Origin of the sequence: Rahnella bonaserana, from assembly GCF_019049675.1 — a bacterium.
GTDB lineage: Bacteria > Pseudomonadota > Gammaproteobacteria > Enterobacterales > Enterobacteriaceae > Rahnella > Rahnella bonaserana.
Map to the genome: position 1 here is coordinate 1 of NZ_JAFMOW010000048.1, position 57,671 is coordinate 57,671.

A 57,671-nucleotide genomic window follows, 5' to 3' on the forward strand; every position below is an offset into this window, starting at 1 on the left:
ATATATAAGTATCCCAGTTGAAAAAATATCCTATGTTTACTTCCCACTCCTGTTACGGAAAGAAAATCGTATGATCAAAAAGGATTTTTATTTTTGGCATGATTTTATAAATACAAGTAAATTTAAATTATGGGGAATGATTGAAGTTTATTTGATTATAATATCCGCAATTATCTTCATTTTCTTAATTGCTCATTATTATTTGTTTTGATGAAAAAAGATGAAGGTATCTTTAAAGAAAAAGGTGTGGAATCACTCCGCACCTTTTTCACTACTGCTGCCTGCTCGGCAGTATAAGACGTTACATAAACTTTTAAACTACTTGCTCGGTAGTCATATAATTATGCATATTTACTTATCTGCAAAACATGACGCAGCACACATTTTAATGTTCGCTCATGATCCCCCGAACAATGCATGATGATTTCAAATAATAATTACGTTAACCGCTTACACTTGAAATTTGTAATTGAATTATAATTAAAACTGTATCCTTTTGAAACGTTGCTGCAATATTGCTGTTAGTGGATCGCTGTAAATAAATTTCCCGCATTTTCTAATTTCTGCATAACTCTGAGAACATCTATCGGCTTTATATCTTTGACCGGTTTAGAACCAAACGCAGGATAAGGCATGATATCTTAAAATCCCTTCCTTGTTTTTCATTGTCTTTTCGGCGTTTTTACGTGACTTCTGTTTTAACCATTCCTCAGCTATGGTTTTAAAGGTGTTCTCTGCTTCTACAGCTTTCACTGCGTCTGTCGGGTTCAATCCTTTGCTCACTTGAATAGATGCCTAATCTTTAGATTTGCGGGCTTCTGCGAGCGTTACAGACGGGTATTTGCCGATTGTAAAAATGCCGTCTTTGCCGTCTGCCTTCCAGTAGCGGTAACGCCAGATTTTTGAGCCGGTCGGACGCACTTCAAGATACAATCCGTTTCCGTCCTGTAGCTTTTAGGCTTTCTCTTTTGCTGTTGCGGTACGGGCTTTAGTGTCTGTGATCGGCATGATTCGGATATCCTTTTGAGTAAGTTGATATCCTGTTTTATATCCGGTTTGATGTGCGCTGCCTAACAATTGCACGCCAGCGCAAGCAACACTAAATAACCTTATAAACAATGAGTTATAAACATTATGCAATGGTGCGCAATGGCCCGAAAGTGTGATATCCCCCCCAGCGAAGGGAGAGGCTGGGAGGGGGTTTTAAGGGCTAAAACCGGGTAAGAGTGAACTTCAGGTTTTAGTTTTTGACCTTAATACCCCACTCCAATCCTCCCCTTCGCAGGGTAGGGAGTTGTCCGTCTTTCTGCTTTAGCGCGCAGTTTAAGACGAGGGAGATCCAAGAGGGGCCCGTCATGGCCCTTTTGGGCGGTTTCGGCGCAGCGCGATAAGTGATCACTGGTATTGAGAAACCGAAATTTTATCGATCCCGCTTTCGCTGTAAGCGAAAAACTACCCAAATGCCCGGTCTGGCATTACTTAAAGTCCGCATATGGTACTAACGGCTGCGGCGGCATATCCAGATCCCCTTGCCAGCCGCTCATCGAGTATCTCGCGTACAGCAGGAAATGGCTTGGCGTGTAATCTTTCGCTTGCTGTATATCGATACCCCCACCGACCGTCCAGTGGGCGCTGACACGGCGCTCCACCAGTGCCTGCACGGTATACCCGAAGCCAGAACCGCTGCTGCCGGTTTCGATAGCGCTCTTATCCGGTAACGAATCCGGGATCAGGTTTTGTATTGGATAACGCTTTTGATCACTGGTCGAAGAACGCGACCAGGATACCGACCCGCCCAACTGCCAGGACCAGTTCTCAGTGCGCTGGCGATAATTGACCGGCACGGAAACCGAGAAATATTGCTGCGGGCTGTAATAACCGCCCTGTCCCAGCGTATAACCGCTGAGATCTTTCTGGTAATGCCAGACCATCGAACTCAGACCGACGGTCGCCCGGCGGTTATCCTCATTGATGACCTTGTAGTAATAACCGCCCATCAGACGCTCACGGGTGTTGTCTTCAACATTTTTACCCGTCAGCTGATGCGCGCTCAGGTCAGCCCAGACACCGTTTGCCAGACCCTGGTCGTAACTTAAACCAAGACTGCCGCCGGTAGCGATAACGCCCCCCCAGGTGGTGCCTGTGCCCGGATCTTTTGCGCCGGCAAAGGACAGTAACGAGCTGGAGACCGGACGCCGCGAGACGGTTGTCGTCCAGCCAGTCTGGCCCCAGTCGCCGCTGTACGCCAGTCCGCCGACCCAGTTGACCACCGGAAAACCGAGCGGCGTGGTACCCAGATCCCCTTTCCATTTGTCATTTTCCCAGCCCGCGCCCAGGCTGAGGCCATTAGCTGTCTGGCTGCGGTAACTGCGGCAGTTCTGATCACTACATGTGCCGAAGCTCGCCTCATAGTTACCGTTTTCATTGTCGAACGTTCCGGCATCCATTCGCACCCAGTCGGCGCGCAGGAATCCGCGTCCCTGATAAAGCGACATATCGGCCTGGAACATCGTGGTATTCGCGGTGAGATCTGATTTACCCGGCGTTCCGCTTGAGGTCCAGGAATCAGTATCCACAGTAAAATTCACGTCCTGCTGGCGGTATAAATCATGCGCATCGGAACGGATGCCGCGTTTGAGCCAGTCATCGCCAGAATTGTTGCGCATCAGGCGCGTATAACTGTCGTTGTCCTGCGGCACTTTATTGGTGATGCCGCTGGCGACCATCGCCTGTTCGTAATCCTGTCGTGCCAGCTGCGGCTGACCGATCTGTTGTTCGACATTGGCAGCATTGCGATAAATCAGCGCCTTGTCCTGCCCGGCGGGTTGTGACGCGGCGGCAGCTTTCAGTGGTTGTAACAACGAAGCCGCTCTGCTGGTTTCACCGACATCCAGCCGCGCCATCGCCACACGACGCTGCTGATTGAGGCTCAGTCCCTGAAGACTGGCCTGCTGCAATTCCTGTTTCGCCTGCGCGGTATTTCCCGCAGCCAGCGAGGGATCAATTGCGGTGAGCGTTTTGTCCAGCCGGATACGCTGCGCCATTTCGCGCATGTTGTTGTCCCATCTGGCCTCCGGCAAAGTGTGCAGATGTCGCAGTGCGGCATCATTGCGGTCTGAACCGGAGAGATACAGTGAATAAGCGTAAACCTGCTGCGCATCGGAAGGATGCTTCACTGCAAACTGTGCGAAAACAGCGTCGGCTTTGGCCGGGTCGCCCCCTTCACGCAGGGCACCGGCGTAGTGATACGTCGTCCAGACATCATCCGGATTAAGTTTCAGCACTTCGGCGTAGCGGTTCGCTGCCTGATTCCAGTTACGTTCAGCGACATATTTCTCTGCCTGAGCGGTAAGCTGGTCGGTTTGCAAGCCGCGTTGTTTATCACTGAGTTTTGCCCGCGATGCCGCCGGTAATGAATTGATGTAATCGAGGGCTTTTTGCGGCGACTGTCGCTGATAAATGTTAGCCAGTCCGCGCTGGGCGCTGCTGTTATCACGCTCAAGCGTCAGCGCACGGCGATAAGCCTGTTCTGCCTGCGGATCGTTTTTACGCGCTACCGCCACATCGCCCAGCCCGACAGGCGCCCACGGGTCGCGCGGATCGAGGCGCTGCGCCTGCTGATAAGCCGCTTCGGCCTGATCGAACTGACCGGCCTTCAGTGCCTTGTCGCCCTGTTCGATTTTCAGCCAGTAGCTGTTGGTCTGGATCAGGCTGTTCCATTTTCCGGCGTTATAGCCGTCAGTTTCTGCGGCTTTAGCCCGCTGGAACATCGTCAGTGCCTGCTGGCGGTTACCGGCGCGGGAATAGGCCAGCCCCATCGCGCCAAGCACTTCGGCATCATTGGGCGTGGCCTGTAAAGCCTGTTTAAGCGATGCGATTGCGCCGGTGGAGCCACCTTTGTCGATTTGCGCCAGACCGCGGATACGTGCCTGATAACGCGGATCGGCCAGTAACCCTTCCTGACGCCGGAGTTCCTGCTGCGCCGCAATCACCTGCGGCCCTGTGTCAAACGTGGCGATAAACTGTTGCAGGGCATCGACGCTGGCATTACCCACCGGCTGGTCTTTAATGCGTGCCAGCCATAAATCGGCGGCGGGAGAACGCCCTTCGTTGGTGGCAGCAACCTGTTTGATCAGCCCCACTGCTCTGGCGTCATCACCCTGCTCAAAGGCCATCTGCGCCAGTTGCAGGCGAAGCTGAACATCGCCCGGATACTGATTATTCAGCGCCTGAAGCTGCGCCTGAGCACGGGCTTTTTGCCCCGGAAGGCGGGCGACCAGTTGCCAGTATTCAACGGCCAGATCCAGCGTTGGTGGCTCACCGCCAAAAAGTTCGTCGTACTGCGCTCTGGCTTCATCCAGCCGCCCTGCCGTCGCCAGCAGACGCGTCTGTTGCAGCTTTTGCTGCATTTCCGGCGAGGCGATTTTCAGGCTGAGTTCTGCCTGCCGGTAATCGTCAGAGCCGGGCGCCACCTGTTTGATTTTTTCCAGTTGCTGCTGCGCTTTGCCCTGATCGCCTTCACGCAAAAGCAAACGCAAACGGGCCGACAGTACCTTAGGGTTCTGCGGATCCATCAGTTCCAGGCGGAAAAGCGACTGACGCACTAAATCATCCTGATGGCTGGCCTCCCCGACCCGCACCTGCTCCAGCAGCCACTGTTCGGGAGAAACCACCGGCACTGAAATTGCAGGCGCAGCCAGCAGAGCCAGCCCTAACGTCAGGGCCAGCCGGTTAAGAGGAAAATGCACTTTGGGACAGGTGTTCACGTGCTTATTCCTGATCATCATCAGACAGACGACGACGCGCCAGAGAACGCAGGCCGGTCCACAACAGAATCGCAGCCAGCAGCACCACGATCACCGCCATCACCGCCAGCAGAACCGGATGGGTAGCCAGCGCATTCCACACGCGCTCCCACCAAGGCAGATGGCCGACGTAATAAGTGTCGCCCACTCTCAGACTGGTGACGCCTGAATCACGCACCACGCTGACCGATCCAAAGACCTGCGCGCGCTGTTTGGTGTCCTGCATTGATGTGTTGAGCATTTCAAAGCCTTTCGGGCTGTTGGCCATCAGCGCCACGACGCTGCGCTGGTCAAAATACGGTGACTGCATACCGACTACCGCGGCGATCGGGCCCTGAGAAGTGATTTGCGAACGGGTATCGACCTGAGCATCGCTCGCCGGCGACGTATTGTCCGGCAGCGGAGTCTGGCGGATTGGCGTATTCACCACGTCCCGCGCGGCAGTGATCAGCAGATTGGCTTTTTTATCATCGCGCATACTGTCGTCACGCAGACCTTCCGGCAGACTGCCGATCACCAGTAAATCCGCATCGGTCGATTTGGCTTTCGCGGTATCTTCGGTCAGTCCGACGCCCAGCGCCGGATAACCGGTCAGCGCGCCGATATTGCCCATCGCATTAAGCAGCGTAGTCAGCTGAACCGGCTGCGGTTGCGGCTGAACCAGCACCAGCGTCTGGGACAAATCGGCCATGCGGCTGAACGGGAAACCGGCATTAGCGAACGCACGCAAATCCGGCATCGCCATAAAGTGACGATAACCGGAGAAGTCGATGGTCGAACTGTCGTCAATCACCACATGATTAGGCACCGTGGTGTAGGTTTCGCAGCGACCTTCTGTGCCGCTGGCCAGCAACGAGGTGTAGTCGAAATCAAAGCGCATCTGGTTTACGGCACCCAATTTCAGCGCCGGAATGTTCAGATCTTTGCTGCCATCCAGTAACCCCTGTAACAGGGAAAGACGCAGCAGTTGTGAATCCTGATCGTGACCGGTTTTCAGGGTCAGGTCCTGCACAAACTGGTTATTCAGGCTGATGCTCAGGCGCGAAGTATTTTTCAGCTGCGGCGACGTATAGCGATATTTCAGCCGCATATCGATACCGTTACTGTTGATAAGGAACAGATCCGGCGGCAGATTGATATTGAGCGTAATCGGGTTTGGCTGAATACCGTCCGACTGCAACTGTTCGGCGTACTGTTTCAGTTCGCCAAAATTCATCGGGCGATCGGTGCGCACCCAGTTTGGCGCATCGTACGGCTGACGCGGCTGGATCTGGTCAACATTATCCACGCCGATGGTTTCGCCACGGAACAGAATATTCCCCTGCGCGATGCCTCTTACCGCCGTGAGTAAATCCTTATCGTCACGCCCTAAAATCAGCAGCATTTTGACATAGGGATTATCCGGGCGGCTGACCATCTGCACCACCGGCCCTTTCACCGGCGGCAACCCTTTGAGGAAATCCGGGCGCTTGTCGTTGGTGGCGAAGACAATGGCATGACTGTCCGGCAGCTGGTTATACAGCGCCGGGAACGACTGACCGCGCCACTGCGCTTTGGTCCCGAACCAGGAGGCGAGAATCGCCGCCGCCTGCTGCTGGGTGGCGTCCGGCGACGCGGCAAATACCATCGGTAAATCCAGCGGACGACTGTCACGCGCATCAAAGAACGGCACCGGGAAATGCGCCAGATCGTTGCTCAGCGGCAATTTTTGGTATTGCAGACTGAGAGAGCTGCCCTTGCCTATTTCCAGCCACAATGTGGTATTGGCCGGGTTTTCACAGACATTCTGATAATGGCCGATAAACTCCAGGCGGATGCGGTTGAAGTCCGTGACATAGCGCGGATCAATCGCCATCTGTAAGTGGTTTTTCTTGCCAAGCTGGTCTTTGTCGATCACTTCAACGCCCATCAGCTGGTCATTGAGATATACCTTGAGATGCGACTGTACCGGGATCAGCGACGGCGACGGTGTGAATTCCAGGTTCAGCATCGCCTGTGTCACCACTTCATCACTGCGCACACCGAATTCAATCTGACCGTTAGGCTGAATGCCGCGCAGGGTAATCGCACCCGGCGTCGGCGCGACATCCGCAAATGGCAGCGTGATATTGCGCACCGGCGCGCCCGGAATGATCATCGGATCCACCGCCGGTGCGACCACCGGTAACGTCGCCTGCGTCTGAGCCGGTGGCGTCATATTGTCCGCAGAGACGGCAGGAACTGGCTGATTGCCTGAACCGGCTGGTGCTGGCGCACTGAAAGCCGGCACCGCTGAACCCATCGCCAATGACATCAGGGCGGATGCCATCAAAATTGTTAGAGGGAGTCTTTTCATTATTTCGTCATCATCAGGTTGGGTTCATCAGGCTGAACGGACAGTGGCGGATTTCGCGGCGCAAAAGACAGCAGCCAGCCGCCAAATGACCGGGTGCGGGAGGTCAGCGGACGGAAACGTTGCGGCGCAATATCCAGCATCCGCAGGTAGCCGCGGATCCCCAGACCCAGCACTTCGCGCAGGCTTTCCATAGGTTTGTCCTCAGGGAAACTGTCTTCGCGTAATACCCAGCTGTCTGCACGGGCAAAAGTACATTGAATGAAATCAATATGTTGTTGCGTGGTGAGTGGCAGAAGCTGCATTCCCATGCTGGTGCCAAACACACGGCTGATTTGCATCGGGAAAGTGTATTCCTGCTGACCGCGGCGCAGTAATAACGTGACATTGTCACCGGCTTTAAACTGGCTGGCGCTTTCTGTTTCCAGCCCGACGCCGTTGTCCGAGTAATCCTGTACGGTACAGACGTAAATGTGGCCGTCCGGTTTTATCAGCGACGCAGGCATTCTGGCTTCAACACGGTGCGCCTGGCGCACCTGTTTCGATTCAAACGCCACGGCAATCGCCCCGCCGAGAATGATCATGTTGTAAATTACCCACGCCATACTCACCAGCACGGTCAGGATTTCATCCGGGCGACCATAAATAACGCGGTAAATGCCGAAGAATAAACCGGCCAGATTAAGCAGCATCAGGATCTGATAAGGGCGGCTGATTTTCCAGTCAACGTAAGCGTGCTTATTCAGGCCACCTTTGGCGGTGACGTTAAATTTACCGGCATGCGGATTAAACAGCGCCACCGTGGTTGGCCTGGCGATATACCACGCCAGCACGGTTTCGTAGATTTCATTCCAGAAGGAATGGCGGTATTTGCCCTGAACGCGGGAGTTGGTCAGGCTGGCATGGATCATGTGCGGCAGGACATAGAGCGCTATCGCGATCGCCGGTGCATAAATGATGTAGGCGTGTAACAACAAAAACGCCAGCGGCGCGGTCAGGAAGATAAGCCGGGGGATCCCTGCCAGAAAGTGCATCATGGCGTTGGCATAACACAGCCGTTGCGCCAGTTTCAGCCCTTTGCCAAACAGAGGATTATCGAGACGGAAGATCTGCACCATCCCGCGCGCCCAGCGGATACGCTGACTGACGTGGGCGGAAAGACTTTCGGTCGCCAGCCCCGCAGCCTGCGGAATACGGATATACGCCGAGCTGTAGCCGTGGCGGTGCATACGCAGCGAAGTGTGGGCATCTTCGGTCACGGTTTCCACCGCAATACCCCCGATTTCATCAAGCACATCACGACGTAACACAGCGCAGGAACCGCAGAAGAAGCTGGCATCCCACAGGTCGTTGCCATCCTGTACCAGTCCGTAAAACAGTTCATTTTCGTTCGGCGTGCGGCGCATACGTCCGAGGTTGCGTTCAAACGGATCCGGCGAGAAAAAGTGATGCGGCGTCTGCATCATGCTGAGTTTCTTATCTTTAAAGAACCAGCCGACGGTCAGTTGCAGGAAAGAACGGGTCGGCACGTGGTCGCAATCAAAAATCGCCACCAGCTCACTTTTAGCCTGTTTCAGCGCGTTATTGATGTTACCGGCTTTAGCGTGCTCATGCGTTTCACGCGCAATATATTTGATACCAATTTCGTGGGCAAAATCCGCGAACTCCTGACGGTTGCCGTCATCAAGCAGGTAAATGGTGAGTTTTTCACGGGGCCAGTCCAGCCCGAGCGCCGCATACAACGTCGGTTTCACCACGCTGAGATCTTCGTTGTAGGTTGGGATCATCAGATCAACCGTCGGCCAGGTCGAGACATCCTCAGGCATCGGCACAGGTTTACGATTAAGCGGCCAGATGGTCTGGATATAACCGAGCACCAGCACGGTCCAGGAATAGGTTTCCGCCCCCAGCAGCAGTAAACCGCAGATCAGGCTCAGCGGATCATCCCAGTTCAGGGTCGAGGTGTAGCGCCACCATAAATAGCGGCAGGAAATGGTCAGCGATAAGACAATCATCATCAGCGCCGGGAAACGCCCCGGAATGTGCCGGATAATCATCGCAATGCTCCACAGGAGCACCACAAAAATAAACTGGGCGATATACCCAAATGGCTGGGAAATGCAGAACATGGCCAGTGTAAAGGCCACCAGCCCCGCCATCAGCATCAGAACGCGCCTTACGGCGCGGTTCATTTTTCCGAGACGACGTGTGATATGCGTTTCCATCGGGCTGTGTGTTACCCGTTTTGGCAACGATTCCAGCCAGAGATGGATCCTGTTTCGCAGTCGTTGCGGCCACTGAGTGTAAACGATGCCCCCGCGGGTTTTTCCTGCGGGAATAATGATCAGCAACCACAGGCTTTGAACGAGATAACGCAGGGGATCGGCGATACACACGCGCCAAGGCGAAATTTGCGGATACCAGCGGGTTCTCTGCGCGCCGACACGCTGCCAGGCTGGCGATTCAAAACGCAGAAACAGCCAGCAGATCGCCACACAGAGAATCATCATGCCGGAAGCAATACGCGACGAGTTTGCCTGCCGGTAAAGGCGGTAACGGTGCTGCAATTCCTGCATAACGGGCGGGACAAAAAACACGTTCAACAGGCCGTTCATTTTGCCGGGCTCCGCAACGCTTGCGGCTGACGAAGATTGAGCAGGAACCAGTTCGCCAGCGTATTTATTTCACGGGCAATCTTGCTGTTATCTTTCCATTCCCCGACCGGTTGTTTCGCCGCCAGCGATTCCGCCATGGCTTCATCACGATGTAAAATCACCGGGATCAATGCCGGGAGAGTTTCCTGCCATAACAACAGAATATCTTGCTGCAACTGGCTGGAAGGAACGAACTGATTAAGCAGATAGCGACCATTTGGCGCTAAGGCGTGCTGGTGTAAACGAAGGTGAGACTGGGTATCGGCGTGCAAAAGCACCACAGTGCTGTCGGCCAGTGACTGCGCAGGCAGAGGATCAGCCGCCGGAGAATCAATCAGGATCCAGTCGTAAACGCCGGTATTTTTAAGCTGCGTGAGCGCTTTTTGCCAGTCGAAATCAGCCTCACTGACATCTTCACCTGAAACATGACCGTAAGGCAGAAAGTCGAGACGGGCATGATAACGCATCGCTGATTTTTGCCAGGCTTCTCCGGCTTTGTGCGCGCAGCACCAGCCACGTGCCTGAGCGAAAGGCATACCAAAATGCAAACGCAGCACATTTTCCGGCGAAAAGTCGATCACCAGAACTTTTTCATTCAGTTGCGCGAGCCCCCAGGCCAGTGCGGCGGTCACCGAGGTGGTGCCGGTACCGCCACGAAACCCCTGTAACGCGATGACAGCCATACTATTTCTTCTCCGCGCCGTGTTCGGCGAATTGCGCCAACTCAGCCAGTAATGGCCAGCGGGACATTAGTTGCGGAATTTTTTCTTTACGGGCTATATCGACGTAATGTAATTCTGACAAGGAAAAAAGGTGACTCAGTGCATAAAAATCGTCATCTCTGGACGGTTCGGATTCTTCTGAGTCTGCAATATTGGCCGCCACCGTTCCTCTCCCTGCTTCAATCCAAAGGCTGATACTTCAGCACTAGCAAAATTGCCAGGCGTGAATAGGCATTTTAGTATCAAACATTATTGTGAAGAATTATGATTATTTAATGTAGCAATGATAGAATTTATTATACTCACATTTATCATTGTGTCCCAGCAGACTTTTAATCAAAACTGGCTTTTAATCAAAACCAAACAGAAGCAGATTAACTATATGGCACTCTCCTTTTCATTGGGCATGAAGCAATTCTGGAATGGTTTAGGCCAGATGCAGGCTCAGGGGCTTTACTGGGTTAACACCGACAGCCAGGAAGCGGCGTATCGTCTGAGTGGTCAGGCACTTGAGGCTCAGCGGGGAGAAGTTTCTGTCAGCCTGTTTTTTCCACAGCACAATTTAATTTGTTCTGTTGATGAAAACAGACTAACGGATGACAATATCCTTATCACCCATTTGCATAAATACCCGAAGCAAACGTTTTATTATCAACTCGCCGATGGCAAAAAAGCGTTTCTGGGGTTGCCCGCCGATATTAATCGTCTGTCTATTCCCCCTGCTTCTTTAATGATTTTATTACTTCCTGCCGTGCGCTGTCAGGACGTAAAAGATAAAAAACTTTCCCGCTGGCTGAGTGAAATTCAGTCAGGCGCTAATAGTAAAGGGGCAACACTGCTTATTATCTGCTACGGCGATGGCATTAATGCGGTGAAATCCCGCTTACATTCATCCCACCGGAATATATACGGCCTTGCTGATTTAAAAACCGATGTGAACCCGAACCAGTGGGGCATCTCCTGGTGGCATGACCCTCTGGGTGCTGAAGCCAATACGCTTTATCCGGTTATCCCGCGCGGTAACGGCTGGGCGATCCAGAAAGACGCCGCTTCTTCAGGCTCAGCTCAAACCGGTGATGATCAATGGATGTTGCTGGCAGAGCGATCAGTGCTTGAAGGAGCGCCTGCACTTTCCGAACGCTGGTTCCTTTTCGACGGCAACGACGCGCTGACCGAAAGAGCCACGCACGCCCGTTCTGCCACGGTTATTTTTGCGCTGGCGGGTAACGATGAAGTGGAAGTGCTCGCACGGCAGATTCACCTTTTGCGCATTCAGCGCGGCAATGGGTTAAAAATTGTTGTGCGTGAGATGAATTCTTCCCTGCGCTATGTCGATCAGCGTCTGTTGCAGGCCTGCGGTGCCAATCTGGTCGTGCCTCACGCTGCACGCCTTTCAAACTTTCTGACCTTACTGGATGATCTGCAAAATCTGACGTTTACCCGTCATGTGCCGCAGGACATCGAGGTGTTGCTGGACAGCCGTTTGCCTACGCATCATAAGGGATATCTGCCGCTGCCAGTGTTTTGCGACGTGATGCGCGATATCTGGGATCACGCCGCGCTGGCAACCGAATCACGCGGGATTTTAATTTCACTGCGCCCTGCCGCCGGGATCAGCCCGCAGCAGGCAATGTCGCTTTGTTCCCTGCGCCGCGACGGCGATATTCTGACCGTGACAGACCGCCATCTGTATTTGTTCCTGTCGAACTGTCAGGTCAGCGATGTCGAAAACGTATTGGCTTTCCTGTTTAATCTGCCGGTGAAAGAAGTCTTCAGCAGTCAGACTTTCTGGAGTCACGAACTGGATATTCAGACACAAGTTCGCCGTCTGGCCGCCAAACCCCCGATGGCAAATCCGGTGTCAGAAGCACAGCCTTATGTGGCGCATAAAGCAGAACCTTTGAAACGTGCGCAGGTTCATCAGCCCGTTCCCATCACGCTGGCCGTGAGCGATACACCAGTTATTAACACGCCGGAGTAAGAGAAATGGACATTCAGGATATTATCGAAATTTTCATTCTGGCGGCGGTGGTTTTTATCCCGCTGGGATATGCCCTGCGCAGCCGTTTGCCGCACTGGAAAAACCGCTTTGCGACGCGATTTCTTTCACCGCGTTATTTAACCCCCATAACCATCAGCAGCATCAATAAGATCCGCAAAGGCTCCGCAACTTTGCCTGAAAATTCTGCGGCTACAGGGAAATCCAAAACTTCATTATGAACGAATCGCACTCCTCTTCTCCGCGTTTGCGGATCTGGCAATCCTGGCGTGGACTTGGCGCATGGAACTACTATTTCTTATTGAAATTTGTTCTGCTTTCACAGGGTTATCTCAATTTTGACGCATTAAGCAACCTGGTCTTTGCCGCGGTATTGTTATTCCCGCTACGCTCCCTTCGCCTGCATCGCTGGCGACAATGGGTTGCCCTGCCGTTCGGCCTTGCACTGCTTTATCACGATACGTGGCTGCCGGGCTGGCGTTCCATTGTAAATCAGGGAGCAGACGTCGCAGGTTTCAGTGTCAGTTATCTGCTTGAACTGGCCGATCGCTTCATTAACTGGCAATGGATTGCGGTCGCTTTTGCCCTGCTGGTCGGTTATCTGTTTATTTCACAGTGGCTGCGCCTGACGACATTCACCGTGACAGCCCTGTTATGGGTTAATCTCAGCGGTGTAATCATGCCGTTGTTTACGCATTCACCGGCACCGGTTGTGGCGCAAAATACCGCTGCGGCTCCGGCACAAGTGGCCCCATCCGGTACCGACAATACGGTTAACGGTCCGCCGACCAATGCCAATCTGAATGCGTATCTCGATCAGTTCTATCAAAACGAACGCCGCAAGGCGACGAAGTTTCCTGATGCCCTGCCTGCAGACGCGCAGCCTTTCGATCTGCTGGTGATCAATATCTGCTCGCTGGCCTGGTCTGATCTGGACGCGGTGAATCTTTCGAATTCGCCGTTGTGGTCGCGCTTTGATTTTGTGTTCAGCAATTTCAACTCGGCTACCGCTTACAGCGGCCCGGCATCAATTCGCCTGCTGCGCGCGAGTTGCGGCCAGCCATCACACCACGATTTGTATCAGCCAGCCGGTCAGCAATGTTATCTGTTTGACGATCTGGCGCGTCTGGGCTTTACCCCGCAGCTGGCGATGGATCACACCGGCGTGTTCGGTAATTACATCGGCAATCTGCGTGATGATGCGGATATGAAAGCCCCGCTGATGTCGCAGGCCGGTCTGGGTTATGAACTGACCTCTTTCGACGGGTCGCCGATTTTCAACGACGGACAATTGTTCTCCCGCTGGCTTGAGAATCAGGAAAAAGCCGGCACCGCGCGTACCGCGACCTTCTTCAACCTGATCCCGCTGCATGACGGCAACCGTTACGTGGGCAGCAATAAAGGGGCTGACTACCATAACCGCGCACAGACGCTGCTTAATCAGCTAAACACCTTTATGGATCAGCTGGATAAATCGGGTCGTAAAGTGATGCTGGTGGTGGTACCTGAACATGGCGCGGCACTGGTGGGCGATAAGATGCAGATTTCCGGCCTGCGTGATATCCCGAGTCCGGGCATCACTCACATCCCGGTCGGTGTGAAGTTCTTTGGTATGCAGGCAGCGCATGCGCCGTCTCCGATGAAAATTGACGGTCAGAGCAGCTATCAGGCGATTTCAGAAATGGTCGCCCGCGCGGTCGACGGTAAAGTCTTTACCACGCCGGCCATGGATTGGAAAAGCTTCGCGTCGAACCTGCCGCAAACCCCGCTGGTGTCTGAAAATGAAAACTCAGTGGTAATGGAATATCAGGGGAAAATCTATATTCGCCTGAATGGCGGGGGATGGGTGCCGTATCCGAGCTGATGCTATTTTGTGGGCTCGTCGCCCACACCAACAAAAACCTGGGTTGCCACCCAAACGGCCTCAAGGTCAAGACCGTGGGCGTCGGCCCACACCGACTTTGGTCAAGGTCAGGTTCAACACCTTGGGTTGCCACCCAAACTGGCCTTAAGGTCAAGACCGTGGGCTCGCCGCCCACACTGGCCCAAAGGGTTTTAAACGAAACCCTTTGGAATCCTGCGTTTTTTTAACTGCGCGCTCTGCTCGCTGGCTATGTTTCAGGTACCACAGTGATAGCCGCAAAATCCCGCCGCTGCGCGGTTCCCTCCCTTCGGGTTGCAACCCGCGTAAAAAGACACGCGGTTTTCCACCTCTCGTCCGGCGGTATTTTGGAACCGGCCTCAGGCCTTTACTTCACAACCTTACTTGTTCTGTTTTGTTTTTAAAAGCCAAGGGCGGTTCAGAAATCTTGCTGAACGGAGCGGCTTCGAGACCTTTGGCTCGAAGACCGAGAGAAGGCACCGCGCAGCGGCAAGATTTCCAGCCTGTCGCAGTGGCACCTGAAACATAGTGTCCAGCGATAGCGCGAAGTGAAAAAAGCGCGGAGTCCAGAGGCCCGCGCGTTACCGGGTCTCTGGTCGGTGTGGGCCGACGCCCACGACCTTGACCTTAACCTTAACCTTAACCTTAAGGCCAGTTTGGGTGGCAACCCAAGGTGATGGTGTTGGTTTTGAATTTAAAAGCCGCCTGTGTCCGGCATTGACACTCTCATTCTGCAAATAACTGGTCATACACATGCTGCAAATGCCGGCTCATTCTTGCTTTGGCCCCTGCGCCATCTTTCGCCAGAATCGCGTCTAAAATCCCCTGATGATCGGCATTCATTTCACGGGCAAAATCCACTTCGGTGTAATGACTTTCTAAGCGCATGAACCGGCGTGAACGGCGTTTATCCCACAGGTATCCCATCATATCGTGCAGCACTTCATTGCCGGTCATTTCACTGATCATCAGATGGAACCGACGGTCAGCTTCGAGGAAAGCATCGTTATTGGCATTAAGCTTATTTAGCTCATCGGCAATTTCTTTCAGCTTCACCCGCTGCTCGTCGGTACCGTTAATCGCCGCCAGTTCTGCCGTCATCGCTTCATAAACCTGACGCGCTTTCACCAGCGACTGCAGGCTGAATTCTTCTTCATTACTGACCGTCTGCTGTGCGGCTGGCGTTGCCTGTGGCAGCGGGTCACTGACGTAGACGCCATTGCCGGTACGGATTTCCACCCAACCGGTAATCTCCAGCGCAATCAGCGCCTCGCGGATGGAAGAACGGCTGACGCCCAGCTGTTTGGAAAGGTCACGCTCGGACGGGATCATCGCCCCCGGCGCAAATTGCCCGGTGTTGATGCAGTTAATCAGTACATTTGAAATCTGGCGATACAGCCGTTCAACTTTCAGGGTGGGTAATTCCATTATTGTCTCCGTGTTCTTGCTGAATCGCAGATCTGTTATCCCGATCACATTAATCATCGGTTTGATACTGAATCATATACCGGTCTGATGGCCTGACCAGCAGACCACCTGACCAGACCGCGCATTAAGATTGAACTTATCACCGGCCATGCGTCAACTACATTCAGAGAGTCAGTAAACAATTTTAAGGAAAACACATGGAACAGACATGGCGTTGGTACGGCCCGAACGATCCGGTTTCGCTTGATGATGTGCGTCAGGCTGGCGCAACTGGCGTGGTCACCGCCCTGCACCATATTCCTAACGGTGAAGTCTGGCCGGTAGAAGAAATTCTAAAACGTAAGGCGATCATCGAAGCTAAAGGTCTGGTGTGGTCGGTTGTCGAAAGCATTCCGGTGCATGAGGAAATCAAAACCCGCAGCGGAGATGTTGAAAAGCACATTGCTAACTATCAGCAATCTATTCGTAATCTGGCGGAATGCGGCATTTATACGGTTTGTTATAACTTCATGCCGGTTCTGGACTGGACACGCACCGATCTGGGTTATTTGCTGCCGGACGGTTCACGCGCCCTGCGCTTCGACCATATCGCTTTCGCAGCATTTGAATTGCATTTGCTCAAACGTGAAGGCGCGACATCTTATTACAGCGCGGATGAGCAAAAACAGGCAGCCGACTATTTTGCAGCGATGACGCAGGCCGAGAAAGATCAGCTTGTGTCTAACATCATCGCCGGGCTGCCGGGTGCAGAAGAAGGCTATACGCTGGATCAGTTCCGGGCGCGTCTGGCGACTTACGACGGGATTGATAAGGCCAGGCTGCGTGAAAACATGGCGCACTTCTTGCGCAGTATTGTGCCAGTGGCAGAGCAGTGCGGATTAAGTCTGGCGGTTCACCCGGATGATCCGCCGCGCCCTATCCTCGGTCTGCCGCGCATTATCTCCACCATTGAAGATATGCAGTGGCTGAAAGAAACCGTCGACAGTATCCATAACGGTTTCTGCTTCTGCACCGGTTCTTACGGCGTGCGTGAAGATAACGACCTGGTGAAAATGATGACCGATTACGCCGACCGCGTTCACTTCATCCACCTGCGCGCCACGCTGCGCGAAGAAGTTCCGGGCAGTTTCCATGAAGCCGACCATCTCGACGGTGATGTGGATATGGTTGCGGTCATCAAAGCAATTCTCACCGAAGAGCAAACCCGCCGCCGCGCAGGTAATTTGCGCGCTATCCCGATGCGTCCGGATCACGGCCATCAGATGCTGGATGATTTGCATAAGAAAACCAATCCGGGGTATTCGGCGATTGGACGCCTACGCGGATTAGCGGAACTGCGGGGTGTGGAGCGGGCTTTGAAACAGAGCTTCTTTAGCGAGTAATGTTTTCTCCTCCCCCTGCGAAGGGGGAGGAGAAAAGCAAAAAATCAAAAATGATACGCCACGGCGTTTTCCTGCTCCGGCCACGGATGTGATTTATAGGGTTTGGCCGGATAGTTGATCTCCACACTCCGGCGACGAAAATCACTTGGACTCACCCCTACCCGTTTGCGGAATACCCGCGAGAAATATAACTGATCGTCGTATCCCACCACGCGGCCAATCGTCGCAATGGATTCCTGGGTGGTTTGTAACAGCAGCTTGGCGCGGATCACCCGCTGATCTTCACGCCAGCGCAGAATATTGATCCCCACCTGCTCGCGGAACAGATGGGCCAGCCGTGATGGTGACAGGCAAACGTGGCGAGCCACTTCATCAATGCGCAATTCTCCGGCCAGATTTCCGGTAATGAACTGGCAGGCTTCGATAACGCGTGGATCCATAATTTTTTGCGGACTCTGCGGATCTTCTTCCATTGCGCGCAGCAGCAGGCGCTCCAGCAGATTCATCCCCAGCTCCTCACAGAAACGACGACCTGATTTTTGGGTTTGCTCGATGTTGGCAAACAGACGGTCGAATTCCAGTAATAAGGTGTTATTCGGTAATGAAAGACGCCCGACGTCGCGGGTTTTGGTGTGCCACTCCAGCCAGTCTGCCCAGTAGGCGCGCGGGCGGAAATATACCCAGCGGTGATACCAGGAATCGGCGTTAGCGGAACGGCTGTAGAGATGGCGGGCTTTCGGCGGGAATAACAGCAGATCGCCAGGATTGCAGTAGAACGTATCTTCGCCGTCGAAGACTTTACCCTGCCCTTTGACAGTCAGGTTAAGAATGTAACCTTTCATGCCGCCCGGACGGTCGATGGCGAAATCCAGTGGCCCGTCAGCAAGGATCGGTGTCATACCGGCGACCAGATAGGCGTTGAAACTGTAACCCGGTAACAGCGGATTTTGCTGCTGATCCTGAATCATACGGTGATACATCGAACCTCCCGAGACTTCACGTGGCTATGGACTTTTTATCTATTCTAATCGTCGATGAAAACGCTGCCAATAATTGTTACTTTTTTGTGAACAACCACGCGTTTTTACGGCATTTAACCGGTCAGATGGTCAAATGCCGCAGGTAACAAGCTGTGAAAGCGTTATCACAAAACCGGTTTAAACCGTCTTTTTAGCTTTCTGTTTGTAGCGGTCGAAGATAACCGCCGCCAGCAGGATCAGACCACGTACCACATACTGCGAGAAGGGAGAAATGTTCAGCAGGTTCATCGCATTCTCCACTGTCCCCAGGATCAGGATCCCCGATACCACGTAGGAAATCTTACCGATACCGCCTTTCAGCGAAACGCCACCCAGCACGCAGGCTGAGATGACGATCAGCTCAAAGCCCAGCGACGTCATTGGCTGGCCGCTGGTCATACGCGACGCCAGAATGATGCCCGCCGCCGCTGATACCAGGCCAGACAGCACGAAGATGATGATTTTGGTACGCACCACCGGCACACCGGCCAGACGCGCCGCATCTTCATTACCGCCAATCGCCAGCGTGTTTCGGCCAAATGTGGTTTTGTTCAGCAGCAGACCAAAGATAATCAGACAGCCGACTGTCAGCCAGATTGGCGCAGGCAGTCCCAGCCAGTTGGCGTAACCGAGTGCGAAGAAACGTTCGTCCTCGATACCCACCGCTTTACCGTCAGAAATGATGTACGCCAGACCGCGCACAATCTGCATGGTGGCAAGCGTGGTGATCAGGGCGTTAATTTTCAGACGGGCGATAACAAAACCGTTGAGTAAACCGGTCAGCATTCCGAGCAGTAAACCGGCAGCGACGCCAATCCACAGGCTTTCGGTCATGTTGATGACCACCGCTGTGGTGACCCCCGCACAGGCAATCACTGACGCGACAGATAAGTCAAAGTCACCGGAAGCCAGACAGAACAGCATCCCGCAGGCCACCATGCCGGACATCGAAATGGCCAGTCCCAGCCCTTTCATGTTGATGAAAGAACTGAAGTTCGGCACAAAAATGGTACAGGCGAGAAACAGCACGGCGAACACCACTAACATGCCGTAACTGTCCCAGATACGCATCAGACCTTGTCCGCTGCGTGATGCGGCTGAAGGTTGATCCGGTTTGGCTGAATTGGTTGTCATACTCGACATAATATTTTTGCTCCTCAGTCAGGCAGCGTCAGGGGCAGAATCAAGGTCTGGCGTCCGCAACATGGCGAGCCCCAGCGCTTTTTCTTCGGTGGCTTCGTCGTGGGACAGTTCACCGGAGACAGCGCCTTCGCGCATCACCACAATTCTGTCCGCCAGACCCAGCACTTCCGGTAAATCACTGGACGCAAACAGCACCGCAATGCCCTGTTTCGCCAGTGAGTAAATCACGTTGTAAATTTCATGCTTGGCGCCAACGTCAATCCCGCGCGTCGGTTCGTCGAGCAAGATGACTTTCATGTCTTCCGACAACCAGCGACCCAAAATGGCTTTTTGCTGATTACCGCCGGAAAGGTTCATGATCAGCTGCTGATCGCTCGGTGTTTTGATGTTCAGCGCTTCGATGTGCTTACGCGCATTTTTCACTTCCCAGGCGTTGTTGATCAGGCACCCCGCTTTCACCGTTTTCCGGCGGGCGCTGATGTTGATATTGTCGCGCACCGAGTGCACAGGAATGATACCGTCGGCTTTGCGATCTTCCGGACACAGCATGATGCCCTGGCGGATTGCGTCTGCCGGTTTACGGATGTTCAGCACCTTCCCGTCGAGACGCAGTGTGCCGCCAGTGACGCGCGTGCCGCCGAATAATCCCTTCATCAGCTCACTGCGACCGGCGCCTACCAGCCCGAACAGACCGACGATCTCGCCCTGACGCACGCTCAGGCTGATCGGTGTTTTCACGCCCGGTGCTTTAACCTGATCCAGCTGCAAACGTACTTCGCCGTGCGGACGCGGCGCGTAGCCGTAAATGTCGTCCAGATTACGGCCGACCATCGCCTGCACCAGCTTGCTGTTATCCACCTGCGTCATGTCGTCAAAGGTACGCACATAGCGGCCATCCTTGAAAACAGTGACAGCGTCACTTAATGCGAATATCTCCTCCATTCGGTGTGAGACATATAAAATCACACGTCCTTCTGCGCGTAACTCGCGGATAACACGGAATAATTGTTCGATTTCACGGGCAGAAAGCGAACTGGTAGGTTCATCAAATGCAATGATTTTGGCGTTTCGCGCCAGCGCTTTGGCGATCTCCACCATCTGCCACTGACCGATGGAAAGATATTTCAGCGGAGTATCGGGATCGATATCCAGCCCGAGGTGTTCGAGCTGAATTTTGGTTTCATAGCGCAGCAATTTGCGGTTCACAAAACCGTGTTTGCTGGGCAACTGTCCGAGATAAATGTTCTCAGCCACCGTCATTTCCGGTACCAGATGTAATTCCTGATAAATAATCGCCACACCGGCATCGAGCGCATCGGTGGTGTTATTGAAAGCGACCTGCTGACCTCTGATGTGAATATTGCCCTGCGAAGGCTGATAGTTACCGCTGAGGATTTTCAGCAGCGTCGATTTACCCGCGCCATTTTCGCCCATCAGCGCATGGATCTGCCCGGCATAACAATTGAAAGAAATCCCGTCCAGCGCTTTCACGCCCGGAAAAGTTTTACCAATGTTATGGAATTCCAGATACGGCGTGGCCGCATCAAACTCCGTCAGTGACGGTGTCAGCAAAGGCGTCTTGTTTGAAGATTGCTGAGTCATAGTGGCTACCTGGAAATTAAGTAAAGTTGAATGCACGCCACTGCACAGCAGAAAACAGTTCGTAAAACTTCCTGTCGTCCGCCATGCAGCAGCGTCTCTCCCCTTCATACTTCAAGTCGCAGATGCGTTGGCTACGCTTACTCACCCGAATCACTTACTTATGTAAGCTCATCGGGACTCGCTCACTTGCCGCCTTCCTGCAACTCGAATTATTTAGGGGTATTGCTTGTTTCAACCACATCTGAAGATCACATAAGACCTTTCTTCTTCAACTCTTCTTTGAAGTTGTCGCGGGTGATCAGGACAACATCAGTCACTTCGGTGAATTTCGGTGGTTCAACGCCTTTGGTGACCCATTCGTTCAGCATCTGGATACTTTTATAACCGTGGATATCCGGACTCGGTAACAGGGAACCGTAGAAGCCGGTTTGCGCGCTTTTTGACAGCTCATTGACCGCATCCACACCATTGATGCCGATGCCGATCACGTTAGCCGCTTTAAAGCCCTGGCCTTCTGTTGCACGCACACCACCGAGAACGGTGTTGTCGTTCATGCCGATAATCAGCCAGTTTTTCACTTCAGGATGCTGAACTAACAGGGAGTTACCGGCGTCCAGTGCGCCCGGGATATCGTTAGATTTGGTCGGGACTTTATAAATTTGTTTTTCCGGGAAACCGGCAGCTTTCAGCGCATCCATAGAACCGGAAGTACGGCGACGTGCAGTGTCCAGCTCATCAGCGGTAATCGCCATCACGCCGGTATCTGCCACTTTCCAGCCGCGTTTTTGCATTTCTTTATACAATTCCTGCCCCTGACGTTCACCGATTTTGGTCGCGGCCATCATTACTAATGGCACTTCTTCCATTGGTTTGCCTTTGGCATTCACAAACTGGTCATCTACCTGGATAACTTTCATGTCATAGCTGCGCGCTTTCGCCATGATGGCTGGCCCCAGACGCGGATCCGGCGTACAGATAACAAAACCTTTCGCACCGTTTGCCGCCAGACTGTCGATGGCATTCAGCGTTTTTTCACCATCCGGTACAGCAATTTTGATGACCTCAAAGTTCAGATCCTTACCGGCTTTATCTGCAAAGCGCCATTCAGTCTGGAACCACGGCTCTTCGGGCTGTTTAACCAGAAAACCCAGCTTTGGATTTTCGGCTGCCATAGCTGAATGTGACATAACGGCTGCTAACCCGACCGCCGCTAATGCCTTAGTGAATTTATGCATGATGTTCTCCGACTTTTATTGTTGTTTTTCACAATCGCAGTCTCAAATCTGATGGTTTGCCGCGTTCATGAAAACGTTATCAGTAGCGTAAGGAAACAAAGTGAAGTGCGGCGAAGTCCGATATATAGCGAATTTACGTCACACTCTCCTGTAAGACGGGTTAAGTTTTAGCGGTAATTTTGCAGCGGAATGTAGAGCGCTATCACACGGCGGGAAAACAGCAGGTTTGTACATAGATATAGCGATTTTAGCCAAACGCTAACATTTGACCAACCTCACAGAAACATCACTGGGAGCAGATTTGTGCATACTTCCAGCTAACGCCTCCTCACTCACTTTTTGGCATCCTCCTACTGTTAGAGCAATTCGATTCGCCGCCGTAATGACTACGGCAAACCTGAAGGAGTGAGAAAGAATGACGCAAGGTGCGATTGCTCTTGGTCTTGATTTTGGCAGCGATTCCGTCCGGGCACTGGCTGTGGATTGTCAGACCGGTGCGGAGATGGAAACTGACGTGGTTTATTATCCGCGCTGGAATGAGGGCCTTTACTGTGACGCGGCAATAAACCAGTTCCGCCACCATCCGCTCGACTATATAGAGGCGATGGAACAGGCGATAAAAAACGTCGTGCAACGTCTGGGCAGTGAACGGGCAGCGCGGGTGGTGGGTATCGGGGTGGATTCCACCGGTTCTACGCCTGCTCCTGTAGATAATGAAGGCAATATTCTGGCGCTGAAGCCGGAGTTCGCCGAAAACCCGAATGCCATGTTCGTGTTATGGAAAGATCACACGGCAATAGAAGAAGCCGAAGAAATTAACCGCCTGTGCCGCAGCGGTGAATTCCCCGACTATTCCCGCTATATCGGCGGCGTTTACTCCTCAGAATGGTTCTGGGCAAAAATCCTGCACGTTTCCCGCGCGGACGCTGCCGTCAAAACAGCCGCCGCTTCCTGGGTTGAATTGTGCGACTGGGTGCCTGCCCTGCTTTCCGGTACTACCGCGCCGGACAAAGTGGTGCGTGGCCGTTGCAGCGCCGGACACAAAATGCTCTGGCATCCGTCATGGGGCGGTTTGCCGCCAAAAGATTTCTTTGCCGCCCTCGATCCTTTACTGGTCGAACACCTGCCGTATCCGCTGTTTACCGACACCGTCACCGCTGAACAGGCTGTTGGCACTTTGACCTCTGAATGGGCAGAACGCCTTGGTCTGCCTGCCTCCGTGGTGCTTTCCGGCGGTGCATTCGACTGCCATATGGGTGCTGTCGGCGCGGGTGCACAGCCTTATACCCTGGTGAAAGTGATCGGCACTTCCACCTGCGACATTCTGATCGCCGATAAAGAGCGCGTGAATGACCGCGCGATTGCCGGGATCTGCGGTCAGGTCGAAGGCAGCGTGGTACCTGACATGATCGGGATGGAAGCCGGACAATCTGCTTTCGGGGATATGTACGCATGGTTCAGCCGTCTGCTGAGCTGGCCACTGATGCAGGCGGCCAAAGCACATCCTGAAATCGCACCGCAACTGACCAGCCTGCAAAAAAACCTGCTGTCCGATCTCACCGCAGCGTGGGCGGCCAGTCCGAAACTCGATCATTTGCCGCTGGTGCTCGACTGGTTCAACGGCCGCCGTACACCGTTTGCCAATCAGCGCCTGAAAGGCGTCATCACCGATATCAACCTGGGCACGCAAGCGCCGGAACTGTTCGGGGGCTTTATCGCCGCAACGGCTTTTGGCGCACGCGCCATCATGGAATGTTTCGAACAGCAGGACATTCCGGTGGAAAACGTGCTGACCCTCGGCGGTATCGCACGTAAATCACCGGTCATCATGCAGGTTTGCGCCGACGCGATGAACCGTCCGCTGCAAATCGTCGCCTCCGATCAGTGTTGTGCGCTGGGTGCCGCTATTTTTGCCGCCGTCGCCGCCGGGGAATTCAGCGACGTTCCGGCCGCTCAGGAAAAAATGGCCTGCAGTATCGAACGTACCCTGCTGCCTGATCCGCAGCGTGTCGAACAATATCAGCGCCTGTACGAACGTTACCAGCAATGGTGTGCCACCACTGAACCGCTGTTTGCGGCGAAACCGGCGCATTAATGTCTGTCACATAAATTGCTATTTCACACCTACGATATTCAGGAGTAATAAATGGACGCGTTTAAACATCTCGAAGTGTGGTTCGCCATTGGCAGTCAGCATCTGTACGGACCGGAAGCGTTACGTCAGGTAAAAGAGAACGCCGAAAAGGTCGTCAGTAGCCTGAACAGCGAAGCCGGTTTGCCGGTTAAACTGGTGCTCAAACCGCTGGTCACCACGCCGGATGAAATCACGGCGCTGTGCCGCGACGCCAACTACGACAATGCCTGCGTGGGCATTATCACCTGGCTGCACACCTTCTCTCCGGCAAAAATGTGGATTGCGGGATTAAGCATTTTGCATAAGCCTTTGTTGCAGTTCCACACGCAGTTCAACGCTGAGATTCCGTGGGATACCATGGACATGGACTTCATGAACCTGAATCAGACCGCGCACGGCGGCCGCGAGTTTGGCTTCATCGGTGCCCGTATGCGCCAGCAACACACAGTGGTCGCGGGACACTGGCAGGACGGTGAATCTCACCGCCGTATCGCCCGGTGGATGCGCGTCGCTGCCGCGAAAAATGAAAGTCAGCATCTGAAAGTGGCGCGTTTTGGCGACAACATGCGTGAAGTGGCGGTGACAGAAGGCGACAAAGTGGCCGCGCAAATTCAGTTCGGCTACAGCATCAATGCTTACGGAATTGGCGATCTGGTCAGCGTTATCAACGAAGTCAGCAAAGGCGACATCGACCAGCTGGTGGAAGAATACGAAGCGACTTATCGCCTGACTGACGCGGTAAAACTTAACGGCGAGCGTCGTGAAAATCTGCTGGATGCGGCGAAAATCGAACTGGGAATGACGCGTTTCCTGGAGCAAGGTAAATTCGGCGCGTTCACCACTAACTTTGAAGATTTGCACGGCATGAAACAGCTGCCGGGACTGGCGGTACAGCGTCTGATGCAAAAAGGCTACGGCTTCGGCGGCGAAGGCGACTGGAAAACTGCGGCGCTGCTGCGCATCATGAAAGTGATGGCCAGCGGGCTGAAAGGCGGCACGTCGTTCATGGAAGATTACACCTACCACTTCAAGCCGGGTAATGACCTGGTGGTCGGTTCGCACATGCTCGAAGTGTGTCCGTCGATTGCCAAAGAAGAAAAACCGCTGCTCGATGCACAATATCTCGGCATAGGTGGCAAAGCTGATCCGGCGCGACTGATCTTCTCCACGCCGGCAGGCCCGGCGGTTAACGCCAGCGTTATCGACATGGGTGACCGTTTCCGTCTGCTGGTCAATCTGGTCGATACCGTCGAACAACCGCATCCGTTGCCAAAACTGCCCGTTGCCCGCGCTATCTGGAAAGCCCAGCCGTCACTGGCGACAGCGGCAGAAGCCTGGATCCTCGGCGGCGGCGCCCACCATACCGTGTTCTCACAGGCACTGGATATTGACGCGCTGCGGTTATATGCGGAGCTGAGTAATATTGAATTGCTGGTGATTGATAATGATACGACGCTGCCGGACTTCAAGAATCAGATCCGATGGAATGAAGTTTATTACAAACTTTGCAGTCGCTGATTTGCTTGCAGAAGGCCGCTGCAATGGCGGCTTACACTGCTAAAGCAGATCGAAAACATTTCGGTTTCTTACGTGCGGTGATCACTTAACGCGCTGCGCCGAAACCGCCCAAGAGGGAAAAGTGCTTTTTCCCTCTTGGATCTCCCTTCGCTTTTGCAACACGCGCTCCGCTCGCTGGCAATGTTTCAGGTACCGCAGCGACAGGCTGGAAATCTTGCCGCTGCGCGGTACCTTCGCTTCGGGATTGCAGCCTCAGGTCTGCAACCTCTCACTCAGCAAGCTTTCTGAAACGCCCGTACGATCTTAAATTCAAAGGAAGACTTTTTTTATCTTTTAGAACAGTGGATTGGCGTGATCAAAAATGGCACCGAATGAACGGTTCGAGACCCTAGGCTCGAAACCTGAAATTCGGGAATCGCGAAGCGATGACATTTTGCGCCACTCATGATTGCTTCAGAACATGTCCTTCATACCCGCGACAGCGCGCAGTGAAAAAGCGCGGAGTCCAGAGGCCCGCGCGTTACCGGGTCACTGGTCGGTGTGGGCCGACGCCCACGGTTTTGACCTTAAGGCCAGTTTGAGTGGCACTCCAAGGTATTGTCATCCGTCCGTCACATTCCCCCTTTACGCTCACCCCACAAATAAATCCCAAAGAGGATAGTACCAACCATGATCATTCCAGCTCATACCGGCGGGAATGCGCCTGCGCGCATGTCTTCTCCCCCTGCCATCGCACTACATCAGGTGTCCCATTTCTTTGGGAGCAACCAGGTACTCAATCACGTCAATTTATCCGTGCCGGAAGGTACGATCCTCGCCCTGCTGGGCCCTTCGGGCTGCGGGAAAAGTACGCTGCTGAAAATGCTGGCGGGATTACTCCATCCTGCCTCGGGGCAGATCAGTTTCGATGGCGAAATCGTCGCCAGCGGGAAACTCAGCGTGCCACCGGAAAAACGTAATCTCGGGATGGCGTTCCAGGATTACGCCCTGTGGCCGCACATGAGCGTGCGCAAGAACGTCGCGTTTCCATTGCAGATGCGCGGGATCCGTGGCGCAGCTCAACTCGAGAAAGTGATGGCGGCGCTGGAACGCGTCGGGTTGGCGGATTTTGTCTCTCGCCGCCCTTCTGAGCTTTCCGGTGGTCAGCAGCAGCGCGTGGCGCTGGCACGGGCGATTGTCGCCGAGCCGCGCATTCTGCTGTTCGATGAGCCGCTGTCCAATCTTGACCGTGACCTGCGTGAAAGCCTGTGCGAAGAAATGGCGACATTGTTACGCCAGCTGGGCACCACGGCGGTGTATGTCACCCACGATCAGCACGAAGCTCATGCACTCGCTCACCGCATCGCGCGCATGGAAAAAGGCGCCATCGCCAGCATTGACCAGACTGACCCTTCCGTTGTTTCTCCTTTTGTTGCTTAACCTTTGATGGAATGAAAATGATAAACCGCACGCACAACACAAAGACAAAAACGTTTTCCCGTACCAGAACAGGCGTAATGACCGCAATGACACTTTCTCTCGCAATAGCAGCCGGCAATGCGCAGGCGCTGACGCTCTACACCGCCGGGCCGGGTTCACTGGCAAAAAAACTGGCAGCAGGCTATGAAAAACAAACCGGCGTAAAAGTCGATGTTTTCCAGGCAACAACCGGCAAAGTAATGGCGCGGCTGGAAGCCGAGCAGGCTAATCCGCGCGCTGACGTCTTAATTTCAGCGTCCTGGGATACCGCAACCGACCTCGAACAACGCGGCTGGTTGCTGGAATATCAAAGCCCGAATGCAGAACAGGTTCCGCCACAATTCAAGACTCCGTATTACGTGGCACAGGGTATTTCTGCGCTGGGTATCGTATGGAACACCAAAAGCGGCACCACTGAACCGAAAGACTGGGGCGATTTAGCCAAACCGGAATTCAAAGACAAAGTCACCACGCCGGACCCGTCACTTTCGGGCGCCTCTTTAGATTTGCTGATCGGGTTACAGAATGCCCATGCACAGCAGGCCTGGAAGCTGTTTGAAGATTTGAAAGCCAACGGCATGATCATCGCTGGCCCTAACGCACAGGCGCTGACGCCGGTATTGCAGGGTGCCAAAGCCGCAGTATTTGGCGCAGTAGATTATGTGTCTTATGGCAGCGTGCAGGACGGTGAATCAGTCAAAGTGATTTTCCCGAGCAGCGGCACGGTCATTGCGCCGCGTCCAATGATGATCCTCAAATCCAGCCAGCAGCAGAAAGAAGCCAGGGCATTCATCGATTACGCGCTGTCACCTGAAGGCCAGAAACTGGTCGCCGATGCGTGGCTGATGCCAGCACGTACCGGCATTGATGCCAAACGCCCATTGTTCAAATCACTGAAATTACTTCCGGAAGCCTCACAGGCTTCAGCGTCCCGTAAAGACGTCCTCGACCGTTTTGCGAAGCTGTTCGGCCAGCAATAATCCCTTCACGGGCTGTTTGATAAAGCAGCCCGCTTCTGAGATTTGATCAATGAATAGAAACGCTTTTTTACCGGGCGTGACAGGCATTGCGCTGCTGGTCCTGGTCGCCGTGCCGGTGGCATTTGTGGTTTTGCAGGCGGTTTTTCCGCATCTGGATACCGGCAGTTATTCGGCCCCCTTCAGCGCATTTACCCGCGTTTTTGCCGAACCTTCGTTGCAGGAACTCTTTGCCACAACGCTGAAAGTCGGACTGGGTGTGGCATTATGCAGCGCCCTGATCGGTGTGCCTCTGGGCGCACTGCGCGGATTATTTGCCCTGCCCGGCGCCGCTCTGTGGGATGTGGTCTTTCTGATCCCCTTTTTAATACCGCCTTATATCGCAGCGCTGTCGTGGATGCTGGCACTGCAAACCCACGGTTACGTTCAGCAGTTGCTGCCATGGCTGCATCTGAATAATTTCCTGTTTTCACTGCCGGGTATGGTGGCCGTGATGACGCTCAACGTTTTTCCTGTGGTCTATTTTGCCGTCTCACGCAGCATGGCCGCCAGCGGCAGCCGTCTGGCGGATGTGGCACGTATTCATGGCGCGGGCCCGTGGCGGGCATTTATCCGCATCACCTTGCCGATGGCTTTACCGGCCATTGCCTCCAGCCTGCTGCTGGCATTTACCCTGTCGATAGAAGAATACGGCGTGCCCGGCGCATTGGGTTCGCGAAGCGGCATTCTGATGCTGACAACCGGTATCGAACAGCGTCTTGCCGACTGGCCGATTGATATGCCGGGTGCTGCGGTACTTTCCCTGCTGCTGGTGGCTATCGCACTTTGTGCGTACAGCGTACAACGCGCCGTGCTGGCCGGTAAAAATGTCGAGAGCATGACCGGTAAACCGGCCGATGTGACACAAAAATCACTGGCAGTCTGGACGCTGCCGGTGTTGGTTTTATTCACTCTCGTGGCGCTGATTGCCGTTGCACTGCCGATTGTCTCCACGCTGGTGACGGCATTTTCCGGCACGCTTTCCGGCGGACTGTCGCTTTCCAATTTGACAATACGGCACTTTGGCAATCTGTTTGACGCGCATGGCGATGCAATCGGTGCGCTGTCGACCAGTCTGAGTCTGGCGCTTGGCACGGCGCTGATTGCCGGTGCAACCGGGTTTCTGGCTTCATGGCTGGTGGTGGCACGCAAAATTCGCGGGGCGGCGCTAATTGACGGACTTTCACTTTTTCCGGCCGCGCTGCCGGGCATTGTGGTGGGTGTCGGGCTGATCCTGGCGTGGAACCGCAGTTTCTGGCCGGTCACGCCGTATAACACCTGGGGGATCCTGCTGCTGTCGTATTGCTGTTTGCTGCTGCCTTACCCGGTGCGTTACGTCAGCGCGGCGTTAAAACAGATTGGCGGCAATCTTGATGCAGCAGCACGGGTACACGGCGCGACTGCCGCGCAGGCATTGCGGATGATCCTGCTGCCGCTGGTATTGCCGAGTTTGCTGGCGTCAATGATGATGGTGTTTGCGGTAGCATCGCGTGAACTGGTGACATCGTTGTTGCTGTCACCGGCGGGCGTGCAGACCGTGTCGGTCTATGTCTGGAGGCAGTTTGAACAGGGCTCGGTGGGCGACGGGATGGCGATGGCATCTGTTGCGGTGCTGCTGAGCCTGACACTGATGTTAATCGCATTCAGGCTTCAGCAGCGTCAGACGTCTTAACTTTCCCGCTGCGCTTCAGGGTGCGGGCGGTCGCCGGACGGGATAAGCAAACCGGCGGCGACCGCCAGCACTGAAATCACCGCAGATACCACAAACACCCAGTGCAGCGACGCGGCAACGCTATCGGTCAGCATATTCAGCTGCCCTGTGTCCATCGCGCTGCGTGTGGCTTTTTCCATCAGCTGCTGAACCGGATCGTTCACCTGCGGCAGCCGGTATTCCAGATTAAGATTCAGCGTAGCGCCCAATACCGCCGTCCCGATGGCCGAACCGAGCATACGCGTGAACAGTGTCGAAGCGGTAGCAATGCCGCGGATGGCCGGTTCTGCACTGTTTTGCACCGAGACGATAAATGTGGTGTTGGACAACCCCATGCCTGCGCCGATAGAAAACGCCGCCAGACGCGCCATCCACAATCCCGAGGACGGTGAAAGCAGTAACAGCGCCAGACTTCCGCCCACCAGCAGCAATGCGCCTGTCACGGCCGTTGCCCGATAAGACGTTGCCTGCATCATGCGGCTGCTGAACATACTCGCCAGTGGCCAGCCGATGGACATCAGCGCCAGTGTAGTTCCCGCCTCTAAGGGCGTGCCGCCCAGTACGCCCTGAACGTAAGTCGGCAGGAATGCGCTGATCCCCATCATGGTCGCACCGATAATCAGACCACCGACATTACCGGCAATAATCACTTTGCTGTCCCACAGCGCCAGGGGGAACAGCGGTTCCGGTGTTTTACGCTCCTGACGCACTAGTAACCCGGCGTTGATAACAGCAAACGCCAGCAACGCCAGCGCCCAGTAGCCCAGCGCTTCAGCCTGTAACAGCGCCAGTAATAAAGCAGCAACGGCGAGTGTGAGATAAGCGGTCCCGGCCAGATCCAGCTGATGCGGTTTACGCTGACCGTCCGGCGGCAGGTATTTGATAAGTATCGCCATCGCCACCAAACCGATTGGCACGTTCACCCAAAACACCACCGCCCAGGGGAAATGGGAAACAATAAACGCCCCCATCAGCGGCCCGACAATCGCCGAAACACCCCATACGCTGGACAAATACCCCTGCGCTTTCGCCCTTTCCTGCGGACCGTAGACATTGGCGATCAGGGTCGTGGCAATCGGCGTGATGGCACCCGCGCCCAGCCCCTGCAACGCACGAAAACCAATCATCCAGCCCAGCGACGGCGCGAAGCCGCAAAGGACAGAACCTATTAGAAACAAGGTGGTGCCGATGAAAAACATTTTCCGGCAGCCGTATAAATCCGCCAGCCGCCCGTAAATGGGCACAGTAATGGCCTGTGTCAGAAGATAGACGGCGAATACCCAGCCAAGCAGTGAAAAGCCGCCGAGGTCGCCGATGATAGTGGGCATCGCAGTCGCGACAATCGTCACTTCCACGGCTGCCATAAACATCGACAACATACAGGCAGTCAGGATCAGCGGACGATGAGAGGTTTTGACAACAGATTTGTTTACAGCAGGATGATTGACGGCCATGTTCCCTGTTTTCTTAAACTTGTTTTGATAAGCGCACTCAGGCAAATATTCTTCATTATAGACAAAAAAAGCGCTGAGTTTGCACTCATCGCTTGCTAGTGACAGAATGGTTGTGACAACGTCACCTTTAAGCCCCGTTTATACAGGATGTTCTAAAAAAACGGGCTATACGTCGTCTGGCCGGAATAGATGGATGGGCAATGTGAGGCGCACAGGGGCTAATAAGTTTGAAAAAGCCAGTGATCTGGAGGGTGCAAAATGACCACTACCATTGGTCCAGCGAGTCAGTCGCCCGGCATTAAAAACAAGTTCCCCGGCGAAATACACTCCGCGTTCCCTTTCTATTACTTCTCCCCTTCTGGTCGTTTCAGAGTAACCCGTGAGAGAAGTATGTCCATGGACATTTTGATAGTCTGCCTTGCCGCAAATAACAGCCCCCGGAGCATCATCCATAACAGCAAACACCCAGCCACCTCCATTTGGGACAAGGGTGCGCTGAGGATTCGTTATGTTCACAAGTTTGTAATTTCCCGACTCCAGACGGATAACTTCATAAACATATAACGGATTAGCGAGTTCCTGATCGACACATTTAGGCGCGATGACTTTCATCATTTTGCGTTTAATCAACATTCTATTCAATTTTGTATATTGCTGGCTGTTCAACATTCGCTTACGTCCTTATACATTGAATAAAAGTTGTCACTCACATGTCTTAGCCATCGTCCTCATATCGAAGCTTGACAGGTTAATAAACTTCGCCATATCGCGGCTTTCCGCACGCGGCAGATAAGGTATTTCGCCCAGCAGAGGCGCAGAAATATTGGCGCTGATGGCCTCTATCGTTTCCTGATAATGCGCGAGGCACGGATTAATGCGGTTCGCGACCCAGCCAATCAAAGGTAAACCATCAGCAATAATTGCCTGTGCCGTTAATAACGCATGACTGACGCAGCCTTCCTGAATACCGACCACTAATACCACCGGCATATTTTGCTGGCGTACCCAGTCAGAATAATAAAGATGCGGAGTAATCAATGTTCTCCAGCCATCACATCCTTCAACAACCACTGAATCTGCCTCTTCACGCATGAAATTAAGGCCATTGGTCATTATTTCAAAAACATTCTCGGGGATCTGGCTGGCATAAATATCTTCATCGGCCAATGCCAGAGGGGTTATTTTATTAAAAGGATAAGAAATAGAAGATGACTGCTGGAGAGTTACCGCATCTTTATTTCGAACCCCGTCGGCCAACTCCTGGCTGCCTGTTGCAATAGGTTTATAGCCTAAAACGCAGCGGTCCTGCGCGGCTAAGGCCTGCAGCAAGGCGCGTGTGACAATGGTTTTACCTACACGGGCATCCGTACCCGTGACGAAAAAGTGCGTTAACATGGAATTCAGGCTCCGGGATCTCTCCGTCTTATTGAAAGATAGTCTCCGGTAAGAAAACATCGCAGGAGACAAAGTATCGACAGAAAGTCTAGGCGATGAGAGATGAGAGCGGTTTGCGTTAGCGCAATGTTTTGTCGACTCGGTGAGCAAAAATGACGGAAGGCTTATAGCTATTTTATTAAGATAAGCAGCCTAACGTTATATAAAACTTAGCCTTGCAGTAATTTTATTATCAGCGATCCGCTATATAACGCGTCTTTAACTAATGCCGCGCCGGGCATGGTTCCCTGATTATAGAATTGAGTTGATTCGAGTTTGATATTCTCGCTATATGTGGGAAGTGACTGCTGCTGAATACAGGACATTATCGCGGGATGGAGAATATCCTGAGATAAATTAAGCGGCGAGCCGATGAGCACTTTTTCCGGATTAAACAAATTCACCATGATCGCGAGAATTCGCCCGACGCTCTGACCAACGCTGATAATCACATCGCGCGCCAGCTGATCGCCACGGTTAGCAGCGTCGCAAACAGCCTCAATGGTCAGCGAAACCCCGTGCAGTAAACTGGCTGGAACCGGTACCGTCAGACGCTGACGCACGAGTTCGAGAATACTGTCAGTGCTGGCTACCGTTTCCAGACACCCATGATTGCCGCAATAACAACGCTTGCCGTAAGGATCAACCTGCGTATGACCGATTTCCGCCACACTGCTGCTGCCCGCGTGCAGAACGCGCCCGCTGGTGATCACCCCCACCCCGACGTTATGATCAATCACCACCTGAACAACATTTTTACAGCCACGGGAAGCGCCATAAAGCGATTCCGCCAGCGTCCATGCACCGATGTCGTGCTGCACATAAACCGGCAGACCGGTGTGACCGGAAAGCGTTTCGCCGAGCGGCATATCAAACACGTCATGGTAAAACGGCATACGGTGAACAATGCCCCTGCGTGCATCAATCATTCCCGGCAGGGTAATGGCGATGGCGGTAAGGCGCTCGAGTTTGCGCTGATGGCGGATAAAGAACTGATCGATTTCAGAGATAATACGTTTGAGCAGCGGTTCCGCGCCCTGAACCGGCAATGGCAGCACTTCTTCCACTACCAGTTTACTGCTCAGATCCCGCAAACCTAAGGTGATAGACCCGAGACTGATGCGCGCAGAAAGATAGTGCCAGGCTTGCGTATCCAGCGCCAGACCGATGGCGGGACGCCCGCGGCTGCCGGGATCCTGAAACTCCGTTTCCAGCACCAGATGAGCCTGTAACAACTCACGGACAATCTTGGTGATACTGGCCGGAGCCAGCTGTGCTTTTTTCGAAAGCTCGATACGCGAAATGGGACCAAACTGATCTATCAGGCGGTACACAGCACCGACATTGGTTTGTTTAATCTGGTCGATATGTCCTGGTTGCCCGTCGGGGATCACTCAAGGAACTCCTGTTATTTTCGCGCTTCAAAATAAAGATTAGGGGTATGTTGGAGTTTTTGTTATATGTCGTCAACTATTTGATTCGTTATGTGATTTGGTGCACAAATTGCGTGAAAACACTCTCAGAATTGACTGGAAAAACAGCATGTTCTGGATGAGAAGTCTTTCAGTCATCGCGGAGCAACAACGCCATAAACGCGCGGGTCGCCGCCGTGAGAGGACGCGTCGCATGATTCACCAGCCATAGCTGCGTCGTGCCATGCAGATTGCCAAAGCGCAAATAACGCACGCCCTCCACCTGAATCCGCAGATAAGACGCCGGTAAAATGGATATGCCCAGCCCTGCCGCCACCAGCCCGATAATGGTCAGCGGTTCCCCGACTTCCTGGGTAATAAACGGCGTAATCCCCTGCGCTTTCAGTTGCCCGAGAATATCGTCATACAGCGATGTGCCGACATCTTTGGAGAAGAAAACGAATGGCTGATCGGCCAGATGCTGAAACGTCAGTTCGCCTTCAGCCAGCATGTTAAGCGGATGGTCTTTATGCACTACCGCAATCAGGGGTTCAGTCAGTATCAGATGATGTTCCAGCTCCGCCGGCAGTTCGCCGTTGCGCATAATCCCCAGATCCAGCTTGCCTTCCAGCAACGGTTCGATTTGCTGCTTACTGTTGAGCTGCTCGATGCGGATATTCACGTCAGGATACGTCAGGCGAAAACCATGCAGCGTGCTTGAAACCCGACGTAAAAACGGCGCCGAAGAGGTCAGCCCCAGTGTCAGATTACCGGATTCCCCGCGGTGAATACGCGCCGCCTGCGCCGAGGCCTCATCCACACGCTGTAAAATCTGACGCGCTTCAGCCAGAAAAACCTGCCCCGCCTGCGTCAGGCGCACACTGCGGTTACTGCGGTAAAAAAGCGCCGCTCCGACATGCGCTTCCAGCGCCTGAATTTGCTGGCTCAGCGGCGGCTGGGAGATATGCAACCGCTCTGCCGCGCGGCCAAAATGCAGTTCATCCGCAACCGCGATGAAATAACGTAAATGACGCAGCTCAATGTGACTCATAACGGTGCCCGCTTGATCCTGATTGATACTTTAAACATATCCCTTTTGAGTGATTAATATATTAGACAATATATCGACCACTGTTAAAATTTTCATACATTTTAAAATTTAGTTTTACAGCCCATCGTATTAAGGAATTCCAGTGAAAACCTCCCGGCGGATTTCCGCTGCACCTGCTCAAGATTCTGTTAATGACGACGAATTAAACCCTGACTCGCCAGTCGCCCGCTCCGGTCTGAAAACCCCTTTCATCAAACGAGGCACGCCGCAATTTATACGCGTTACGCTGGCCTTGTTTTCAGCAGGTCTGGCGACGTTTGCATTGCTGTACTGTGTTCAGCCGATTTTGCCGGTGTTATCTCATGATTTCGGCGTTTCACCAGCCACCAGCAGCCTTTCCCTGTCGTTATCCACCGGTTTAATGGCGATTGGCCTGTTGTTCACCGGCCCGGTTTCTGACGCCGTCGGGCGAAAGTCCGTGATGGTTGTGGCATTACTTCTGGCCGCAGGCTGCACGCTGGTCTGCTCTTTTATGCAAAGCTGGGATGGCATTCTGATTATGCGCGCGCTGATCGGTTTGTCGCTCAGCGGTGTGGCGGCGGTAGCGATGACCTATCTGAGTGAGGAAATTCACCCGAGCGTGGTCGCCTTTTCGATGGGGTTATATATCAGCGGGAATTCGATCGGCGGGATGAGTGGCCGTTTAGTCAGCGGCGTTCTGACCGATTTCTTCTCATGGCGTATCGCCGTCGCGGTCGTCGGTTTCTTTGCCCTCGCCTCGGCCTTTATGTTCTGGCGTATTTTGCCACCGTCTAAGCATTTTCGCGCCAGTTCGCTAAAGCCACGCAAGCTGTTGATCAACTTCAAACTGCACTGGCGTGACAGCGGTTTACCGCTACTTTTCGCCGAAGGTTTCCTGCTGATGGGCAGTTTCGTGACCATGTTCAACTACATCGGTTATCGTCTGCTTTCATCACCTTATAACCTGAGCCAGGCGATTGTCGGGATACTTTCCATCGTCTATCTGATGGGGACTTACAGTTCGCCAAAAGCGGGCGTACTGACCGGCGTCTATGGCCGCGGCCCTGTTCTGATCGGCTCGACAGCCATCATGCTGCTGGGAATTTTGATCACCGCCTTCTCGCCGGTGTGGCTGATTTTCATCGGCATGATCCTGGTGACCGGCGGGTTCTTCGCTGCTCACTCCGTCGCCAGTGGCTGGATCGGGCGTCGTGCGCGCCGTGCTAAAGGTCAGGCCTCGTCTTTATATCTGTTCAGCTACTATGCGGGATCGAGTGTCGCCGGGACGCTGGGCGGGTTCTTCTGGCATGCGTACGGATGGTACGGGATCACCGGGTTTATCAGTTTGATGCTGATTGTTGGCGTGGGTGTTGGGTTTAGATTGATGCGGCTTTCTGAGGCAAAAGCGGTTTAACTTGCAGCATGCAAGTGGCAGAGAAAGAGCAGGCTCCAGGAAATCTGCATGAGAATGAGCGTGATCTCTTTCTGATGCAGAAATACTTGTCATAAACAATTAATTTTTTTAATCTGTCGCAATTGTTTGCTCTGGCCTATTGGTTAAATGAAACTAGAAAATATCGCTAATTTCTCCGGGAATATTGTCACTTTTGCCGCGCTGCCCGCGCTGATTTTCTTTAATTATTCTGCCGTTTTATTTTTTTTAAATGAATGGCAATTTCCTTTTCTCTTTATAGCTGCAGCCTTATACATTTTTGCCATTATGTATTACGCAAAAAAACGCGCTTATCCTAATAAATCAGCCAGTGGCCTCTTGTTGATATTGACAGGCGCAACTTGTAGTGCGGCGTTTTATAATCCCTACCCTGATACTTCATTGATAAGTATTTCTGGTTTTTATAATGAAAAAGATGGCGCTTGGGTCAGCAGCAACACCGATGAGAATACCCAGGATATTCTCGGAAAAATTAAAGACACTTGGAATCAGGCGAGCTCAAAAGAAAACCCTTCATTTCGGTTTGCTGAGCCTTTTGCTATCGAGACGTGGCAATTCCCGACATTATTCCTGACCCATCGTTCAAAACAACAGATCATCAAGCTTGCGGAGGAAAACTCAGATTCAGCAGTAATACTGGTGGGTTTCACCCGTGACGGTAAACTTGACACGTTGCATTACAGCCTGAATAAGAAAGCATTTCAACCCAACACACACAGTGTCATTCAAGAAAATAAATGGTTTAACTTGTTACTCTCGAAAATTATTGATAACCCAACTCTCAGCGACAGCCACAAAAGGGAAATTATCGCAAAAATCCTTTTTATTGATTTTAATGCTCGTGCTCTGAGCGTAAGAGCTAATGAAATGGATTATCTTGGCATGGCAAATTTAGTCGTAAAAACGCAAGATGAAGTCATTGCATTACAAAATAAGTATCCTTTTATAAAAGATGAACTTAATTACTTGATAGCAGGCTTAACAGCTTCGTTAATTGACGTCTATAAAGACCAGCTCCCTGAGGAAAAGGCGGCCGACTTGCTGATTCAGGCATTGAGCTACTATCCTTACTACCCTTATTCGGATAAAGAGAGCTTTCAGCGTGCCTATGTCAAATCAAGTTATACAAACTGGCGCCTGAGCAACGACTCTGAAGATGATGTCACATTAATCAATGAGCTACTACAAATCACTAACGCCATTAAGGATCCTGAAACTAAAAGAACCATAATTAATGATTTCAAAAATTATATTTTCCTTACCCATGCCTCACCTGTCATGTTTTATTACATGCTGGAGATGATAAAAACGATCCATCCATTGCTTGAAACGCCTCTCAAAGATGTGGGTCATATTCGTGAATGGGAAGAATATACCGACAATTTTCTCCGACAGCATACCGGCATGGATGATGATTTCATCGATTTAAAAAGCACCGCGTTATATAGCGTGTACTATTTTTGGTTTACTAAAGTGAATCGCAAAAAAGATGCAGCAAGAGTTTTAAAAAAAATAGAAAACATCACAAACTACAATCCAAACATAGTGCCATTTTTAATAAAAATAAATAAAGAGGAAAAGGAAGCACAACACTAACATTCAGTTACTAACAAAATTCTTACTGGCGTAAATATTATTTAAACAAGCATCTCAGCCGCCTGCAGACAGGGTGCAGGAAATGTTCTGTGATGTCGCACGGGAGGATTGACGCACACCGCCTCAAATGATAATTATTATCATGTAAATTTATCCAGTCAGGCAGGTTGGCATGACATTGAACACTCAATCCTGCGCAGCAGCGTCCTGTTGCATCGTCGGGGGCGGCCCCGCAGGATTAATGCTGGGATATCTTCTGGCGCGTAAGGGAATTGACGTCACCGTGCTGGAAAAGCACAGCGATTTTTTGCGCGATTTTCGCGGTGACACCATCCACCCTTCAACCCTCGACATCATCTGGCGGTTGGGGTTTCTTGATGAATTCCTTGCCCTGCCGCATCAGCGTGCGGAAAAGCTATATGGCGAAATCAACGGCAAAGAAACCACGCTGGCGGATTTCAGTCATTTACCCACGCAGTGCAAATTCATCGCATTTATGCCGCAATGGGATTTCCTGAATTTCATTGCCAGCAAGGCCGCGCAACTGCCAAATTTCCGGCTGATCCACAATGCGCAGGTGTTGTCGTTACGGGAAGATAACTGTCAGGTTTCCGGTGTTGTCGCAAAAGTGAACGGTGAAACGCAGCATTTCGATGCCGATCTGGTGGTGGGCTGTGACGGGCGTAATTCCATCGTGCGTGAACAGGCCGGGATGGAAATCCGCCATTATGGTGCGCCGCGTGACGTTCTGTGGCTGAAAATTAGCAAACGGCCGGACGATCCGCAGTGGTCGATGGGACATCGCGGGCCAAAGAAAAACTTCATCATGATCGACCGTGGCGATTACTGGCAGTGCGGTTATTCGATTCCGAAAGACAGCCTGGGTTCGCTCAAAGCACAAGGTATCGCGCCTTTTCTCGACCTGCTGGCGGAAGTGTCGCCATTTGAGCGCCAGCGCTTAGCCGACGATATTCTCAGTTGGGACGACGTACGTCTGCTGGTGATCCGCATCGACCGCCTGAAAGAATGGGCCAAACCGGGGCTGCTGTGCATCGGCGACGCGGCACATGCCATGTCACCGATTGGCGGCGTCGGGGTGAATCTGGCGATTCAGGATGCGGTTGCGACGGCAAATATCATCACCGAGCCGCTGAAAGCCGGATGTCTTACGCTGCGGCATTTGAAGCGCATCCAGCGCCGCCGGACGTTCCCGACGTGGGCGACACAGGCGTTACAGATTATGATCAGTAAAGCAGGACAGAAACAAAGGAAGCGTGCCCCTTCACGGCTGGAAATGTGGCTGCGCGGGCGGAAATTTATACCTTTCCTGTTTGGACGCCTCATCGGTGTCGGGTTTTATCGGGAAATCCCGAAGCTTTGATTTTGGGTTAGCCATCCGAACTGGCCTTAAGATCTAGGTCTAGGTCAACACCTTGGGTTGCCACCCAAACGGGCCTTAAGAGGCGCCTGTCGCTGCGCGATCCCCGAATTTCAGGTCTCGAGCCTCTGGTCTCGAACCATTCATTCGGTGCCATTTTTGAGCACGCCAATCAACGTTTTTAAAAGCTGAAACAGTTCTGCTTTTGAATTTAAGATCGTGGGGGCGATTCAGAAATCTTGCTGAACGGAGCGGCCTGGAGACCCAAGGCTCCAGGACCGAGAGAAGGCACCGCGCAGCGGCAAGATTTCCAGCCTGTCGCGGTGATACCTGAAACATGGTCAGCAAGCGATAGCGCGCAGTTAAAAAAACGCTGGATTCCAAAGGGTTTCGTTTAAAACCCTTTGGGCCCGCGTGGGCGGCGAGCCCACGTCCTTGACCTTAACCTTAACCTTAACCTTAACCTTAAAGCCAGTTTGGTTGGCAACCCAAGGTCTTGTCGATGTGGGCCGACGCCCACGGTCTTGACCTTGAAGTTGAAGTTGAAGTTGAAGTTTTTTAAACGCCTCCCCTTCGTGATCCCCATTAAGCATCACAAATTTTAATATCCCCCCGCTTTTCATCACCCATAATTGATAAGCGTCATTACGCCCGCACCGTTATTTCGGCAAAGTTCCCGCCTTTCATTTGGATCCAAATTTAATCTCGGGGAATACAATCATGCTGGAATTACTGATCGGACTGGTGGTCGCCGTGTTTGTCGGGCGCTATATCATCAAAGGTTATTCGCCCACCGGCGTACTAATGGTCGGTGGTTTGTTGCTGCTGATTATCAGCGCAGTTATGGGTCACAGTATCCTGCCGGAAGGCACTAAAAGCACCGGCTGGAATGCGACGGATATCGTTGAATACGTCAAAATTCTGCTCATGAGCCGTGGCGGCGATCTCGGCATGATGATCATGATGCTGTGCGGTTTCGCGGCCTATATGACCCATATCGGTGCCAATGATGTGGTGGTGAAACTGGCATCGCGCCCGTTGCAGATGATCAACTCACCTTACATTCTGATGGTGGCGGCTTATATTCTGGCCTGTCTGATGTCACTGGCAGTGTCTTCGGCGACCGGTCTGGGCGTGTTGCTGATGGCGACCCTGTTCCCGATTATGGTAAACGTCGGCATCAGCCGCGGTGCGGCGGCGGCGATTTGTGCTTCCCCAGCGGCGATTATTCTTTCTCCTACCTCTGGTGATGTCGTGCTGGCCGCGCAGGCCGCGAATATGCCGCTGGTGGACTTTGCATTTAAGGTCACCCTGCCGATTTCCATAGCGGCCATTGTGGCAATGTCTGTCGCGCACTTCTTCTGGCAAAGTTATCTGGATAAACGCGATACCAGTACTCAGGTGGATGCCGTGGATTCCAATGCGGATGATGTGGTCGAAACTAATGCCCCGGCTTTTTACGCTATTTTGCCTTTCACACCGATTATAGGCGTGCTGATTTTCGACGGTAAATGGGGGCCGAATCTGCATATCATCACCATTCTGGTGATTTGTATGTTGCTGACCGCCATCATTGAAACGCTGCGTAACCGTAACGGCAAAGCCGTATTCGCCGGTCTGGACGTCGCTTACCGCGGCATGGCGGATGCCTTCGCCAACGTGGTGATGCTGCTGGTCGCGGCTGGCGTATTCGCGCAAGGGCTGAGCACGGTCGGATTCATCAGCAGCCTGATCGGACTGGCGCAAAACTTCGGTTCAGGCAGCATTGTCATGATGCTGGTTCTGGTGGTGATCACCGTGCTTGCCGCCATGACCACCGGCTCCGGTAACGCCTCTTTCTATGCGTTCGTCGAACTGATCCCTAAACTGGCGGCAAAAATGGGGATCAACCCGGAATATCTGGTCATCCCGATGTTGCAGGCGTCTAACCTCGGCCGCACAATTTCCCCGGTTTCCGGCGTCGTTGTCGCTGTGGCGGGTATGGCAAAAATCTCACCTTTCGAAGTCGTTAAACGGACCTCCGTTCCCGTGCTGGTCGGCCTGATTGTGGTGATCGTCGCCACTGAAATTCTGGTGCCGGTGCATTAAACCTGCCCGATTTTAATACCTGAAACATTCAGGCTGTATCAGGGCGGCAGCTGAAGACAAGTCCCCGGGAGCATACAAAAGTATGTGACCGGGGCGCGTGAAGGCAGCCAGCGCAGAGACGGCGTGAAGGATTAAGGTATTGATCACATAAATACGATAACGAGAATGCCTCTCACGGGTTAAGCTACTGCGCCTTGAAGGTCGGGGAACTTTCCCTGTGCTGTTTTGATGGCGAAACCAGCGTGAGAAAAGCTTTTATGTCGAATAATCCGGGCTATAAACGTATCGGCGGGTGGTTACTCGCACCGATGGCGTATCTGATTGTGACGCTGCTCAGCGTCGTATTAATGCTGTTTCTGTTTTCAATGGCATTATTTGTACCGGAATCGCGTGAATACTTATTCACCAACTCGCAGGCATTTACCCTGCAATGGTATTTCTCCGTGGTGACCACGCTGGCGATGGGGTTATTTACCGTCGCGGTATTGTGGCAATTCTGTAAGCGCGCAAGAGCCTTACCGAAAATGTATATTATCTGGTTATTATGTACAGTGCTTCTGGCGGTAAAAGCCTTTGCATTCTCGCCAGTTACTGATGATTTGGCCGTGCGTAACTTGTTGTTACCTTTATTGGCCGCCGCCGTCTTTGTGCCTTATTTCAAGCGCTCATTGCGGGTAAAAGAAACCTTCACGGAATAACCCTGAGGTTTTTAATGTTTATTATGTCCGGGCAATTGTCATGACCTCTTATTTATTACTTTTTGTCGGCACCGTGCTGGTGAATAACTTCGTTCTGGTTAAGTTTCTTGGCCTGTGCCCCTTTATGGGCGTCTCCAAGAAACTCGAATCGGCTATCGGGATGGGGCTGGCGACCACGTTCGTCATCACCCTGTCGAATATCTGCTCGTGGATCGTCAACACTTTCATACTGATGCCGCTGGGGCTGGTGTATCTGCGTACCATGGCCTTTATTCTGGTGATCGCGGTTGTGGTGCAGTTCACCGAAATGGTGGTGCGTAAAACCAGTCCGTCGCTGTATCGCCTGCTGGGTATCTTCCTGCCGCTGATTACCACTAACTGCGCCGTACTCGGCGTGGCGTTACTGAACATCAACCAGCAGTTCAACTTTATGCAGTCCGCGCTGTACGGATTTGCCGCCTCGCTCGGTTTCTCGCTGGTGATGGTGCTGTTCGCCGCCATTCGTGAACGTCTGGTGGTGGCTGACGTCCCTGCTCCGTTCAAAGGTTCCTCGATTGCGCTGGTCACGGCTGGCCTGATGTCATTAGCCTTTATGGGCTTCACAGGTCTGGTGAAATTCTAATGTTTGAATTATGGGTAGCGATTGGCGCGCTGACCGCTCTGGCGCTGGTTTTTGGCCTGCTGCTGGGCTACGCCTCGCGTCGTTTTGCCGTGGAAGGCAACCCGGTTGTCGATCAAATTGACGAGATCCTGCCGCAAAGCCAGTGCGCACAATGCGGCTATCCCGGCTGTAAGCCTTACGCCGAAGCGGTCGCCAATGGCGACAACATCAATAAATGTGTGCCGGGCGGCGAAGCGGTGATGCTCAAACTGGCAACCCTGCTGAATGTCGAGCCGCAACCGATGGGCGAAGACGCCGCAGCGGCAGTGCCGGTGCGTAAAGTGGCCTACATCGACGAGAGCAACTGCATCGGCTGCACCAAGTGTATTCAGGCCTGTCCGGTCGATGCCATCGTTGGTGCCACCCGTGCCGTGCATACCGTCATTACTGATTTGTGTACCGGCTGTGACCTTTGCGTCGCGCCGTGTCCGACTGACTGCATTGAAATGCTGCCGGTAAAAACCACCACCGCAAACTGGAAATGGGATTTACAGTCCATTCCGGTTCAGATCATCCATGCGGAGTAACATGTTTAATCTGTTTGCCGCGCTCAAAAAAGACAAAGTCTGGGACTTCGATGGCGGTATTCATCCGCCGGAAATGAAGACTCAGTCGAGCCACGTTCCGCTGCGCAACGTGCCGCTGCCTGAGCGCTTTATCATTCCTTTGCAGCAACATCTTGGCCCTGAAGGCGAGCTGTGCGTAAAAGCCGGCGACCGCGTTCTGAAAGGTCAGCCGCTGACCACAGGCCGTGGCCGCACCGTGCCGGTACATGCGCCGACGTCCGGTGTGATCACCGCCATCGAGCCGCACATTACCGCGCACCCTTCCGGCCTGAAAGAACTCTGCGTGTTGATCGACGCCGACGGCCAGGACACCTGGTGTGAGCGTGAATTTATTGCCGATTATCGCCAGCTTTCTGCCGATGAACTGAACCAGCGCATCAGTCAGGCCGGTATTGCCGGGCTGGGCGGCGCAGGTTTCCCGACGGCCAGCAAACTGGCTGGCGGCCTGACGTCTACCCGCACACTTATCCTCAACGCTGCTGAATGTGAGCCTTACATCACCGCCGATGACCGGCTGATGCAGGAACATGCGGCGGAAATCCTTGAAGGCACGCGCATTCTCTGCCACATGCTGCAACCGGAACGCGTGCTGATCGGTATTGAAGACAACAAACCGGAAGCCATTACCGCCTTTAAAAATGCCATTAAAGCCGAACAGGCCGAAGGCGTGCGCATTGAACTGCGGGTGATCCCGACCAAATACCCTTCCGGTGGCGCAAAGCAGCTGACTAAAATCCTGACCGGCCTCGAAGTGCCGAAAGGCCACCACTCGTCGTCCATCGGCGTGCTGATGCAAAACGTCGGTACCGTATTTGCCATCAAACGCGCAATTATTAACAGCGAACCGCTGATTGAACGCGTGGTGACGCTGACCGGCGAAGCGATGGCAAAACCGGGCAACGTCTGGGCACGACTGGGCACACCGATTGAACATCTGATGCGTGAAGGCGTGTTGCAACCGCAAGGCGACAAAAAGATGGTGATTATGGGCGGCCCGCTGATGGGCTTTACCCTGCCGTCGCTCAATGTGCCTGTGGTCAAAATTTCTAACTGTCTGCTGGCACCTTCTGAGTCCGAACTCGGTCAGCCGGAGCCGGAAGAAGCCTGTATCCGTTGCAGCCTGTGCGCCGAATCCTGTCCGGCCGGATTACTGCCGCAACAGCTTTACTGGTTCAGCAAAGGCGAAGAACACGAGAAAGCGCGTAAGCATAATCTGTTCGACTGTATCGAATGCGGCGCCTGTGCATACGTCTGCCCGAGCAACATTCCGCTGGTGCAGTATTACCGTCAGGAAAAGGCCGAAATCCGCGCCATTGATGCAGAGACTGCCCGCGCCACCGAAGCCAAAGCACGCTTTGAAGCTAAACAGGCGCGTATGGAACGCGAGAAATTAGCGCGTGAAGAGAAACACCAGAAAGCAGCGGTAAAACTGGACGAAGCTCCCGCAACCGAAGCGCCGGTCCACGCAGCCGACGCCGATCCGCGTAAAGCCGCGCTGGCCGCAGCCATTGCTCGTGCGAAAGCGAAGAAAGCCGCCGCTGAGCAGGAAATCCCGGTGGCTTCTGAGCCGGTGCCTGAGACTCCGCCTTCTGGGGAAGACGACCGCAAAGCTGCCGTGGCTGCGGCTATCGCCCGCGTGAAAGCGAAGAAAGCCGGAAACAGCGGCGTTGTGGTCGAAGCGAAAGACAGCGAACTGGCCGTTACCCCGCAGGCGCCGGCAGAGGATGATCGCAAAGCTGCTGTCGCCGCTGCAATTGCGCGTGTGAAAGCCAAAAAGGCCGCTGCGGCACAACCTGCAAATGGCGAAGAAAACGTGACAGCGTCACCTGCCGAGCCTTCCGCGGACGACAAGCGCAAGGCCGCCGTCGCCGCTGCTATTGCCCGTGCTAAAGCCAAAAAAGCCGCTGCACTCAGTGAAGCGCAGGACGCAGAGCCGGAAGAAAAAGAAACATCACAACAAGAAAGCGATCCACGTAAAGCCGCTGTGGCTGCTGCGATCGCCCGAGTTAAGGCCCGTAAAGCCGCTCAGACCATGTCGAACGAGGAATAGATGGCCTTCAGGATCGCAAGTTCACCCTTTACACATAACCGCCAGAACACCAGCACCATCATGATGATGGTGATCCTGGCGTGTATTCCCGGCCTGATCGCTCAGGTCTGGTTTTTCGGTTACGGCACGCTGGTTCAGCTGACGCTGGCTATCGTGATTGCCCTGCTGGCGGAAGGCGCAGTATTGCAGCTGCGCAAACAGCCGGTAAAAAAACGTCTGGGTGATAACAGCGCCCTGCTGACTGCTGTTTTGCTGGGCGTCAGTCTGCCGCCGCTGGGGCCGTGGTGGATGGTAGTGCTCGGGACAATTTTCGCCATCATCATTGCCAAACAGCTTTACGGCGGTCTTGGACAGAATCCCTTTAACCCGGCGATGGTCGGCTATGTGGTGCTGCTGATTTCTTTCCCGGTGCAGATGACGACCTGGCTGCCGCCGGATGTTTTACAGCACCATCACGTCGGGTTCACTGATACGCTGCTGACCATTTTCGCCGGTCACAACAGTCAGGATCTTACCGCGTATCAGCTGAATATGAACGTCGATGGCGTGACGCAGGCGACACCGCTGGATGCGTTTAAAACCGGTCTGCGTTCCGGCCATACTGCCGATCAGATCCTCGGTACGCCGTTGTTCAGCGGCACGCTGGCCGGTCTGGGCTGGCAGTGGATTAACCTCGGTTTTCTGGCCGGTGGCCTGTTCCTGATGTGGCGCAAAATCATCAGCTGGCACATTCCGGTGGCCATGTTAGGTATGCTGGCATTTTGCGCAGGCATTGCGTGGGGTCTGGCACCAGAAAGCTATTCCTCACCACTGGTCGGGCTGTTCTCCGGCGCAACCATGCTGGGTGCGTTCTTTATCGCCACCGATCCGGTCACCGCGTCTACCACGCCGAAAGGCCGCCTGATTTTCGGCGCATTGATTGGTTTACTGGTATGGCTCATCCGCAGCTACGGCGGTTATCCGGATGGCATCGCCTTTGCGGTTTTACTGGCGAATATCACCGTGCCATTGATTGATCACTACACACAACCACGTGTTTACGGGCATCGCTGAGGAACAAATATGTTAGCTACAATGCGACGCCACGGCCTGATCCTGGCTTTCTTTGGCGCACTGATGACTGGCATGACGGCCTTGGTCAATCTGATGACCAAACCGACGATTGAACATCAGGCGCTGTTACAGCAGAAATCGCTGTTTGATCAGGTGATCCCAGCCAGCGTCTACGATAACGACATGCAGAACGAATGTTACAACGTCACCGATGAATCCCTGGGTACCGCCACCCCGCACCGCATGTATCTCGCGCGTAAAAACGGTCAGCCGGTGGCAGCCGTGGTGGAAACCACCGCACCTGACGGCTATTCCGGTGCGATTCAGTTGCTGGTGGCAGCAGATTTTCATGGCAAAGTTTACGGTTCCCGCGTGCTGGAACAGCATGAAACGCCGGGGCTGGGTGACAAAATTGAAGTGCGCATTTCCGACTGGATTAAGCATTTCGCCAATCAGACTATTAACGGTCCGACCGACGAACGCTGGGCGGTGAAGAAAGATGGCGGTATGTTTGATCAGTTTACCGGTGCGACGATCACGCCGCGCGCCGTTGTGCGTTCGGTAAAACGCACAGCATTATTTATCGGGACGGTACCGTCTCAGCTTTCCCACCTCACCCCTTGTGGAGCCCGTGATGAGTGAAGCCAAAAAGATAATTGTTCAGGGTCTGTGGACCAATAACTCCTCGCTGGTGCAGCTGCTGGGACTTTGTCCGCTGCTGGCCGTGACGTCCACCGCCACCAACGCCCTCGGTTTAGGGCTGGCAACCACGCTGGTGCTAACCTGTACCAACGCGATGATTTCCGCGTTCCGTAAGTGGATCCCGGATGAAATCCGCATCCCGATTTACGTACTGATTATCGCCTCGGTGGTGAGTACCGTGCAGATGCTGATCAACGCTTACGCATTCGGCCTTTATCAGGCGCTGGGGATCTTTATTCCGCTTATCGTCACCAACTGTATTGTTGTCGGTCGCGCCGAAGCCTGCGCCGCCAGCAGCCCTGTCCATCTGGCGGCTCTTGACGGTGCCATGACCGGTCTGGGCGCAACCTGTGCGATGTTCGTGCTCGGTTCAATGCGTGAAATTCTCGGCAGCGGCGTGCTGTTTAACGGCGCAGACCTGCTGCTCGGCAGCTGGGCGAAAGTGCTGCGCGTCGAAGTGCTGCATCTGGATAATCCGTTCCTGCTGGCGATGTTGCCGCCGGGCGCGTTTATCGGCCTCGGCCTGTTGCTGGCCGCCAAATACCTGATTGATCAGCGCATGAAAGCGCGCAAAGCCGTGCAGCATGTCTCGGCTGAAGAAACTCTGCCAAAGGGAAGTGTTCATGAATAAGGAAAAGCGTGTCGAAATTCTCAGCCGTTTGCGTGACAACAACCCGCATCCGACGACCGAACTGGTGTACACCACCCCGTTCGAGCTGTTGATTTCGGTTCTGCTTTCCGCGCAGGCCACGGATGTCAGCGTGAACAAGGCCACGGCAAAGTTGTATCCGGTCGCCAATACCCCTGAATCCATTCTGGCGCTCGGCGTTGACGGCGTGAAGGAATACATCAAGACCATTGGCCTGTTCAATTCTAAAGCCGAAAATGTGATTAAAACCTGTCGTATCCTGCTGGAAAAGCACAACGGTGAAGTGCCGGAAGACCGCGCCGCTCTTGAAGCCCTGCCGGGCGTCGGCCGTAAAACGGCCAACGTGGTACTGAACACCGCTTTTGGCTGGCCGACGATTGCCGTGGATACACACATTTTCCGCGTATGTAACCGGACGAAGTTTGCACCGGGGAAAACCGTCGATGACGTCGAAGAGAAATTACTGAAAGTGGTTCCGGCCGAGTTCAAACTCGATTGTCATCACTGGCTGATCCTGCATGGTCGCTATACCTGTATTGCGCGCAAGCCGCGGTGCGGGAGTTGCCTGATTGAGGATTTGTGTGAGAGTAAAGAGAAGGTTTATGCGGAGTGAAAGGGACGTGATCCGCGCGCTGGCCATGTTTCAGCAACCACACCGACAGGCTGGAAATCTTGCCGCTGCGCGGTGCCTTCATTTCGGGATTGCAGCCTATGGTCTGCAACCTCTCATTCAGCAAGCTTTCTGAATCGCCCGCAGGATCTTAAATTCAAAAGCAGAAGGAATTTATCTTTTAGAAATGTCGATTGGCAAGGTAAGGATGGCTCGGTCTGCTCCCTCCCCTGCGAAGGGGAGGGCTGGGGTGGGGTATTGAATAAAAATCAAAGAGTTAAAGTTTGCTTTGACTGCTGTTTTATCTGCTAAATCCCCTCCTGACCTCCCTCTTCGCAGGGGGAGGAGAAAGTCAAAATCAAATAAATGATTTCGCCTGCTTCAGTACCACATCACACGCTTTAGTTTTCACTTTCTCTTTTACCTGCGTCAGCCCGCTGCCGAGATTGTTCAGGTCTACACTCTGATCTTTACCGGTTTTCAGTAAACCGCCCAGCCCTTGCTGGTAATCCTGACTTTCAGCACCCGCTGCTGTCTCAATGCCCAGTTTATTAAGAAGCTGATCTTTGACGTTTTCAGTGCTGGCTTTGGAAAGCACATTGTTCTTCACACAATACTGCAATACACCAGCGACGTTGTTCGCGCTGGTCGAGGTCAGTGCGCTGTCTCCACCGCTGAGCAGCGAGGTGAGAGAAGACGTGGTGCCGGTAGAACCGGTTTTGCTGCTGGTGCCATTCAGTCCGTCGCTGGCAGCCTGCTGCAGTTGTCCCAGAAGATTATTCGATGCCTGTGCGCCTGCTGAAAGCAACATACCCGCAGAGGCCATCGCCAGAACAACCGCTTTCATATTTTTCATGTCTTACTCCATCCATTTTACATAAGTATTGCGGCAAATCTTGGGCTTAAATATTCATTACATCAATAGGAATACCGGACAGAACGTCTTTATTGCGCTGCCGGCGGCGACTTGTTGAGCGCCTGCTGCGCCAGCCAGACACCTGCTGCCGTGAAAAAGTGCTGAGCCAGCGGCGTTGCCCTTCCCCCTTCGGCGACCACCAGCGCGGCGTGGCGGCTCATCGGCGTGATATCCAGCGGACAACGTTTCAGCGCAGGATGCATTTCGTCGATAAGATGCCCGCGCGGAACCAGCGCACAACCGATGCCGACAAACACGCCCTGCATCAGCTGAAAAATCGAGGTGCTTTCCAGCGTCGGATGCAATTCCAGCCCGGACTGACGGAAGAAATTGTCCAGATAACGGCGGAAATAGCGGCTTGGTTCAGACAGACATAACGGCAATGTCACTGCCTGTTCAGCGGTCATCCGTTCAATGTCCTGCAATTGCGGGAAATGGTCCGGGTGATACACCACGTCAACGCCGCCGTCGTCGAGCGGCACCAGCTGGAAACGCAGTTCATTGAGCGTCGAAAACTCGAAAAAACCGATCCCCACATCTACCGAATGACTGCTCAGCGCTTCAATCAGTTGATCGGCACTGACTTCTGAAACCCGGTAATCCAGCCCCGGATGCGCTTCGCTGACGGCTTTGATCAGCTGTGCCAGCGAGACGCTGCATTGTGGCATGACGCCGATACGTAATGTACCGCTCATACCCTGTTTCAGCGATTCGACTTCCAGTTTCAGGCCTTCATAGACAGCGACGATTTCACGTGCCCAGCTCAGAACGCGCAATCCTTCAGCGGTAAAACCTTCAAAGTTATTACCGCGATTGATCAGATTGAGGTCGAGTTCTTTTTCGAGGTTCTTGAGACGCATCGAAAGCGTCGGCTGGCTGACAAAGCTGGCTTCCGCCGCCCTGCCAAAATGCCGTTCGCGTTCGAGGTTACACAGATAGATAAGTTGTTTGATATCCAATTTAGAGTCTGATTCAGCCGGTTGTTTTGCCTGATTGAGTGTTGCCTATTATAAGCCAAAGTCATGGGTATGACGCAGCGGATTAAAACCGGCTAAGGCATCCTGACGCTGTTTACGGGCGCGGCGGGCCAAAGCATACGCCGGATCGCCGTTGAAGCCGTGGAATCCCCCCGGATAGATGCTGAATTCTACCGGCACGCCGGCGCGGATTAACCGGCGGGCATACTCAATATTTTCATCGAGGAATAAATCTATCGAGCCGACACCAATCCAGGCCGGAGGTAATCCGCCAGGATCTTCCGCGCGGGCAGCAGCAGCGTAGCAGGAAATTTCCGGCAACCCCGCTTCATGCCCGAGATACGCCTGCCAGCCAAAACGGTTGTCCTCACGCGTCCACGAGAACTCGCCGGTGACGGGATTAGGGTTGGGATCGGTGACGGTACGGTCGTCGAGCATCGGGTACATCAGATTCTGAAACGCCAGCTTTGGGCCACCACGGTCGCGGGTCAGCAATGCCAGTGACGCCGCCAGACCCGCGCCGGCGCTGTCGCCCATCACGCCAATATGCGCAGGATCGATACCCAGTTCCTGCGCCTGTTCTGCCATCCAGACCAGCGCGGCATAGCAGTCTTCAAGCGGGCCGGGGAATGGCGTTTCAGGCGCCAGACGATAATCCACCGAGACAATTACACAATCCTGCTGTGCCGCCGTCGGACGCGTGAGCGGCATCGACTGTTCCGGACTGCCCAGCACATAACCGCCACCGTGAATGTGCAGGATACCCATCCGCCCTTTGCGTTGGTGTTGCGGCGAAATCACCGCCACACGCACCGCCGGCGCATCTTCGACACCGGGAATGTGATGTTGAGTCACCGTCACCGGCAGTGCGTCATCCTGTGACAGACTTTCCAGCGCGGCCTTCTGACGCTGCTCGCGCATGGCGGGCAAAACGGAGTTTTCAAGCACACGCTCCGGCATATCTGCCAGTAACGGGCGCAGTTCGGGGTCAACAAGGTGGACTGTTTTCATTGCGGGATCCCTCTGAGAATTGATTTATCCCGTTATTTATAACGCCATACACCGGTTTTAAATAGTCTCTATCGTTATGCCTTATACCTGATTAGGTTCAGTATTCCATGTTGACCAGAATACAAAAAAGGGGCCGAAGCCCCTTCCGTTATGCAGTTGCGATTATTTTTTGCTTTGTTTGGTCGCAAAACCCTGGTTCAGTTTGCGCCAGTACACCAGCCAGGTGATCAGCGCACAAACCACGTAAAACACCAGGAAGACTTTCATCGCACCGGCCGGTGAACCGGTCATCGCCAGTGAAGTACCGAACGCTTTAGGAATAAAGAACCCGCCAATCGCGCCGATTGAAGAGATAAAACCGAGCGCCGCAGCAGTATCCGTGACGGCTTCACGCAATGCATCATCATCACTTGCACCGCGGGCTTTAGCCTGATCGGTGGTCAGTTTACGGAAGATCACCGCAATCATCTGGTAGGTGGAACCACTGCCCAGACCGGCCGTCAGGAACAGCACCATGAATACCGCGAAGAATGCCGGGAAGTTGCCGCCGACGCCGCCAACCGGCAGGGTCAGGAACAGCAGGCCCGCGAAAATAGCCATCACAATGTAGTTCACCAGCGTTACGCGGATACCGCCGAGACGGTCAGATAACATGCCACCCGCAGAACGCGCCAGCGCACCGAAGAACGGACCGAAGAAAGCGAATTGCAGAATGTTAACGTCCGGGAACTGGGTTTTGGTCAGCATGGCAAAACCAGCGGAGAAGCCGATAAATGAGCCGAAAGTCGCCAGGTACAACACGCTCATGATCCACAAATGGCCGCGCTTCAGCACCGGTAACTGCTGGCGGATTGACGCTTTGGAAGACGCCAGGTCATTCATGCCGAACCAGGCTGCAATCGTACCGATCAGCAGGAAAGGTACCCAGATCCACGCCGCATTTTGCAGCCACATGTCTGAACCGTTCGCCAGCGTTTGTTTGTCACTGAACGCCGCGAAAACGCCAAGGGAAATCACCAGCGGAGCAACCAGTTGCATCACGCTCACGCCCAGATTTCCCAGACCGCCATTAATACCCAGTGCGCCACCCTGCTTCGCTTTCGGGAAGAAGAAGCTGATGTTGGACATGCTCGAGGCGAAGTTTGCGCCACCGAAGCCGCACAACAGCGCGATGATCAGGAAGACGTTGTAAGACGTGCTGGTATCCTGCACCGCAAAGCCCAGCCATGCACACGGCAGGATCAGGAAGACGGTGCTGATTGCTGTCCAGCGACGGCCGCCAAACAGCGGGATCATAAAGGAGTAAGGTACGCGCAACAGTGCGCCGGAGACTGACGGGATAGCTGTCAGCATAAACAGCTGATCGGTGGTGAAGTTAAAACCGACTTTGTTCAGATTGACAGAAACCAGGCTGAACAGCATCCAGACACAGAAACCCAGCAGCAAACAGGGAACAGAAATCCACAAGTTTCGGCTGGCCACTTTATGCCCGGTCTTTTCCCAAAATTCCGGATCTTCCGGACGCCAGTCCTGCAAAAGGCGGGACGGTTTTTCCGCCGGTGACGCTGATGTATGTGACATGTGTACCTCGGGTGGCAACGCATTGTTGTTGTAATGATTAAGTTATGTCGCACACACTAGGTAGAGCCCCGCCTCCTGATGTTGATGCAAATCAACGCAACAGCAGGTGGATCATGGCCTGAAAATGACCACAAATCCTTTATGAGTATTCGGCGATTTTCTAATAAACTGCTAATATTCATAAAGTTGATAAAGAGTTCCCTGCCCCATTTTTACCGGTTAGTCCCAAATGGAAATAAAGGAGTAATCATAAAGAGGTATAGGGAAACTCACTCTGATCATAAAAAATGCCCACTCGGTACAAGACTGTGACGATCCACACTTTTCAACATCCCGATAAATTCCAGGAATTCTCTTCATGCTTAAACGTGTTCTGCCTTCTCTTTCGCTGGTCAGCCAGACAACATTACTGATGTTGCTGCTTGGCCTGCTGGGTATTGGCGGAATGAGTATGGCAGCGTGGATGGCGGGAAGTATCGAAGGCAATGCCCACGCGATTAATAAAGCCGGTTCGCTGCGCATGCAAAGCTACCGGTTGTTGTCTGAAGTGCCGCTCGAAGGGAAAAACACCGCGTATATTCGCCAGATTGAAGCCGATCAGAACAGTGCCGATCTGCTGCAGGCGGTTGAGCGCGAAAATCTGCAACCGCAGTTCCAGGCGCTGCGCAATTACTGGCAGACAACGCTGCGGGATCAAATTCTGACCGCCAGACATCCGCAGGATGTGTCTGCCAATATTGCTGTCTTCGTGGGTCAGCTTGATGTGCTGGTCGCCGAACTGGAACATAAAACGGAATACCATTTACAGCAGATTTCGCTTATCCAGCGCGGTCTGGTCGCTGTGACGCTTCTTCTTCTTGCGCTGACTATCTGGTTTTTGCGCCGTCATCTGCTGTTTCCGTGGAGAAGTCTGCTTTCGCAGGCCAGTGCCATCACCGCCGGTGATTTCAGCCATCGTTATCAGCGTAACCGGGTCGCCAGGGGTGATGCACATAATGAAATGGATATTCTCGGCGATTCGCTGAACATCATGTCTCTGGCGCTGGCGGAAATGGTTGATAATCTGGCGCAGCGTGTGGCAGAGAAAACCGCCGATCTACAGCAGAAAAATCAGATGCTGGATTACCTGTACCGTGTGAGCCGCCAGCTTCACACCAGCGAGCCGCTTGAAGCACGAATGGAACCGGTATTGAAAGAATTACAATCGCTGACGCCCCTGAGCGGCGTGCAATTGCGTCAGTACGAAAATAACAGTGCCGACGTGTTTAATGCCGGGGGATTTAACGAATCAAGTCACGCATCAGCCCGCCCGCCACGCGGCCCCGAAGAAGACGAACATACCGATGATGCCAGCGAGTCCCTGAGCTGGAGTCTGCGTGATGAGCGTGAAAATTACGGCGTGTTACTGGCGCAACTGCCGCCGGGTGAAAATCTGAATGACGCTCAGCAACAGCTGGTGAGCACGCTGCTTGAGCAACTCACCAGCACGCTGATGCTGGCGCGTCAGGCCGAACATCAGCAACAGCTGATGCTGATGGAAGAACGTTCGGCAATTGCCCGCGAGCTGCACGATTCGCTGGCGCAGTCGCTTTCTTGCCTGAAAATTCAGGTCGCCTGTCTGCAAATGCACGCCGGTGCTTTTAGCGAAGAAGACCAGAATCTGCTGCAACAAATGCGCGATGAACTGAGTACGGCTTACCGCCAGTTGCGCGAATTACTGACCACGTTCCGCCTGATGCTCAATACCCCCGGACTGCGGGCAGCGCTGCAACATACTGTGGATGAATTCTCACGCCGTATGGGACTGACGATAGATTTTGATTACCAGATCCCGCCGCGTTCCGTGCCAGCGAATCAGGGCATTCACCTGCTGCATATCGCCCGTGAAGCACTCAACAATGTGTATAAGCACGCCAACGCCACGCAGGTTTCGCTTTCACTGCATTGCGTCAACGGTGAGATCACGCTGCGTATTTGTGATGACGGCGAAGGTATTTCCCCGAATGTCGAACGACAAAATCATTATGGCCTGATCATCATGCAGGATCGCGCCAGTATCTTACACGGTAAATGTCGGGTTGCCCGACGCCCGGACGGCGGCACAGAAGTAACAGTCCGTTTTCGTCCGGAAGCCCTGCCCATTAATCCCCAGGAGCAAGTATGAACGACATGAACCCTTCCACTATTTTGCTGATTGACGATCATCCGATGCTGCGTAATGGCGTCAAACAGCTGATTGCGCTGGATACCAGCCTGAAGGTGATTGGCGAAGCCAGCAACGGCGAACAGGGAGTGGAACTGGCCAAAAAGCTCGATCCCGACCTGATCTTGCTTGATCTGAACATGCCGGGCATGAACGGCCTCGATACGCTCGACAGTATGCGCCAGACCTCGCTTTCCGGCCGGATTGTGGTGTTCAGCGTCTCCAATCATGAGGATGACGTCGTAACGGCACTCAAACGCGGCGCGGACGGATATTTACTGAAAGATATGGAGCCGGAGGATTTGCTGACCGCGTTGCACAACGCCGCGGCGGGGAAAATGGTGTTAAGCGAAGCCCTGACGCCGGTGCTGGCTGCCAGCCTGCGGGAAAGCCGTCCGAGCGGTGACCGCGATATTCAGTCCCTGACCCCGCGCGAGCGCGACATCATCAAACTGATTGCAGAAGGTTTGCCGAATAAGATGATCGCCCGCCGTTTGAACATCACCGAAAGCACGGTGAAAGTTCACGTCAAACATCTGCTGAAAAAAATGAAGTTAAAATCCCGCGTCGAAGCCGCAGTGTGGGTATTGCAGAGTAACGTGCTTTGACAGTCGTCAGCCTTTAAAACCCCCTCCCAACCTCCCTCTTCGCAGGGGGAGGAGTAAAACAAATCGCCTTTCTGCTTTAGCTAGAAATTCAGCCCCGCGTCGTCACCATACTGCGGTTGTGCGGTCAGCGGCGGAGAGACATTGAGCGTAATCCAGTTGGATGTCACTTTCTGCGATTTACTGTCTTCGACCGTGACGGAAAGCCGGTAACTGTTGGTCGCGCCCGGCGAGTTATCCCATTGCGGTACAATCACACTCCAGCCATCAGGGTTACGGTTATTCGCCGGTGGCGTCAGGCTGAGTGCCTGCGTGTCACCCTGCCAGCTTAGTGCCACAACTGAATTCACCGCGCGTAATTGCAGTTTGAGCGGCACAGTTTCGCCCGGCTGTAATGACCACGGCGGCGTGGCTAAAAATACCGATAACGTTTTGCGCTGCTTAAACTCCATGACCGGCATATTATTGCGATCGACCATATCCATCCGGCTGCCGCGCAGCGATCTCGCTGCCGCCACATTTTGCGATGACAACTGCTGAGCCAGCGGCACGCCCAGCCGGTAGTTCAGCGTCAGTTTAACCAGATCCTGATTATCGCCGTCCTGCCCCGCCTGATGCTCTGCCATGACTGTCACCAGCGGCACCGGCGTGTAATTGAGCCCGAACGAAACCGCCGACGGATTGCTCTGGCGCGTTCCGTTACCGAATAAATCGACCTGATCACCAAAATACTGCTCGTAACTGAGCGACGCGCCCAGCTGGCGATAAAACGGCAAATAACCTTTGGTGGAGATGTCATAACCGCGGGCCTGACGGCGCAACTGCGTTGACGAGCTGCTGTCGGCTTTCCAGGAGGAAAACGGCTGATAATAGTTGGTCGAGAATCGCAGATAATCTGTCCAGGCCTCTGCGCCAAGACTGCCCCGCGTCAGCTGATGGTCAAAATCATTATCGACAAAAGCGTTGTAACCCAGCATCCACGGGCCGGTATTAAAACGCTGACCCAACCCGAAATTACCGACCGTAGCATCAGTTGCGCTTTGCAGACCGATCTGACTGTAGACCAGATTGTTTTCAGAATTGTATAACGGGCTGAAAAGCTGACCGGAACTGCCATCAAGATTATGACCGGTCATATCCAGCGTTGTACTGACTGTGCCCAGCGGCGAAAGTAAGCTGCTGGTTTCTTTCTGAACCAGTTTAGCAGCCTGACTCAGTGCCAGTGTTTCGGCCTGCACACGCAGCGGATCGTCGCTGTCACTGGTCGTGGTACCCAGTTCTTTCAGGGTGGTCGCCAGCTGTTTTTCAGTAGCACTCGGGCCGGTATCATTTTTAATGTACTGGCTGCCCAGACTTGGCAGAGCATTAGTCTGCGGCGCAGCGCCGGTGTTAAATGTTGAATGATTATCGCTGGCGGGCAGGAAACCGGTGAGGTTATAGCTGAGGCCGCCGTATTCGGCAG

44 protein-coding genes and 2 pseudogenes (1 of these 46 running past the window's edge) are annotated in these 57,671 nt (G+C 53.4%); 24 read left to right on the plus strand and 22 right to left on the minus strand.

The window, feature by feature from the left end; all coding sequences use genetic code 11:
* Positions 1 to 211, plus strand: a pseudogene (locus J1778_RS02205) (hypothetical protein); the annotation flags it as partial.
* Positions 212 to 609: 398 nt separating this feature from the next.
* On the opposite strand, the gene J1778_RS24925 reads toward J1778_RS02205, so the two are convergent.
* The 7 genes and pseudogenes from J1778_RS24925 to bcsR form a co-directional block, all read right to left on the minus strand.
* Positions 610 to 783, minus strand: coding sequence for a tyrosine-type recombinase/integrase (locus tag J1778_RS24925; protein WP_476655306.1), 174 nt, complete (start codon positions 781 to 783; stop codon positions 610 to 612).
* Between the two features lie 12 nt (positions 784 to 795).
* Positions 796 to 942 (minus strand): annotated as a pseudogene (locus J1778_RS02210) (Arm DNA-binding domain-containing protein); the annotation flags it as partial.
* Between the two features lie 533 nt (positions 943 to 1,475).
* Positions 1,476 to 4,766, minus strand: a complete 3,291-nt coding sequence (locus J1778_RS02215; RefSeq protein WP_338019632.1) for a cellulose synthase subunit BcsC-related outer membrane protein — start codon at positions 4,764 to 4,766, stop codon at positions 1,476 to 1,478.
* Between the two features lie 4 nt (positions 4,767 to 4,770).
* Positions 4,771 to 7,140, minus strand: coding sequence for a cellulose biosynthesis cyclic di-GMP-binding regulatory protein BcsB (bcsB, locus tag J1778_RS02220; protein WP_217171794.1), 2,370 nt, complete (start codon positions 7,138 to 7,140; stop codon positions 4,771 to 4,773).
* Positions 7,140 to 9,752: a UDP-forming cellulose synthase catalytic subunit gene (bcsA, locus tag J1778_RS02225; RefSeq protein WP_217171795.1), complete on the minus strand. Its 2,613-nt coding sequence runs from the start codon at positions 9,750 to 9,752 to the stop codon at positions 7,140 to 7,142. The genes bcsB and bcsA overlap by 1 nt, the downstream gene beginning before the upstream one ends.
* Positions 9,749 to 10,474 carry a cellulose biosynthesis protein BcsQ gene (gene bcsQ, locus J1778_RS02230; RefSeq protein ID WP_217171796.1) on the minus strand — a complete coding sequence of 242 codons (726 nt, stop codon included), beginning with the start codon at positions 10,472 to 10,474 and terminating at the stop codon, positions 9,749 to 9,751. Before bcsQ ends, bcsA begins: the two co-directional genes overlap by 4 nt.
* 1 nt (position 10,475) lies before the next feature.
* Positions 10,476 to 10,676: a cellulose biosynthesis protein BcsR gene (gene bcsR / locus J1778_RS02235; protein ID WP_217171797.1), complete on the minus strand. Its 201-nt coding sequence runs from the start codon at positions 10,674 to 10,676 to the stop codon at positions 10,476 to 10,478.
* Positions 10,677 to 10,895: 219 nt separating this feature from the next.
* On the opposite strand from bcsR, the gene bcsE reads away from it, so the two are divergent.
* The 3 genes from bcsE to bcsG are packed head-to-tail and all read left to right on the plus strand — an operon-like array spanning position 10,896 to position 14,376.
* Positions 10,896 to 12,494: a cellulose biosynthesis protein BcsE gene (gene bcsE / locus J1778_RS02240; protein WP_217171798.1), complete on the plus strand. Its 1,599-nt coding sequence runs from the start codon at positions 10,896 to 10,898 to the stop codon at positions 12,492 to 12,494.
* A gap of 5 nt (positions 12,495 to 12,499) precedes the next feature.
* Complete coding sequence (gene bcsF / locus J1778_RS02245; RefSeq protein WP_217171799.1) at positions 12,500 to 12,733, plus strand: cellulose biosynthesis protein BcsF; 234 nt, start codon at positions 12,500 to 12,502, stop codon at positions 12,731 to 12,733.
* Entirely contained in the window at positions 12,730 to 14,376 is a 1,647-nt protein-coding gene (gene bcsG, locus J1778_RS02250; RefSeq protein WP_217171800.1) for a cellulose biosynthesis protein BcsG, read from the plus strand. The genes bcsF and bcsG overlap by 4 nt, the downstream gene beginning before the upstream one ends.
* A gap of 744 nt (positions 14,377 to 15,120) precedes the next feature.
* Here bcsG and J1778_RS02255 read toward each other — a convergent pair.
* Complete coding sequence (locus J1778_RS02255; RefSeq protein ID WP_217171801.1) at positions 15,121 to 15,822, minus strand: FadR/GntR family transcriptional regulator; 702 nt, start codon at positions 15,820 to 15,822, stop codon at positions 15,121 to 15,123.
* 197 nt (positions 15,823 to 16,019) lie between these two features.
* On the opposite strand from J1778_RS02255, the gene uxuA reads away from it, so the two are divergent.
* On the plus strand, positions 16,020 to 17,204 hold the full coding sequence (uxuA, locus tag J1778_RS02260; protein ID WP_217171802.1) for a mannonate dehydratase: 1,185 nt from the start codon (positions 16,020 to 16,022) through the stop codon (positions 17,202 to 17,204).
* 44 nt (positions 17,205 to 17,248) lie between these two features.
* Here uxuA and araC read toward each other — a convergent pair whose 3' ends face one another.
* From araC to J1778_RS02280, 4 genes are all read right to left on the minus strand, one after another.
* Positions 17,249 to 18,184, minus strand: coding sequence for an arabinose operon transcriptional regulator AraC (araC, locus tag J1778_RS02265; RefSeq protein WP_095922099.1), 936 nt, complete (start codon positions 18,182 to 18,184; stop codon positions 17,249 to 17,251).
* Positions 18,185 to 18,361: 177 nt separating this feature from the next.
* Positions 18,362 to 19,366, minus strand: coding sequence for an L-arabinose ABC transporter permease AraH (araH, locus tag J1778_RS02270; RefSeq protein ID WP_217171803.1), 1,005 nt, complete (start codon positions 19,364 to 19,366; stop codon positions 18,362 to 18,364).
* Positions 19,367 to 19,384: 18 nt separating this feature from the next.
* The gene (gene araG, locus J1778_RS02275; RefSeq protein ID WP_238484531.1) at positions 19,385 to 20,968 is read right to left on the minus strand and encodes an L-arabinose ABC transporter ATP-binding protein AraG; all 1,584 of its coding nucleotides are present in this window, start codon (positions 20,966 to 20,968) and stop codon (positions 19,385 to 19,387) included.
* A gap of 248 nt (positions 20,969 to 21,216) precedes the next feature.
* Entirely contained in the window at positions 21,217 to 22,203 is a 987-nt protein-coding gene (locus J1778_RS02280; protein ID WP_112288541.1) for an arabinose ABC transporter substrate-binding protein, read from the minus strand.
* 415 nt (positions 22,204 to 22,618) lie between these two features.
* Here J1778_RS02280 and J1778_RS02285 point away from each other — a divergent pair, with 415 nt between their 5' ends.
* The 5 genes from J1778_RS02285 to J1778_RS02305 all read left to right on the plus strand — a co-directional run bounded on the left by J1778_RS02285 (position 22,619) and on the right by J1778_RS02305 (position 30,001).
* Entirely contained in the window at positions 22,619 to 24,298 is a 1,680-nt protein-coding gene (locus J1778_RS02285; protein WP_217171804.1) for a ribulokinase, read from the plus strand.
* A 51-nt stretch (positions 24,299 to 24,349) separates the two neighbouring features.
* Positions 24,350 to 25,855 carry an L-arabinose isomerase gene (gene araA / locus J1778_RS02290; RefSeq protein WP_217171805.1) on the plus strand — a complete coding sequence of 502 codons (1,506 nt, stop codon included), beginning with the start codon at positions 24,350 to 24,352 and terminating at the stop codon, positions 25,853 to 25,855.
* Positions 25,856 to 26,524: 669 nt separating this feature from the next.
* Complete coding sequence (locus J1778_RS02295) at positions 26,525 to 27,274, plus strand: ABC transporter ATP-binding protein (RefSeq protein WP_217171806.1); 750 nt, start codon at positions 26,525 to 26,527, stop codon at positions 27,272 to 27,274.
* A 77-nt stretch (positions 27,275 to 27,351) separates the two neighbouring features.
* The gene (locus tag J1778_RS02300) at positions 27,352 to 28,293 is read left to right on the plus strand and encodes an ABC transporter substrate-binding protein (RefSeq protein WP_217171807.1); all 942 of its coding nucleotides are present in this window, start codon (positions 27,352 to 27,354) and stop codon (positions 28,291 to 28,293) included.
* A 49-nt stretch (positions 28,294 to 28,342) separates the two neighbouring features.
* Positions 28,343 to 30,001, plus strand: a complete 1,659-nt coding sequence (locus J1778_RS02305) for an ABC transporter permease (protein WP_217171808.1) — start codon at positions 28,343 to 28,345, stop codon at positions 29,999 to 30,001.
* Here J1778_RS02305 and J1778_RS02310 read toward each other — a convergent pair.
* The 5 genes from J1778_RS02310 to J1778_RS02330 all read right to left on the minus strand — a co-directional run bounded on the left by J1778_RS02310 (position 29,998) and on the right by J1778_RS02330 (position 35,391).
* Entirely contained in the window at positions 29,998 to 31,494 is a 1,497-nt protein-coding gene (locus J1778_RS02310) for an MDR family MFS transporter (RefSeq protein ID WP_217171809.1), read from the minus strand. The two genes, J1778_RS02305 and J1778_RS02310, sit on opposite strands and share 4 nt — an antisense overlap.
* Positions 31,495 to 31,659: 165 nt before the next feature.
* Entirely contained in the window at positions 31,660 to 32,163 is a 504-nt protein-coding gene (locus J1778_RS02315) for a hypothetical protein (protein WP_217171810.1), read from the minus strand.
* A 33-nt stretch (positions 32,164 to 32,196) separates the two neighbouring features.
* Positions 32,197 to 32,889 carry a dethiobiotin synthase gene (gene bioD, locus J1778_RS02320; RefSeq protein ID WP_217171811.1) on the minus strand — a complete coding sequence of 231 codons (693 nt, stop codon included), beginning with the start codon at positions 32,887 to 32,889 and terminating at the stop codon, positions 32,197 to 32,199.
* A 209-nt stretch (positions 32,890 to 33,098) separates the two neighbouring features.
* Positions 33,099 to 34,322, minus strand: a complete 1,224-nt coding sequence (gene mlc, locus J1778_RS02325; protein WP_217171812.1) for a sugar metabolism global transcriptional regulator Mlc — start codon at positions 34,320 to 34,322, stop codon at positions 33,099 to 33,101.
* A gap of 169 nt (positions 34,323 to 34,491) precedes the next feature.
* Entirely contained in the window at positions 34,492 to 35,391 is a 900-nt protein-coding gene (locus tag J1778_RS02330; protein WP_217171813.1) for a LysR family transcriptional regulator, read from the minus strand.
* Positions 35,392 to 35,533: 142 nt separating this feature from the next.
* Here J1778_RS02330 and J1778_RS02335 point away from each other — a divergent pair, with 142 nt between their 5' ends.
* From J1778_RS02335 to nth, 12 genes are all read left to right on the plus strand, one after another.
* Positions 35,534 to 36,826, plus strand: coding sequence for an MFS transporter (locus tag J1778_RS02335; RefSeq protein WP_217171814.1), 1,293 nt, complete (start codon positions 35,534 to 35,536; stop codon positions 36,824 to 36,826).
* A 147-nt stretch (positions 36,827 to 36,973) separates the two neighbouring features.
* Positions 36,974 to 38,461 carry a hypothetical protein gene (locus J1778_RS02340; RefSeq protein ID WP_217171815.1) on the plus strand — a complete coding sequence of 496 codons (1,488 nt, stop codon included), beginning with the start codon at positions 36,974 to 36,976 and terminating at the stop codon, positions 38,459 to 38,461.
* A 172-nt stretch (positions 38,462 to 38,633) separates the two neighbouring features.
* Positions 38,634 to 39,842 (plus strand): FAD-dependent oxidoreductase, encoded by a 1,209-nt coding sequence (locus J1778_RS02345; protein ID WP_217171816.1) that lies wholly within the window; start codon positions 38,634 to 38,636, stop codon positions 39,840 to 39,842.
* Positions 39,843 to 40,559: 717 nt separating this feature from the next.
* The gene (dcuC, locus tag J1778_RS02350; RefSeq protein WP_217171817.1) at positions 40,560 to 41,927 is read left to right on the plus strand and encodes an anaerobic C4-dicarboxylate transporter DcuC; all 1,368 of its coding nucleotides are present in this window, start codon (positions 40,560 to 40,562) and stop codon (positions 41,925 to 41,927) included.
* A gap of 257 nt (positions 41,928 to 42,184) precedes the next feature.
* Positions 42,185 to 42,625, plus strand: coding sequence for a DUF2569 domain-containing protein (locus tag J1778_RS02355; protein ID WP_217171818.1), 441 nt, complete (start codon positions 42,185 to 42,187; stop codon positions 42,623 to 42,625).
* Between the two features lie 40 nt (positions 42,626 to 42,665).
* The gene (rsxA, locus tag J1778_RS02360; RefSeq protein ID WP_095922116.1) at positions 42,666 to 43,247 is read left to right on the plus strand and encodes an electron transport complex subunit RsxA; all 582 of its coding nucleotides are present in this window, start codon (positions 42,666 to 42,668) and stop codon (positions 43,245 to 43,247) included.
* Complete coding sequence (rsxB, locus tag J1778_RS02365; RefSeq protein ID WP_217171819.1) at positions 43,247 to 43,813, plus strand: electron transport complex subunit RsxB; 567 nt, start codon at positions 43,247 to 43,249, stop codon at positions 43,811 to 43,813. Before rsxA ends, rsxB begins: the two co-directional genes overlap by 1 nt.
* Position 43,814: 1 nt before the next feature.
* A complete protein-coding gene (rsxC, locus tag J1778_RS02370; RefSeq protein WP_217171820.1) occupies positions 43,815 to 45,902 on the plus strand; it encodes an electron transport complex subunit RsxC in 2,088 nt (695 codons plus the stop codon).
* Positions 45,903 to 46,955 carry an electron transport complex subunit RsxD gene (rsxD, locus tag J1778_RS02375; RefSeq protein WP_217171821.1) on the plus strand — a complete coding sequence of 351 codons (1,053 nt, stop codon included), beginning with the start codon at positions 45,903 to 45,905 and terminating at the stop codon, positions 46,953 to 46,955.
* A 9-nt stretch (positions 46,956 to 46,964) separates the two neighbouring features.
* On the plus strand, positions 46,965 to 47,597 hold the full coding sequence (gene rsxG, locus J1778_RS02380; protein ID WP_120163993.1) for an electron transport complex subunit RsxG: 633 nt from the start codon (positions 46,965 to 46,967) through the stop codon (positions 47,595 to 47,597).
* Positions 47,590 to 48,288, plus strand: coding sequence for an electron transport complex subunit E (locus J1778_RS02385; RefSeq protein WP_217171822.1), 699 nt, complete (start codon positions 47,590 to 47,592; stop codon positions 48,286 to 48,288). Before rsxG ends, J1778_RS02385 begins: the two co-directional genes overlap by 8 nt.
* Positions 48,281 to 48,919, plus strand: a complete 639-nt coding sequence (nth, locus tag J1778_RS02390; protein WP_217171823.1) for an endonuclease III — start codon at positions 48,281 to 48,283, stop codon at positions 48,917 to 48,919. The genes J1778_RS02385 and nth overlap by 8 nt, the downstream gene beginning before the upstream one ends.
* 355 nt (positions 48,920 to 49,274) lie before the next feature.
* Here the strand turns inward: nth and J1778_RS02395 are convergent, their stop codons facing one another.
* From J1778_RS02395 to J1778_RS02410, 4 genes are all read right to left on the minus strand, one after another.
* Positions 49,275 to 49,772 (minus strand): YjjA family protein, encoded by a 498-nt coding sequence (locus J1778_RS02395; protein WP_217171824.1) that lies wholly within the window; start codon positions 49,770 to 49,772, stop codon positions 49,275 to 49,277.
* 89 nt (positions 49,773 to 49,861) lie between these two features.
* Positions 49,862 to 50,791, minus strand: coding sequence for a LysR family transcriptional regulator (locus J1778_RS02400; protein ID WP_217171825.1), 930 nt, complete (start codon positions 50,789 to 50,791; stop codon positions 49,862 to 49,864).
* A gap of 48 nt (positions 50,792 to 50,839) precedes the next feature.
* Positions 50,840 to 51,820: an alpha/beta hydrolase gene (locus J1778_RS02405; RefSeq protein ID WP_217171826.1), complete on the minus strand. Its 981-nt coding sequence runs from the start codon at positions 51,818 to 51,820 to the stop codon at positions 50,840 to 50,842.
* A gap of 162 nt (positions 51,821 to 51,982) precedes the next feature.
* The gene (locus tag J1778_RS02410; protein WP_217171827.1) at positions 51,983 to 53,401 is read right to left on the minus strand and encodes a NarK family nitrate/nitrite MFS transporter; all 1,419 of its coding nucleotides are present in this window, start codon (positions 53,399 to 53,401) and stop codon (positions 51,983 to 51,985) included.
* 358 nt (positions 53,402 to 53,759) lie between these two features.
* On the opposite strand from J1778_RS02410, the gene narX reads away from it, so the two are divergent.
* Positions 53,760 to 55,565, plus strand: coding sequence for a nitrate/nitrite two-component system sensor histidine kinase NarX (narX, locus tag J1778_RS02415; protein WP_217171828.1), 1,806 nt, complete (start codon positions 53,760 to 53,762; stop codon positions 55,563 to 55,565).
* On the plus strand, positions 55,562 to 56,212 hold the full coding sequence (gene narL, locus J1778_RS02420) for a two-component system response regulator NarL (protein WP_217171829.1): 651 nt from the start codon (positions 55,562 to 55,564) through the stop codon (positions 56,210 to 56,212). The genes narX and narL overlap by 4 nt, the downstream gene beginning before the upstream one ends.
* Positions 56,213 to 56,292: 80 nt before the next feature.
* On the opposite strand, the gene J1778_RS02425 is transcribed toward narL, so the two are convergent.
* Positions 56,293 to 57,671 carry the 3' portion of a YchO/YchP family invasin gene (locus J1778_RS02425; RefSeq protein WP_420804059.1) on the minus strand. 61 nt of this gene lie beyond the right edge of the window, so 1,379 of the gene's 1,440 nt are visible here — the last part of the coding sequence; the start codon falls outside the window, past its right edge; the stop codon is at positions 56,293 to 56,295.

What these genes read in the sequence shown, in the direction of transcription:
- bcsB (WP_217171794.1), bottom strand. Translation starts at nt 7,140, where the DNA reads ATGAAAAGACTCCCTCTAACAATTTTGATGGCATCCGCCCTGATGTCA.
- bcsA (WP_217171795.1), bottom strand. Translation starts at nt 9,752, where the DNA reads ATGAACGGCCTGTTGAACGTGTTTTTTGTCCCGCCCGTTATGCAGGAA.
- bcsQ (WP_217171796.1), bottom strand. Translation starts at nt 10,474, where the DNA reads ATGGCTGTCATCGCGTTACAGGGGTTTCGTGGCGGTACCGGCACCACC.
- bcsE (WP_217171798.1), top strand. Translation starts at nt 10,896, where the DNA reads ATGGCACTCTCCTTTTCATTGGGCATGAAGCAATTCTGGAATGGTTTA.
- bcsF (WP_217171799.1), top strand. Translation starts at nt 12,500, where the DNA reads ATGGACATTCAGGATATTATCGAAATTTTCATTCTGGCGGCGGTGGTT.
- bcsG (WP_217171800.1), top strand. Translation starts at nt 12,730, where the DNA reads ATGAACGAATCGCACTCCTCTTCTCCGCGTTTGCGGATCTGGCAATCC.
- J1778_RS02255 (WP_217171801.1), bottom strand. Translation starts at nt 15,822, where the DNA reads ATGGAATTACCCACCCTGAAAGTTGAACGGCTGTATCGCCAGATTTCA.
- uxuA (WP_217171802.1), top strand. Translation starts at nt 16,020, where the DNA reads ATGGAACAGACATGGCGTTGGTACGGCCCGAACGATCCGGTTTCGCTT.
- araC (WP_095922099.1), bottom strand. Translation starts at nt 18,184, where the DNA reads ATGTATCACCGTATGATTCAGGATCAGCAGCAAAATCCGCTGTTACCG.
- araH (WP_217171803.1), bottom strand. Translation starts at nt 19,366, where the DNA reads ATGTCGAGTATGACAACCAATTCAGCCAAACCGGATCAACCTTCAGCC.
- araG (WP_238484531.1), bottom strand. Translation starts at nt 20,968, where the DNA reads ATGACTCAGCAATCTTCAAACAAGACGCCTTTGCTGACACCGTCACTG.
- J1778_RS02280 (WP_112288541.1), bottom strand. Translation starts at nt 22,203, where the DNA reads ATGCATAAATTCACTAAGGCATTAGCGGCGGTCGGGTTAGCAGCCGTT.
- J1778_RS02285 (WP_217171804.1), top strand. Translation starts at nt 22,619, where the DNA reads ATGACGCAAGGTGCGATTGCTCTTGGTCTTGATTTTGGCAGCGATTCC.
- araA (WP_217171805.1), top strand. Translation starts at nt 24,350, where the DNA reads ATGGACGCGTTTAAACATCTCGAAGTGTGGTTCGCCATTGGCAGTCAG.
- J1778_RS02295 (WP_217171806.1), top strand. Translation starts at nt 26,525, where the DNA reads ATGATCATTCCAGCTCATACCGGCGGGAATGCGCCTGCGCGCATGTCT.
- J1778_RS02300 (WP_217171807.1), top strand. Translation starts at nt 27,352, where the DNA reads ATGACCGCAATGACACTTTCTCTCGCAATAGCAGCCGGCAATGCGCAG.
- J1778_RS02305 (WP_217171808.1), top strand. Translation starts at nt 28,343, where the DNA reads ATGAATAGAAACGCTTTTTTACCGGGCGTGACAGGCATTGCGCTGCTG.
- J1778_RS02310 (WP_217171809.1), bottom strand. Translation starts at nt 31,494, where the DNA reads ATGGCCGTCAATCATCCTGCTGTAAACAAATCTGTTGTCAAAACCTCT.
- J1778_RS02315 (WP_217171810.1), bottom strand. Translation starts at nt 32,163, where the DNA reads ATGTTGAACAGCCAGCAATATACAAAATTGAATAGAATGTTGATTAAA.
- bioD (WP_217171811.1), bottom strand. Translation starts at nt 32,889, where the DNA reads ATGTTAACGCACTTTTTCGTCACGGGTACGGATGCCCGTGTAGGTAAA.
- J1778_RS02330 (WP_217171813.1), bottom strand. Translation starts at nt 35,391, where the DNA reads ATGAGTCACATTGAGCTGCGTCATTTACGTTATTTCATCGCGGTTGCG.
- J1778_RS02340 (WP_217171815.1), top strand. Translation starts at nt 36,974, where the DNA reads ATGAAACTAGAAAATATCGCTAATTTCTCCGGGAATATTGTCACTTTT.
- J1778_RS02345 (WP_217171816.1), top strand. Translation starts at nt 38,634, where the DNA reads ATGACATTGAACACTCAATCCTGCGCAGCAGCGTCCTGTTGCATCGTC.
- dcuC (WP_217171817.1), top strand. Translation starts at nt 40,560, where the DNA reads ATGCTGGAATTACTGATCGGACTGGTGGTCGCCGTGTTTGTCGGGCGC.
- J1778_RS02355 (WP_217171818.1), top strand. Translation starts at nt 42,185, where the DNA reads ATGTCGAATAATCCGGGCTATAAACGTATCGGCGGGTGGTTACTCGCA.
- rsxA (WP_095922116.1), top strand. Translation starts at nt 42,666, where the DNA reads ATGACCTCTTATTTATTACTTTTTGTCGGCACCGTGCTGGTGAATAAC.
- rsxB (WP_217171819.1), top strand. Translation starts at nt 43,247, where the DNA reads ATGTTTGAATTATGGGTAGCGATTGGCGCGCTGACCGCTCTGGCGCTG.
- rsxC (WP_217171820.1), top strand. Translation starts at nt 43,815, where the DNA reads ATGTTTAATCTGTTTGCCGCGCTCAAAAAAGACAAAGTCTGGGACTTC.
- rsxD (WP_217171821.1), top strand. Translation starts at nt 45,903, where the DNA reads ATGGCCTTCAGGATCGCAAGTTCACCCTTTACACATAACCGCCAGAAC.
- rsxG (WP_120163993.1), top strand. Translation starts at nt 46,965, where the DNA reads ATGTTAGCTACAATGCGACGCCACGGCCTGATCCTGGCTTTCTTTGGC.
- J1778_RS02385 (WP_217171822.1), top strand. Translation starts at nt 47,590, where the DNA reads ATGAGTGAAGCCAAAAAGATAATTGTTCAGGGTCTGTGGACCAATAAC.
- nth (WP_217171823.1), top strand. Translation starts at nt 48,281, where the DNA reads ATGAATAAGGAAAAGCGTGTCGAAATTCTCAGCCGTTTGCGTGACAAC.
- J1778_RS02395 (WP_217171824.1), bottom strand. Translation starts at nt 49,772, where the DNA reads ATGAAAAATATGAAAGCGGTTGTTCTGGCGATGGCCTCTGCGGGTATG.
- J1778_RS02405 (WP_217171826.1), bottom strand. Translation starts at nt 51,820, where the DNA reads ATGAAAACAGTCCACCTTGTTGACCCCGAACTGCGCCCGTTACTGGCA.
- J1778_RS02410 (WP_217171827.1), bottom strand. Translation starts at nt 53,401, where the DNA reads ATGTCACATACATCAGCGTCACCGGCGGAAAAACCGTCCCGCCTTTTG.
- narX (WP_217171828.1), top strand. Translation starts at nt 53,760, where the DNA reads ATGCTTAAACGTGTTCTGCCTTCTCTTTCGCTGGTCAGCCAGACAACA.
- narL (WP_217171829.1), top strand. Translation starts at nt 55,562, where the DNA reads ATGAACGACATGAACCCTTCCACTATTTTGCTGATTGACGATCATCCG.